General features: G+C 72.4%; 38 protein-coding genes (1 of these 38 cut by a window edge). 25 read left to right on the forward strand and 13 right to left on the reverse strand.

The annotated features are described in order from the left end of the window. The 7 genes from ACFWVC_RS24195 to ddaH all read right to left on the reverse strand — a co-directional run. Nucleotides 1-271: the 5' portion of a 4-coumarate--CoA ligase family protein gene (locus ACFWVC_RS24195; RefSeq protein WP_384289803.1), read on the reverse strand. It extends 1316 nt beyond the left edge of the window; the window shows 271 of its 1587 coding nt (coding positions 1-271); the start codon lies at nucleotides 269-271; the stop codon falls past the left edge of the window. A 31-nt stretch (nucleotides 272-302) separates the two neighbouring features. After that, entirely contained in the window at nucleotides 303-1505 is a 1203-nt protein-coding gene (locus ACFWVC_RS24200) for an acyl-CoA dehydrogenase family protein (RefSeq protein ID WP_384289808.1), read from the reverse strand. After that, on the reverse strand, nucleotides 1502-3394 hold the full coding sequence (locus ACFWVC_RS24205; protein ID WP_384289812.1) for an acetyl/propionyl/methylcrotonyl-CoA carboxylase subunit alpha: 1893 nt from the start codon (nucleotides 3392-3394) through the stop codon (nucleotides 1502-1504). The genes ACFWVC_RS24200 and ACFWVC_RS24205 overlap by 4 nt, the downstream gene beginning before the upstream one ends. A gap of 14 nt (nucleotides 3395-3408) precedes the next feature. Continuing rightward, nucleotides 3409-4947: an acyl-CoA carboxylase subunit beta gene (locus ACFWVC_RS24210; RefSeq protein WP_384289894.1), complete on the reverse strand. Its 1539-nt coding sequence runs from the start codon at nucleotides 4945-4947 to the stop codon at nucleotides 3409-3411. Nucleotides 4948-4967: 20 nt separating this feature from the next. Continuing rightward, nucleotides 4968-5783 carry a TIGR03084 family metal-binding protein gene (locus tag ACFWVC_RS24215; RefSeq protein WP_384289814.1) on the reverse strand — a complete coding sequence of 272 codons (816 nt, stop codon included), beginning with the start codon at nucleotides 5781-5783 and terminating at the stop codon, nucleotides 4968-4970. Nucleotides 5784-5950: 167 nt separating this feature from the next. Continuing rightward, complete coding sequence (locus ACFWVC_RS24220; protein ID WP_384289816.1) at nucleotides 5951-6916, reverse strand: acyl-ACP desaturase; 966 nt, start codon at nucleotides 6914-6916, stop codon at nucleotides 5951-5953. Between the two features lie 88 nt (nucleotides 6917-7004). After that, on the reverse strand, nucleotides 7005-7784 hold the full coding sequence (ddaH, locus tag ACFWVC_RS24225; protein ID WP_384289819.1) for a dimethylargininase: 780 nt from the start codon (nucleotides 7782-7784) through the stop codon (nucleotides 7005-7007). A 160-nt stretch (nucleotides 7785-7944) separates the two neighbouring features. Between ddaH and ACFWVC_RS24230 the strand changes: the two genes are divergently transcribed. The 7 genes from ACFWVC_RS24230 to ACFWVC_RS24260 all read left to right on the forward strand — a co-directional run bounded on the left by ACFWVC_RS24230 (nucleotide 7945) and on the right by ACFWVC_RS24260 (nucleotide 15958). Then, complete coding sequence (locus ACFWVC_RS24230; protein ID WP_384289821.1) at nucleotides 7945-9582, forward strand: ABC-F family ATP-binding cassette domain-containing protein; 1638 nt, start codon at nucleotides 7945-7947, stop codon at nucleotides 9580-9582. Nucleotides 9583-9697: 115 nt separating this feature from the next. Continuing rightward, nucleotides 9698-10186, forward strand: a complete 489-nt coding sequence (locus ACFWVC_RS24235; RefSeq protein WP_384289823.1) for a glutathione peroxidase — start codon at nucleotides 9698-9700, stop codon at nucleotides 10184-10186. Then, nucleotides 10186-10941 (forward strand): L,D-transpeptidase, encoded by a 756-nt coding sequence (locus ACFWVC_RS24240; RefSeq protein ID WP_384289899.1) that lies wholly within the window; start codon nucleotides 10186-10188, stop codon nucleotides 10939-10941. The genes ACFWVC_RS24235 and ACFWVC_RS24240 overlap by 1 nt, the downstream gene beginning before the upstream one ends. A gap of 104 nt (nucleotides 10942-11045) precedes the next feature. Continuing rightward, nucleotides 11046-11618 (forward strand): TetR/AcrR family transcriptional regulator, encoded by a 573-nt coding sequence (locus tag ACFWVC_RS24245; protein ID WP_384289826.1) that lies wholly within the window; start codon nucleotides 11046-11048, stop codon nucleotides 11616-11618. Nucleotides 11619-11680: 62 nt separating this feature from the next. Continuing rightward, the gene (locus ACFWVC_RS24250; protein WP_384289830.1) at nucleotides 11681-12868 is read left to right on the forward strand and encodes a GDSL-type esterase/lipase family protein; all 1188 of its coding nucleotides are present in this window, start codon (nucleotides 11681-11683) and stop codon (nucleotides 12866-12868) included. Nucleotides 12869-12960: 92 nt separating this feature from the next. Then, on the forward strand, nucleotides 12961-14949 hold the full coding sequence (locus ACFWVC_RS24255) for an FUSC family protein (RefSeq protein ID WP_384289833.1): 1989 nt from the start codon (nucleotides 12961-12963) through the stop codon (nucleotides 14947-14949). Nucleotides 14950-15043: 94 nt separating this feature from the next. Next, the gene (locus tag ACFWVC_RS24260; RefSeq protein ID WP_384289836.1) at nucleotides 15044-15958 is read left to right on the forward strand and encodes a DMT family transporter; all 915 of its coding nucleotides are present in this window, start codon (nucleotides 15044-15046) and stop codon (nucleotides 15956-15958) included. Between the two features lie 36 nt (nucleotides 15959-15994). Here the strand turns inward: ACFWVC_RS24260 and ACFWVC_RS24265 are convergent, their stop codons facing one another. Further along, nucleotides 15995-16927: a LysR family transcriptional regulator gene (locus tag ACFWVC_RS24265; RefSeq protein WP_384289839.1), complete on the reverse strand. Its 933-nt coding sequence runs from the start codon at nucleotides 16925-16927 to the stop codon at nucleotides 15995-15997. A 72-nt stretch (nucleotides 16928-16999) separates the two neighbouring features. Between ACFWVC_RS24265 and ACFWVC_RS24270 the strand changes: the two genes are divergently transcribed. After that, a complete protein-coding gene (locus tag ACFWVC_RS24270) occupies nucleotides 17000-17941 on the forward strand; it encodes a DMT family transporter (protein WP_384289841.1) in 942 nt (313 codons plus the stop codon). Between the two features lie 618 nt (nucleotides 17942-18559). Here ACFWVC_RS24270 and ACFWVC_RS24275 read toward each other — a convergent pair. Further along, complete coding sequence (locus ACFWVC_RS24275) at nucleotides 18560-19429, reverse strand: hypothetical protein (protein WP_384289842.1); 870 nt, start codon at nucleotides 19427-19429, stop codon at nucleotides 18560-18562. 171 nt (nucleotides 19430-19600) lie between these two features. On the opposite strand from ACFWVC_RS24275, the gene ACFWVC_RS24280 reads away from it, so the two are divergent. Then, nucleotides 19601-20278 carry a pyridoxamine 5'-phosphate oxidase family protein gene (locus tag ACFWVC_RS24280; protein WP_384289844.1) on the forward strand — a complete coding sequence of 226 codons (678 nt, stop codon included), beginning with the start codon at nucleotides 19601-19603 and terminating at the stop codon, nucleotides 20276-20278. On the opposite strand, the gene ACFWVC_RS24285 is transcribed toward ACFWVC_RS24280, so the two are convergent. Continuing rightward, entirely contained in the window at nucleotides 20250-21032 is a 783-nt protein-coding gene (locus ACFWVC_RS24285; RefSeq protein ID WP_384289846.1) for an enoyl-CoA hydratase/isomerase family protein, read from the reverse strand. The genes ACFWVC_RS24280 and ACFWVC_RS24285 overlap by 29 nt on opposite strands. Nucleotides 21033-21164: 132 nt before the next feature. Here ACFWVC_RS24285 and ACFWVC_RS24290 point away from each other — a divergent pair, with 132 nt between their 5' ends. Continuing rightward, on the forward strand, nucleotides 21165-21770 hold the full coding sequence (locus ACFWVC_RS24290) for an HdeD family acid-resistance protein (protein ID WP_384289849.1): 606 nt from the start codon (nucleotides 21165-21167) through the stop codon (nucleotides 21768-21770). A gap of 215 nt (nucleotides 21771-21985) precedes the next feature. Beyond that, a complete protein-coding gene (locus ACFWVC_RS24295) occupies nucleotides 21986-22474 on the forward strand; it encodes an ATP-binding protein (protein WP_384289851.1) in 489 nt (162 codons plus the stop codon). Nucleotides 22475-22490: 16 nt separating this feature from the next. Here the strand turns inward: ACFWVC_RS24295 and idi are convergent, their stop codons facing one another. The 3 genes from idi to galE form a co-directional block, all read right to left on the reverse strand. Then, entirely contained in the window at nucleotides 22491-23102 is a 612-nt protein-coding gene (gene idi / locus ACFWVC_RS24300; protein ID WP_384289854.1) for an isopentenyl-diphosphate Delta-isomerase, read from the reverse strand. 113 nt (nucleotides 23103-23215) lie between these two features. Beyond that, complete coding sequence (locus tag ACFWVC_RS24305) at nucleotides 23216-24166, reverse strand: cation diffusion facilitator family transporter (protein ID WP_384289856.1); 951 nt, start codon at nucleotides 24164-24166, stop codon at nucleotides 23216-23218. 174 nt (nucleotides 24167-24340) lie between these two features. Next, on the reverse strand, nucleotides 24341-25327 hold the full coding sequence (gene galE, locus ACFWVC_RS24310; protein ID WP_384289859.1) for a UDP-glucose 4-epimerase GalE: 987 nt from the start codon (nucleotides 25325-25327) through the stop codon (nucleotides 24341-24343). A gap of 248 nt (nucleotides 25328-25575) precedes the next feature. On the opposite strand from galE, the gene ACFWVC_RS24315 reads away from it, so the two are divergent. The 14 genes from ACFWVC_RS24315 to ACFWVC_RS24380 all read left to right on the forward strand — a co-directional run. Continuing rightward, complete coding sequence (locus ACFWVC_RS24315; RefSeq protein ID WP_384289902.1) at nucleotides 25576-27381, forward strand: DUF5941 domain-containing protein; 1806 nt, start codon at nucleotides 25576-25578, stop codon at nucleotides 27379-27381. After that, nucleotides 27378-28127, forward strand: coding sequence for a sugar phosphate nucleotidyltransferase (locus ACFWVC_RS24320; RefSeq protein WP_384289861.1), 750 nt, complete (start codon nucleotides 27378-27380; stop codon nucleotides 28125-28127). Before ACFWVC_RS24315 ends, ACFWVC_RS24320 begins: the two co-directional genes overlap by 4 nt. Continuing rightward, entirely contained in the window at nucleotides 28115-29176 is a 1062-nt protein-coding gene (locus tag ACFWVC_RS24325) for an iron-containing alcohol dehydrogenase family protein (protein WP_384289864.1), read from the forward strand. The genes ACFWVC_RS24320 and ACFWVC_RS24325 overlap by 13 nt, the downstream gene beginning before the upstream one ends. Beyond that, complete coding sequence (locus ACFWVC_RS24330; RefSeq protein WP_384289866.1) at nucleotides 29154-29939, forward strand: CDP-alcohol phosphatidyltransferase family protein; 786 nt, start codon at nucleotides 29154-29156, stop codon at nucleotides 29937-29939. Before ACFWVC_RS24325 ends, ACFWVC_RS24330 begins: the two co-directional genes overlap by 23 nt. A 53-nt stretch (nucleotides 29940-29992) precedes the next feature. After that, nucleotides 29993-30838, forward strand: coding sequence for a glycosyltransferase family 2 protein (locus ACFWVC_RS24335; RefSeq protein WP_384289905.1), 846 nt, complete (start codon nucleotides 29993-29995; stop codon nucleotides 30836-30838). Between the two features lie 80 nt (nucleotides 30839-30918). Beyond that, nucleotides 30919-31848, forward strand: a complete 930-nt coding sequence (locus ACFWVC_RS24340) for an ABC transporter permease (RefSeq protein WP_384289869.1) — start codon at nucleotides 30919-30921, stop codon at nucleotides 31846-31848. A gap of 412 nt (nucleotides 31849-32260) precedes the next feature. Continuing rightward, nucleotides 32261-33181: a squalene synthase HpnC gene (gene hpnC, locus ACFWVC_RS24345; RefSeq protein WP_384289908.1), complete on the forward strand. Its 921-nt coding sequence runs from the start codon at nucleotides 32261-32263 to the stop codon at nucleotides 33179-33181. A 26-nt stretch (nucleotides 33182-33207) separates the two neighbouring features. Continuing rightward, a complete protein-coding gene (gene hpnD, locus ACFWVC_RS24350; RefSeq protein ID WP_384289913.1) occupies nucleotides 33208-34116 on the forward strand; it encodes a presqualene diphosphate synthase HpnD in 909 nt (302 codons plus the stop codon). Between the two features lie 186 nt (nucleotides 34117-34302). Continuing rightward, nucleotides 34303-35760 carry a hydroxysqualene dehydroxylase HpnE gene (gene hpnE / locus ACFWVC_RS24355; protein ID WP_384289871.1) on the forward strand — a complete coding sequence of 486 codons (1458 nt, stop codon included), beginning with the start codon at nucleotides 34303-34305 and terminating at the stop codon, nucleotides 35758-35760. Next, nucleotides 35757-36878, forward strand: coding sequence for a polyprenyl synthetase family protein (locus ACFWVC_RS24360; protein ID WP_384289874.1), 1122 nt, complete (start codon nucleotides 35757-35759; stop codon nucleotides 36876-36878). The genes hpnE and ACFWVC_RS24360 overlap by 4 nt, the downstream gene beginning before the upstream one ends. 98 nt (nucleotides 36879-36976) lie before the next feature. Further along, a complete protein-coding gene (shc, locus tag ACFWVC_RS24365) occupies nucleotides 36977-39007 on the forward strand; it encodes a squalene--hopene cyclase (protein ID WP_384289880.1) in 2031 nt (676 codons plus the stop codon). Continuing rightward, nucleotides 39007-39645: a 1-hydroxy-2-methyl-2-butenyl 4-diphosphate reductase gene (locus ACFWVC_RS24370; RefSeq protein ID WP_384289883.1), complete on the forward strand. Its 639-nt coding sequence runs from the start codon at nucleotides 39007-39009 to the stop codon at nucleotides 39643-39645. Before shc ends, ACFWVC_RS24370 begins: the two co-directional genes overlap by 1 nt. Before the next feature lie 5 nt (nucleotides 39646-39650). After that, on the forward strand, nucleotides 39651-40679 hold the full coding sequence (gene hpnH / locus ACFWVC_RS24375; protein WP_384289888.1) for an adenosyl-hopene transferase HpnH: 1029 nt from the start codon (nucleotides 39651-39653) through the stop codon (nucleotides 40677-40679). A 7-nt stretch (nucleotides 40680-40686) separates the two neighbouring features. After that, a partial coding sequence (locus ACFWVC_RS24380; RefSeq protein WP_384289890.1) for a flavodoxin-dependent (E)-4-hydroxy-3-methylbut-2-enyl-diphosphate synthase occupies nucleotides 40687-41402 on the forward strand: 716 nt, incomplete at its 3' end.

A 41402-nucleotide genomic window follows, 5' to 3' on the forward strand; every position in this document is an offset into this window, starting at 1 on the left:
CCCCGTAGAAAACCGGCGGATAGGCGACGGTGTTGGGGCTGTGCAGCGCCAGGACATCGCCCTTGCGCAGCCCGGCCTCCGCCAGGGCGGCGGCGATGCGCCTGGTGAAGGCGTCGAGCTGCGCATAGGTGAGGGTCGTGCCGTCCACGCCGTCGATCAGCGCGGGCCGTTCGCCGAACTCGGCGGCCCGGCCGAGCACCGCCTCGTGGATCGGCAGGTCGATGGCGGGAACCGCGGGGTACTCGCTGTGGAACACGGCCGGCTGTGCCATGACCGTTCCCCCTCCTCGATAGGACGTGCTCTCAGTACGACTTGGGCAGGCCCAGCGTGTGGTGCGAGACGTAGTTGAGGATCATCTCCCGGCTGACGGGCGCGATGCGTCCCACGCGCGACGCCGTGAGCATCGAGGCAAGACCGTACTCGGTGGTGAGACCGTTGCCCCCCAGCGTGTGCACGGCCTGGTCCACCGCCTTGGCACCCGCCTCGGCCGCGGCGTACTTGGCCATGTTGGCGGCCTCGCCGGCGGCCATGTCGTCGCCGCTGTCGTAGAGGAAGGCGGCTTTCTGCATCATCAGGCGGGCCAGTTCGAGTTCGATGTGCGCCTGCGCCAAGGGGTGGGCGATCGCCTGGTGCGAGCCGATGGGCGCCTGCCACACCTGCCGCGTACGGGCGTAGTCGACGGCCTTCTCCAGCGCGTGTCGGCCCATGCCGATCGAGAACGCGGCGGTCATCACGCGCTCCGGGTTGAGCCCCGCGAAGAGCTGCTGCAGGCCCGCGTCCTCGTCGCCCACCAGTGCCTCGGCCGGCAGCCGCACATCGTCCAGGAAGAGCTGGAACTGCTTCTCCGGGGCGGTCAGTTCCATTTCGATCTGCCGGAACTCGAAGCCCGGCGTCTCGCGCGGGACGATGAACAGGCAGGGCTTCAGCCGGCTCGTGCGGGCGTCCTCGGTGCGGCCCACGATGAGCGTCGCGTCCGCGATGTCCACGCCGGAGACGAAGACCTTGCGGCCGGTGAGCAGCCAGTCCGCGCCGTCCCGGCGCGCGGTGGTGGTCAGCCGGTGCGAGTTGGAGCCCGCGTCGGGTTCGGTGATGCCGAAGGCCATGCGGACGGACCCGTCGGCCAGCCCCGGCAGCCACTGCCGCTTCTGCTCCTCGGTGCCGAAGCGCGCGATCACCGTGCCGCAGATCGCGGGGGAGACGATGAGGAGCAGCAGCGGGCAGCCCGCCGCGCCCAGCTCCTCGAGCACGATGGCCAGTTCGGCCAGCCCCCCGCCCCCGCCGCCGTACTCCTCGGGCAGGTTGACGCCGAGATAGCCGAGGGCGCCCGCCTCCTGCCACAGCTCGTCGGTGTGCTTGCCGTCCCGGGCCGCCGCGGCGAAGTAGCCGCGTCCATAGCGGCGGCCGAGGTCGGAGACGGCCTTGCGCAGGGCGCGCCGTTCCTCGCTCTCCACAAGGGCGTTGTCAAAGGTGCCTGTCGGTCCGTTCGCAGCGGTGATCCCGCTCATGCCGAGTCCTCCTCGTGAACGACGGCGAGTACGGTCCCGACGTCGACCTGGCGGCCGACCTCGGCGTGCAGTGCGGTGAGCACGCCGTCCGCCGGGGCGGCGACGCGGTGCTCCATCTTCATGGCCTCCAACCACAGCAGCGGCTGGCCGGCCGCCACCTTGTCGCCGACGGCCACGTCCGCGACGCGGACCACCGTGCCCGGCATCGGCGCCAGCAGTGAGCCGGGCGCGACCTTGCCGACCGGGTCGGGGAAGCGCGGCAGCGCGGTGAAGCGGTGCGCGCCCAATGAAGAGTCGACGTGGACCGCGTCCCCGTACGCCGAGACCCCGAAGGCACGGCGGACGCCGGAGACCTCCAGCACGACCTCACCGGGGGCCGCGGACAGCAGCCGTACGTCCGGGTGTCCGTCGGCGGTCAGCCCGCCGCGCCCGAGACGGTAGCGGACCTCGTGCTCCGTCCCGTCGGGCTCGGCGCGATAGGTCTTGCGCTGCGGCGCCGAGGGCACATTGCGCCAGCCGCCCAGCGGGTGCCGCCCGGAGGCGTCGGCCAGTGCGGCCGCAAGCGCGGCCAGCCGTACCGTGCCGGGGTCCGCGGGGGCGGCGGGGCCGAGCCGGCCGAGGAACGCCGTGGACAGCCGCCCGGCCGTGAAGTCCGGGTCGCGCAGGACGCGTACGAGCAGGTCGCGGTTGGTCACCAGGCCGTGCACGCGGGCCCGTTCCAAGGCGCCGGCGAGTTGCCGCAGGGCCCGTTCGCGGGTGGGGGCGTGGACGATCACCTTGGCGAGCATCGCGTCGTAGTGCACGCCGACGCGGTCCCCGTCGGTGAAGCCGGCGTCCACGCGCAGGCCGGGTGCCTCGGGCAGCCGGAAGCGGTGCAGGACGCCGGTCTGCGGCTGCCAGTCGCGTGCCGGGTCCTCCGCGTACAGGCGGGCCTCCACGGCGTGCCCCGAGGGCCGCGGGGGATCGGCCGGCAGCCGGCCGCCCTCGGCGACCTCCAGTTGCAGGGCGACGAGGTCGATCCCGAAGACGCACTCGGTCACCGGGTGCTCCACCTGCAGGCGGGTGTTCATCTCCAGGAAGTACGGCCGGCCGTCCGCGGACACCAGGAACTCCACCGTCCCCGCGCCGGTGTAGTCGATGGCCCGTGTCGCCGCCTCGGCGGCCTTGTGCAGGGTGCGGCGCAGGTCGTCGCCGATGCCGGGGGCAGGGGTCTCCTCGACCACCTTCTGGTGGCGGCGCTGCACCGAGCAGTCGCGCTCGCCGAGCGTCCACACCGTGCCGTGCGCGTCCGCCAGCACCTGGACCTCGATGTGGCGGCCGTCCTCCACGTACGGTTCGAGGAAGACCTCGTCGTCACCGAAGGCGGACAGCGCCTCGGCTCGGGCGGCGGCCATTTCCTGCTCCAGGGCGGCCGCTTCGCGAACGACGCGCATACCGCGTCCGCCGCCCCCGGCGGCCGCCTTGACCAGTACCGGCAGGTCGCCCGGACCGGCCTCCAGCACCGGGACACCGGCCTCGGCCATCAGGCGCTTGGCCCGGGTTTTCGAGCCCATCGCCTCGATGGCCTCGGGCGCCGGGCCGATCCAGGTGAGGCCCGCGGCGATCACGGCCCGCGCGAACCCGGCGTTCTCCGAGAGGAATCCGTAGCCAGGGTGCACGGCGTCCGCACCGGCCGCCAGGGCGGCCTTCACGATGAGGTCACCGCGCAGATAGGTGTCGGCCGGGGCGTCGCCCGGCAGGCGCACGGCGGCGTCGGCCTCCCGTACGTGCGGCGCCCCGGCGTCCGCGTCCGAGTACACGGCGACCGTGCCGATGCCCAGGTCACGGCAGGTGCGGAAGACGCGGCGGGCGATCTCGCCGCGATTGGCCACCAGCACTGATGCGATCACGGTCACGCTGCCCCTCACATCCGGAAGACGCCGAAGCCGCCGCGCGCGCCCTCGACCGGTGCGCTGTGGATCGCCGACAGGCACACACCGAGCACCGTGCGCGTGTCGCGCGGGTCGATCACCCCGTCGTCGTACAGCCGCCCCGACAGGAACATCGGCAGGGACTCGGACTCGATCTGCTGCTCCACCATGGCGCGCAGGCCCGCGTCGGCCTCCTCGTCGAACGGCAGGCCCCTGGCCGCCGCCGACTGCCGCGCCACGATGGAGAGCACGCCCGCGAGCTGCTGCGGGCCCATGACGGCGGATTTGGCGCTGGGCCAGGTGAACAGGAAGCGCGGGTCGTAGGCGCGGCCGCACATCCCGTAGTGCCCGGCGCCGTAACTGGCGCCCATCAGGACGGAGATATGGGGGACGCGCGAGTTGGACACCGCGTTGATCATCATGGCGCCGTGCTTGATGATGCCGCCCTGCTCGTACTCGCGTCCCACCATGTAGCCGGTGGTGTTGTGCAGGAAGAGCAGCGGGATGTCGCGCTGGTTGGCGAGCTGGATGAACTGCGCCGCCTTCTGCGACTCCGCGCTGAACAGCACCCCTTGTGCGTTGGCGAGAACGCCGACGGGGTAACCGTGCACCTGGGCCCAGCCGGTGACCAGGCTCGTCCCGTACAGCGGCTTGAACTCGTCGAACAGTGAGCCGTCGACGACGCGGGCGACGACCTCGCGCGGGTCGAAGGGGGTCTTGAGGTCGCCGGGGACGATGTCCAGCAGTTCGTCCTCGTCGTGGAGCGGCGGGTCGTAGGCGGCGGCCGGGGCGGGGCCCTGCTTGCGCCAGCCCAGCCGGGCGATCACGCGGCGGGCGGTGCGCAGTGCGTCCGGCTCGTCCAGGGCGAAGTAGTCGGCCAGCCCGGAGACGCGGGCGTGCATGTCGGCGCCGCCCAGCGACTCGTCGTCGCTCTCCTCGCCGGTCGCCATCTTCACCAGCGGCGGCCCGCCGAGGAACACCTTGGAGCGCTCCTTGACCATGACGACGTGGTCCGACATGCCGGGCACATAGGCGCCGCCCGCGGTCGAGTTGCCGAAGACGACCGCCACGGTGGGGATGCCCGCGGCCGACAGCCGGGTCAGGTCGCGGAAGAGCGCGCCGCCCGGGATGAAGATCTCCTTCTGGCTCGGCAGGTCCGCGCCGCCCGACTCCACCAGGTTGACCAGCGGCAGGCGGTTGGCGAGCGCGATCTCGTTGGCCCGCAGCGCCTTCTTCAGCGTCCACGGATTGCTCGCGCCGCCGCGCACGGTCGGGTCGTTGGCGGTGATCACGCACTCGGTGCCCTCGATGACGCCGATGCCGGTGACCAGCGAGGCGCCGACCGGGTAGTCGCTGCCCCACGCCGCCAGCGGCGACAGCTCCAGGAACGGCGTGTCCGGGTCGAGCAGCAGTTCCACCCGTTCACGGGCGGTCAGCTTGCCCCGGCCCCGGTGCCGTTCCACGTACTTGGGGCCACCACCGGCGAGCGCCTTCTCGTGCTCGGCCTCGATCCCGGCGAGCCGCTCCAGCATGGTCGCCCGGTTGTCCGCGCTCACGCGGTGGCCTCCTGTCCCGGCTGTTCCGACTCTCCCGGTTTGCGCCCCTCGCCGGGCGGCCCCGCGAAGGCCTGCGCGATGTCCAGCCAGCGGTCGGCGTCGGCGCCCTCGGCCCGCAGTGCCAGATCGTCGCGGTGCCGGCGCCGGGTGGCCAGCAGGCACAGGTCGAGGGCGGGGCCCGTCACGCGCTGGGCGGCGTCCTCGGGCCCGTACGCCCACAAGGTGCCGTCGGGGGCGGTCACTTCCACCCGGAACTCCTCGGCGGGCGGCGTGAGCCCGTTGACGGCGTAGGCGTAGTTCCGGGCTCGTACGGCGATCCGCGCGACGTGCCGCAGCCGCGGTGTGGGCTCCCGCCGCACCCCGAGGGCGTCCGCCACGTCCTCGCCGTGCGCCCAGCTCTCCATCAGCCGGGCCGAGGCCATGGAGGCGGTACTCATGGGCGGCCCGAACCAGGGGAGGCGCGCACCTTCCGGCTGTGCCCGCAGGGCCTCCTGGAGGGCGTTCCGGCCGGCGCGCCAGCGCTCCAGGAGCTTGGCGGGCGGCAATGCCGCACCCTCCTCAGCGCCCTCGTCGACGAAGGTGCCGATCGCGGCAGCGGCCTTCTCGACCTCGGTCCCGAAGCCGGCCGGGTCGGTCGCGGCGAGCAGCGCCTGCCGGTCCGTCCAGGCCAGGTGCGCGATCTGATGGGCGATCGTCCAGCCGGGGGCGGGCGTGGACGTGGCCCAGGCGGAGGCCTCCAGCGGGGCCACGAGGGCGTCCAGACCCTCGCTCTCGTCCCGCAGATCGTCCAGTACGGGTGTGGGGTCGGACACGTGTCCCCCTGATTGACGCGACGTCAGCGAAGCCGTGCGCGTCACAGGCTGGCACCGGCCACGGAAACAAGCAAGCGTGCTTGCATGATTTTCGGGCGGGGACGGCGGAAAAGAACCGGGGCCGCCCCGCACGATGGCGGAGCGGCCCCGGCTGGCCTGGACGTCGACTACTTGCGGGCGGCCCGCCGCGCCAGCAGCGCGTCCCGGCGCTCCTCGAACTTGCGGGCCTGGCAGTCCAGCTCGCCCATGAAGAAGCCCAGCTCCTCCTGCGCCTTCAGGCCCTCCGGACCCAGCCCCGCGACCTCCAGCACCTTCAGGTGCCGCAGCACCGGCTGCAGGACGTCGTCGTGGTGGATGCGCAGGTTGTAGACGCCGCCGATCGCGATGCGCGCCGCGGACCGCTCGAAGCCGGGCATGCCGTGACCCGGCATCCGGAAGCCGACCACCACGTCGCGGATCGCCCGCATCGCGTGGTCCGGCGCCAGCTGCAGCGCGGCCCCGAGCAGGTTGCGGTAGAAGACCATGTGCAGGTTCTCGTCGGTCGCGATGCGCACCAGCATGCGCTCGCACATCGGGTCGCCGGACTCACGGCCGGTGTTGCGGTGCGAGATGCGTGTGGCGAGCTCCTGGAAGGCGACGTACGCGATCGAGTGCAGCATGCTGTGCGCGTTGTCGGACTCGAAGCCCTCCGACATGTGCTGCATGCGCAGCCGCTCCAGCTCCACCGGGTCCACGGCGCGGGTCGTCAGCAGATAGTCGCGCATGACGATCGCGTGCCGGCCCTCCTCGGCCGTCCAGCGGTGCACCCAGGTGCCCCAGGCGCCCTCACGGCCGAAGAGTGTGGCGATCTCGTGGTGGTAGCTCGGCAGGTTGTCCTCGGTCAGCAGATTGACCACCAGCGATATCCGGCCGATCTCGGTGACCCGGGACTGCTCCGGCTCCCAGGCCTCGCCGCCCATGATCCCGTCGAAGTCCCGGCCCTGACTCCACGGCACGTACTCGTGAGGCATCCATTCCTTGGCCGCCTTCAGATGCCGGTTCAGCTCGGTCTCGACGACCTCTTCCAGGGCGAAGAGCAGCCGGGTGTCACTCCACACGTCCGATCCGGTGTTCTGGGACGGGGCAATGGTCACGCTGTGCTCCTGGCGGTTGGCTGACGGTACCTACGGAATCGTAAGTTACGAAACCGTAGGTTACGCGCGGCCCACATGGCAACCCGCCCTACGTGTCCAACCCGCGTACCCGAACCGATAGGCAGGTCACGCAGCCCTCGAGCTTCTCGAACTCACCGATGTCGACAAGTACGGGCGTATAGCCCAGACCGGCGAAAAGCTCCGCGCTGCGCGGAGCGCTCGCCGCCATCAGCAGCTTCCCGTCGCCCAGAAGCACCACGTGGGAGCCCGGCTCTTCCGGGACCGGCAGGAAACACGGGAACGCTTCGGGCGTGTCGACCAGCGGCGGGTACCCCACGACCGTGCCGTCCGGGAGCGCGGTGACGGCCGATTTCAGGTGCAGCACCTTGGCGACGGGCACCGCCACCACCCGTGCCCCCAGCGGCTCGAACGCGGCGCACAGTTGGCGCACGCCTTCCTCGTTCGTGCGGCCCCCGGTGCCCACGTAGAACGTGTCACCTGTCTTGAGTACGTCGCCGCCCTCCAGGGTGCCCGGCGCCCGCACCTTGGTGACGGACATCCCGAGCCCTGCCACGGTCGCCTCGGCCGCCGCCGTCTCGGGGCGGCGCGGCAGCGCGCCCGGCCGCGCGATGAGCGCCGCGTCGCGGAACACCACCATGGTGTCCTCCACGAACACCCCGTCCGGGCACCCGTCCGCCGGCGGCACCTCCACCGTCTTCCAGCCGTGCGCGCGCAGCGCCGCTCCGTACGCCTCCCACTGCCGCAGGGCACGGTCCGCGTCCACCGTCGGCGACCGTTCGATGTGCGTCACGATGCCCTCGGCCAAGCGCGGACTCGGACGCCGGACAAGTGCCTTGCGGTTCGGCATGACGTGGTCTCCCCTCGCGGCGGCAACGGCTTGCGAAAGCTGATGCTGCCTCACCCGGCCCCGTTCGCCCAGGGCGCGCGCGGCGGTCCCGTCCGGGGCTCCACCGCGTCGGCCGCGGCCGGCCGGGAGGGACGGGCGGGGCGATAGCATCGGCGGTCTGATGAGTGCCACTCTTGTCGTCAAAGACCTCGCCGCAGGCCATGGGGACCGCGTCCTCTTCTCGGGCCTGGACCTCGTCGTCGCGCCCGGCGACGTGATCGGGCTGGTCGGTGCCAATGGCGCCGGCAAGTCGACGTTGCTGCGCCTGCTGGCGGGCCTGAGCACGCCCGAGGAGGGGCAGTTGCGGCTGAGCCCGCCGAACGCCTCCGTCGGTCACCTGCCGCAGGAGCCGGAACGGCGTGCCGACGAGACGGTCCGGGCGTTCCTGGCGCGCCGCACCGGGGTCGCCGCCGCGCAGGAGGCGCTGGACGCCGCGACACAGGCACTCATGGACGAGGCCCCGGGCTCGGACGACGCCTATGCCGACGGCCTGGAGCGCTGGCTCGCGCTCGGCGGGGCGGACCTGGACGAGCGGGCCGAGGAGGTCGCCGCCTCACTGGGCCTGACCGTCGGCCTCGACCTGCCCATGATGGCGCTGTCCGGCGGCCAGGCCGCCCGGGCGGGCCTCGCGTCCCTCCTGCTGAGCCGCTACGACGTCTTCCTCCTCGACGAGCCCACCAACGACCTCGACCTGGACGGCCTGGAGCGCCTGGAGGCGTTCGTCAAGGGCCTCAAGGCCGGCACGGTCGTGGTCAGCCACGACCGAGAGTTCCTGACCCGCACCGTCAACCGCGTCGTCGAACTCGACCTCGCCCAGCAGCAGGTCAACACCTATGGCGGCGGTTACGCCTCCTACCTGGAGGAGCGCGAGACCGCCCGCCGGCACGCCCGCGAGGAGTACGACGAGTACGCCGACACCAAGGCGGGCCTGGAGGCCCGCGGGCGCATGCAGCGCAACTGGATGGAGCACGGCGTCCGCAACGCCCGGCGCAAGGCCACGGACAACGACAAGATCAGCCGCAAGCTGCGCACGGAGTCCACGGAGAAGCAGGCCGCCAAGGCGCGGCAGACCCAGCGCATGATCGAGCGCCTGGAGGTGGTCGAGGAGCCACGCAAGGAGTGGGAGCTGCGGATGGAGATCGCCGCCGCCCCTCGCGCCGGCGCGGTCGTGGCCACCTTGCGCGGCGCCGAGGTGACTCGCGGGGACTTCACCCTCGGTCCCGTCGACCTCCAGATCGACTGGGCGGACCGCGTCGCCATCACCGGCGCCAACGGCTCCGGCAAGTCGACCCTCCTCGCCGCCCTCCTCGGCCGCCTGCCGCTGGACGCGGGGGCGGCCTCCCTCGGCCCCGGCGTCGTCGTCGGCGAGGTCGACCAGGCGCGCAAGCTCTTCCACGGCGGCGAGGCCCTGCTCGACGCCTTCGGTGCCGAGGTGCCCGACATGCCCCCGGCCGACGTGCGCACACTGCTCGCCAAGTTCGGCCTGAAGGCCGCCCACGTCATGCGCCCCGCCGCCACGCTCTCCCCGGGCGAGCGCACCCGGGCCGCCCTCGCGCTCCTCCAGGGCCGCGGCGTGAACCTCCTCGTACTGGACGAGCCCACCAACCACCTGGACCTGCCCGCCATCGAGCAGCTGGAGTCGGCGCTCGCCACGTACAACGGCACCCTGCTGCTGGTCACCCACGACCGCCGCATGCTGGAGGCCGTGCACACCACGCGCCGCATCCTGGTCGAGGCCGGACGGATCACGGAAAACTGACGCCCGCGTCGCTGCCCCGTTCCGAGGACCCTCCCGTGGGAAGATCGCCGGAGCGGGCGGGGTTGAATGGGCGGTCTGTGATCCCTTACCCGTCCCCCGACGAGGAGTTCGAAACGTGAGCATCTACGACATTCCGCTGCACACCCTCTCCGGTGAGCCCGCTTCCCTCGCCGACCACGAGGGCAAGGCGCTGCTGATCGTCAACGTGGCCTCCAAGTGCGGGCTGACCCCGCAGTACGAGGGCCTGGAGCGTCTGCAGAAGCGTTACGCCGACCGCGGCTTCACCGTGCTGGGCTTCCCCAGCAACCAGTTCGCGGGTCAGGAGCCGGGCACCGCCGAGGAGATCGCGACGTTCTGCTCCGCGACGTACGGCGTGAGCTTCCCGCTGTTCGAGAAGACGGACGTCAACGGCGAGGACCGGCACCCGCTCTACGCGGCGCTGACGGAGACCGCCGACGCCGAGGGCGCGGCCGGTGACGTCCAGTGGAACTTCGAGAAGTTCCTGATCAGCGCGGACGGCCAGGTCGTCGGCCGGTTCCGTCCGCGTACCGAGCCCGAGGCCGACGAGGTCGTGGGCGCGATCGAGGCGCACCTCCCGCGTTGATCCGGGACCGCGTCGTACGACTCGTCGTGGCGGGTTCCGCCGTGCTGGCCGCCGCGGCCGGCACGGCGGGCGCGGACACGACCACGCCCATGGTCACGACCGCCGCCGCGGCGCCGGTCCCGCGCGTGCCGCCGCTCCCCGCCGACATGGTGGACACCGGCGGCGGCAGCCAGCTCATCACCGCCGTCGCGGCCGGCACCGCGTCCACCAAGGGCACGCTCACCTGGTGGGACCTGCGGGACGGCGTCTGGAAGGCGGCGGGTTCCGCACCTGCCCGCTTCGGCGCGGCCGGTCTCGTCGAGGGCGCCGAGCGCACCCAGAGCACCTGGACCACCCCCACCGGCCTGTACGACCTGCCGTACGCGTTCGGCATCAAGCACGCGCCCAAGGGCACCCGCATGCCCTACCGCGCCGTCACCCCGGACTCCTATTGGTGCCAGGACAACGCCTCCTGGTCCTACAACCGCTGGGTCGAGCCGCTACCCGACGACTGTGCCGCCTCCGAGTCCGAGCACCTGATCAGGTACCGAAAGCCGTACGCCCACGCTCTCGTCATCGGCTTCAACTACGACGAGCCGGAGGAGGAGCGCGGCGCCGGCATCTTCCTGCACGTCAACGGCCCCGGCCCCACCGCGGGATGTGTCTCCGTCCCCCTCGAGGCGATGCGCCGCCTGCTCGCCTGGGCCGATCCGGATCGCGGTCCGCACATCGCGATCGGCACGAAATCGGGCGAGACCGCGATCACCTCGTACTGACCGGGACCGGCTCGCGAAGCCGGTCCCCCGACTCTCCTCTGCCGACATTTGCCTAAAGGGTTTAGGTAAATGCATACTCGTTTCAGGCAAACGAGGAGATGGTCATGGCACCGCGCGCAGGACTCACCACCGCACGCCTGGTCCGGGCGGGGGCGGAACTGGCCGATGACGCCGGCTTTGAGCAGGTGACGCTCTCGGCGCTCGCCAGGCGGTTCGACGTCAAGGTCGCGAGCCTCTACGCGCATCTGAAGAACTCCCACGACCTCAAGACCGGGATCGCCCTGCTCGCGCTGGAGGAACTCGCCGACCGGGCCGCCGACGCGCTGGCCGGACGGTCCGGCAAGGACGCGCTCGCCGCCTTCGCGAACGTCTACCGCGACTACGCCCGGGAGTATCCCGGGCGCTACGCCGCGGCCCAGTTCCGGCTCGACCCGGAGTCGGCGGCCGCCAGTGCGGGGGTCCGGCACGCGCAGATGACGCGCGCGATCCTGCGCGGCTACGACCTGTCCGAGCCGGAGCAGACGCACGCGGTGCGGCTGCTCGGCAGCGTCTTCCACGGCTACGTCAGCCTCGAAATGGGCGGGGGGTTCAGCCACAGCGCCCCCGACACGCAGGAGACCTGGACCCGCGTCGTGGACGCCCTCGACGCCCTGCTGCGGAACTGGCCCGCGCCCTGACCGCCTCGGGCCGCGCCGGCAGACCCGAATCGTCTCGCAACCACGAACAACAGGCTGAGGACATGACCACCGAGCACCAGTGGATCACCACCCCCATCACCGCGGACCTCGTGCGCGGCGCCCTCGAACTGGAGCGCACCGAACGCGGCATACTTCCGCACCGGCTGCCCGCCCGGGCCCGTGCCCAGAACACCGACGCCCAACTCGCCATGGCAGAGGCACAGCCCTCCGGGGTCCGGCTGGTCTTCCGTACCCGGGCCACCGGCATAGAGCTGGACACCGTGCCCACCAAGCGGGTCTACGCGGGCGCCCCGCCACGCCCGGACGGCGTCTACGACCTGCTCGTCGACGGCCGTCTCGCCGGCCGGGAGAGCGTCACCGGCGGCGACACCCTGACCATCGACATGGCCACCGGAACGTTCGAGCACCGGCCCGGACCGGCCGGCACCCTCCGCTTCTCCGGCCTGCCCGGCGGAGACAAGGACGTCGAGATCTGGCTGCCGCACAACGAGACCACCGAACTGCTCTCGCTGCGCACCGACGCCCCGGTCGAGCCCGCGCCGGAGCGGGGCCGCAGGATGTGGCTGCACCACGGCAGCTCGATCAGCCACGGTTCCGACGCCGCGGGCCCCACGGCCACCTGGGCCGCGCACGCCGCCGCTCTCGGCGACGTGGACCTGGTCAACCTCGGCTTCGGCGGCAGCGCCCTGCTCGACCCGTTCACCGCCCGCGCCCTGCGCGACACCCCGGCGGACCTGCTCAGCGTCAAGATCGGCATCAACCTGGTCAACACCGACCTGATGCGGCTGCGCGCCTTCGCACCCGCCGTCCACGGCTTCCTCGACACCCTGCGTGAAGGCCACCCCACCGCACCCCTCCTGGTGGTCTCGCCCATCCTGTGCCCCATCCACGAGGACACCCCAGGGCCCACGGCACTGGACCCCGCCTCCCTCGCCACGGGGGAGCCGCGCTTCCTGGCCACCGGCGACCCGGCGGAGCGCGCGAGCGGCAAGCTGACGCTCACCGTCATCCGCGAGGAACTGGCCCGGATCGTCCGGCAGCGCTCGGCCGAGGACCCGAATCTGTACCACCTCGACGGCCGCGACCTCTACGGTGCCGACGACTTCGCCGAACTGCCGCTCCCCGACGGGCTGCACCCGGACGCCGCCGCGCACCTCCGTATCGGGGCCCGCTTCGCCGGCCACGCCTTCGCCGACGGCGGTCCCTTCGCCCTGTCCGCGCGGAAATGACCAGGCCGCCGGGCCGGCGTCACAGACAGCTACGCTGAAGAGGGAAGAAGAGGGAACCTTCGGAAACACCCGCCCTGGCAGTGAGGAAGCCCGTGCGTCTGAGTGGCCCCGGCCGCCACGTCGTCCTGCCCTCGTGGCTGGCCCACCCGCTGCGCTGGCAGCGCGGGCCCGTACCGTGGCCGGCGGTGCTGCGGGGGCTGCTGTCGGCGGGGCCGGTGATGGCCGTCGGGCTGGCCCTGGGGTGGGTCGAGTTCGCGGTGCTGGCCGGGTTCGGGACGCTGTTCGCGGGCTTCAACGACCTTCCGGGGACACGCCGGACCGGCGCGGCGTACATCGGGCTCCCCGTGGTCGTCGGAGCGCTCGGGCTGCTGGTCGGGGCGGCGACGGCCGACGCGGCCACCACCAAATGGTGGGCGCTGCCCCTGCTGTTCGCCGTCGGCCTGGTGTCGGGCGCCGTGAGCATGGTGGGCCCGGTGTGCTCCCGGGCCGGGATGCAGGCCCTGTGCCTCCTGGTGATCGGAAGCGGTACGCCGCTGCCCGGCGCGCCCTGGCTCAAGGCCCTGTTCTTCCTCGCCGGCGCGGCATGGCTGCTCCTGCTGCGGCTCGTACTGCGGCCCCCGCGGCCGGTCGGCGGCACCCTGGCCGGCGAGTGGGCGACGCTGGCCGGCATCTTCGACGCCCTCGCGGGCGCCTTGGACGCCGTCGGCGGACCCGGCGCCGAGGCCGCCAGGCGGCGGCTCACCGCGGCCATGGACCGGGGTGACGAGGCCCTGCGGCTGCGCCGCCTGTTCCGGCGGCTGGCGCGCCGTTCCACGCGCCGGGACGAACTGCTGCTCGCCGAGCGCTTCGCCGCGGCCACCGCCTTGAGCGAGGCGAGTACCGCCCTGCTGTGGGAGGCACACCCACTGCCGCCCCGCGTCGGGGAGGGTCCGCGCCGGCTCGCCGCCGCGCTGCGCACCGGTGAGCCGCCCGGGGCGCTGCCCGTCCCCGACGCGAGCACCCCGGCCCGCGCCGCCTTCGACCGGGCCCTGCTGCACGCCGCCGTGGTCTTCGCCCGAACGGTCCCCGGCACCACCAGCGCCGAGGAGGTGGCGCCGCTCCCCGCCCTGGGAACCGCGCCCTTGGTGCGGCGGCGCGTCCTGGGGCCGGCCGGGCGCGAGTACGGGCTGCGCGTCGCGGTGTGCGTCACCGCGAGTGCCGCCGTGGCCCTCGCCCTGCGGGCCGACTACTGGTACTGGCTGCCGCTCACCGCCGCCTTCCTGGTGAAGCCGGACATCGGGCCGCTGTTCTCCCGCGTCGTCAACCGCTTCGTCGGGACGGCGCTCGGGGTGCTCGTCTTCGCGGGCCTGGCCGCGGCCTTGGGGGGCGGTCTGTGGTGGACGGTGGTCTGCGCCTCGGTCGCGGGCGCGCTCCTGCCCTTCTCCTTCCGGCACTTCGGGCTGCAGACCTCGGTGGTCACCTTGATGGTGCTGGCGTTCGTCTGGGTGGGCGGCGACACGCAGGCGGCCGCGGACCGCCTGCTGGACACCGCGATAGCGTGCGCCATCGTGGTCGTCGTCGGCCATCTGCCCCCGCTCACCAATCCCACCGCGCGGGTCGCCCACCTGATGGCCGAGGCGCTGCGGCGCACCCGGGAGTACCTGGCGCACGTCGTCACCGCCCCCGCCGGTGAGCGCCCCGAGGAGCGCATGGTGCTCCGGCGGGCCGCCTACAGCTCGCTGGCCGAGGCCCGGTCCGCCGCCGAGACCATCGCGGCGGAACTGCCCTCGGGACGCGGCCGCCATACCGACTGGTTCCCCGTCGCCGCCGCCTCCGAGCGGATCGTGGACGCCGCCACCGCCTGCGCGATCCGCATCGAGCAGGGCGCCGAACGCCCCTCGCGCGAGGAGGGCGGCGACGTCGTCCGCGCCCTGGACGTGCTCGCCGACTCCCTGGACGGCCGAACGCCGGCCACCGGATGGCCGGAGCTCTCCGGCACCCCCGCATGCGCGTCCCTCGCCGACGTCGTGACCGAGCTGCAGCGCATCCGCGTCATCACCGGCGGCCTCACCGTGGGCTCCCGCCCCGCCCGTACCACATAGCCGCCCGAGCGGGAGGCGGCGCCGGCATTCGTCGCGATCAAGCCGGGGGAGCGGCTATGGTCAGGCCAGTCGGCGACACCGGGAGGTTGACGAGGTGGCCGTATTCCTGCTTGCGGTGGGTGCAGCGTGCTGCCTGGGCTTCGGCTTCGTCCTCCAGCAACTCGCCGCCCAGCGTGCCCCGCTGTCCAGCTTCCTGTCCTTCCGGCTGCTGCTCGATCTCATGCGGATGCCGCAATGGCTGCTCGGCATCTTCTTGATGATCTTCGGCATGGTGCTGAGCGCACTCGCCCTCACCAAGGGCGAGCTCTCCCTCGTCGAACCCCTGACCGCGACGAACCTGCTCTTCGCGATGGCCCTGTCGCGTCATCTGACCGGCCAGAGACTGGGCTGGCACGGCTGGTCGGGCGTGGGCTTACTCGCGCTCGGCGTCACCGCCTTCATCGCGGGAGGACGGCCCGCGGGCGGCGGTCATGTCGGCGGCCCCCTGCGGCACTGGCTCGTCATCGGCATCGTCATGGGCGTCGCGCTGCTGCTCGTCGCCTGTGCGCGGCGCCTGCGCCCGTCGCCGGAAGCCACTGTCATCGCGCTCGCCGCCGGCCTGCTCTACGGGCTCCAGGACTCCCTCACCCGCACCTCGGGCCAGATCGCCGAGGAGGAGGGCGTCGCGGCCCTCCTGGTGCACTGGCAGCCCTACGCCATCCTCGGCATCGGCCTCACCGGCCTCGTGCTCGTCCAGAGCGCCTTCGAGACCGCCCCCTTGCGCATGTCCCTGCCCGCCCTGACCGCCGCCCAGCCCCTCGCGGGCATCGCCTGCGGGGTCGGCTTCCTCGGCGACCGCCTCCGCGTCTCCCCGGGAGCCCTCGCCTGGGAGGCGGCCGGCCTCGCCGCCGTCACCCTGGGCGTCGTACTCCTGGGCCGTCACCCGGCGCTGCCCTGCGCCCAGAGCACGCACTCGGGCGACCGCCCCGACGCGACGGGCGAGGAGGAGTCGGTCCGGGCCGTCCGCTGAGCGTGTTTCCGGTGCCCCGGGGACGAGCGGATCGACTCAGACGTCAACCTCCGGCGCGATGAGGCGGGCGACCTCCGCGAGCGGGGGCCAGGACCACTGACCCGCGCGGGCGGCGAGGAAGTGGCGCCGGGTGCCGACCAGGGGGTCGACGGGACGGCAGACGACGTCGGCGCGCCGCCGCTCGATGCCCGACTCGGCGAGCAGCGCCACGCCGAGGCCCGCGCCCGCGAGCAGATTGACCAGGTGCAGACTGTCGACGCGGTGGACGATGCGCGGGGTGAAGCCGGCCAGGGCGCACACGCGCTGGACGAGCTCGTCGTCGTCGCTGCCCCGGGAGTTGGTGATCCACCCGGCCTCCGCGAGCCGGCCCAGCCCCGCCAAGGGCACCGGGCCGCCCGGGCCGGGGTCGGAGGGATGGCCCGCGGGGAGCAGGAGGAACATCGGCTGCGCGGCGAACTGCCGTGCCGAGAGCCCTTTGGGCACGGTGCGCGGCACGAGGCTGTAGTCGTACACGATGCCGAGGTCGACGTCCCCGGCCAGCAGCAGCTCCAGGGTCTGCTCGGGCTCGTGCTCGTTCAGCTGCACCTCGACGCGCGGGTGGCGCTCGCGCAGCCCGACCAGGGCGGGCATCACGACCTGCTCGACCGCGCTGGCGAAGGTCGCCACCCGTACGCGTCCTGCCGGGCCCGTCTCGCCGCGCAGTTCGGCGCGCGCCTCCTCCACGGCGGCAAGAATCGCGACGGCGTGCTCGACCAGGCGCTCCCCGGCCGGGGTCAGCCGCACGCGGCGGCCGACCGGGGCCAGCAGCCGGGCACCGGCCTCCTGCTCCAGGACGGCCAGGTGCTTGGAGACGGCCGACGTGCCGTACCCGGTGCGCTCGGCGACGGCCGCCATGGTGCCGAGGCGGCTGAGCTCGACCAGGAGGCGCAGCCGGCCGAGGTCGGGGAGATGGTCCGCGGGCTCGATCATCCACCGATCGTAAACAATGCGTCCACCAATGACCCGTGGACAGAAACAGACACCAGGCGCTGCAATGGGCCGGTGACCGAGCCGCATACCTTTGCAAGCCGCCGCATGCCTGGCGCGGTGCTGATCCTGGCCGCGATGACGGTGCTGCACACCGGCAGCGCCCTGACGACCGAACTCTTCGACGAGGTGGGGCCGGCCGGCACCACATGGCTGCGCGTGGGCTTCGCGGCGGTGCTGCTGCTCGTGTTCACCGGCCGCTCGCTGTGGCCGGCGCTGCGCGCGGCCCCCCGCCGCGACCTCGTGGCCGTGGTGCTGCTCGGCACGGTCAGCGGCGCCATGATGCTGCTCTTCTCCGAGGCCGCCGACCGCATCCCGCTCGGCACGGCGACCGCCCTGGAGTTCCTCGGCCCGCTGGTAGTCGCGGTCGCGTCCCTGCGCCGCCGCCGCGAACTGGCTTGGCTGCTGCTGGCCGCGGCGGGCGTCCTCTGCCTCACCTCCCCCTGGCAGGACGGTGCCGACATCGCGGGCGTCCTCTTCGGCGTCGCGTCCGGCGCGTGCTGGGCGCTGTACGTGATCGGCACGCAGCACGTCGGCAGCCGCTTCTCCGCGACCCACGGTCTGGCCGTATCGCTCACCATTGCCGCGGTCTTCACCGCGCCCTTCGGTGCGCCCGGTGTCGTGTCAGGCGGCACCTGGCAGGTCGTCGCGGCGGTGGCGGGCATCGCCGTACTGATGCCGCTGGTGCCGTTCCTGCTGGAGATGAAGGCGCTGCAGCGGGTCGGCAAGACCGCCTATGGCACGCTCGCCGGCATGGAGCCGGCCGTCAGCCTGCTGGCCGCGCTGGTGCTGGTCTCGCAGGTGCCGACGGCCTTGCAGGCCGGGGGGACGGTGCTGGTGGTTGTGGCGGGGGTGGGGGCGGCGCGGGGCGAGCGCCGGGCGGAGCGGGTCGGCCCGGTGGGGCCGCCTGCCCCTGTCGAGGTTTCTCCCCCGCCCGCCCTCCCGAGTGCCCTGTGAAGTCACGCGCCCCGGCGCGCGTGCTGGGTGGGTGCCGGGGTCGGGGCCTCCGGGGCTGGCCATTCTGGACAGCACATTTACGTGCGTTTCCAGCACTTGCCCATCCCATCCCTGCCCGGATCCTGCACACAAATATGCTCCACAGTCCAGAACGCCCACCCTCCCCCAGCCTTCGGCCGGGGGTGCCCCCACCACCCCCGCCCCCTCCGTAGTTGTATGCGCCTGATCCCCAGTGGGGGGTGTTAGGGCGGCCATGGCACAGGCCGAGGGTCGGTGCGGCGGCACGTCAGCCGCCCAGCCGTCACCGCCCACACGCGATGCGTACCGGGTGTCACGGCCCAGCCTTCTGCCGGGCGACCGTCACAGGGCGCGTGGTTCACGCCGACATCGCCCCCCAGCAGGGGCACCCCGCCACACCCCGTCCCGGTCGGCTGCACGCCCTGGCGGCCGGTGGGGGTGATCCAGGCAACCGCGGTCACCCCGGTCCGCCTCCATACCCCCCCACTGGGGATCAGGCGCATGACGAAACCGAGGGGGCGGGGGAGTTGGGGGCACCCCCGGCCGAAGGTTGGGGGAGGGCGGGAGGGCGGGGAGAAAACCGGCCCCGGACCGTTGCGGTCAGGCCTTGCCGAAGTGCTGGGCCGGGAAACCCCCAGCCGCGAAGACCCGCTGCGCAAGCAGCCCCGCCAGTGCGGTGAGCCGCTCGACCCCCTCCGCCCCGAGATGTTCGTAAGGCGCGCGGTCGAGACGGTCCGTGATCGCCTCCACCTCGCGGCGCAGTTCCACGCCGCGCTCCGTGAGTTCGCCCTCCGCGTCGAGCAGGCCCCGGTCGCGGAGGCGGTCCTGCGCGGCGGCCCAGTCCTCGGCGGACCAGCCCCGGCTGCGCTGGACGAAACGCGGGGTGAAGCTCTTGCCCGTGGCGGTGTGCGTGACGAGCGCCTCGACCCCGTCGAGCCCCGAGGCGACGAGCGCGGTGAGGTGCCCGTCGCCGCGGTGTTCGCGCAGCAGCGTCGCGGCGTGCCAGAGCGCGAGGTGCGGCCGCTCGGGCACGGGGAGGTCCGCGTTGGCGGCGTAGAGCGGGCGGGCCTGGCGGGTGCACGCCTCGCTGGCGCGCAGGGCGAGGTCCGCGGCCTCCGCGAGGTCGGCCGAGGCGAGGACGTCCGCTCCGAGCAGCCGGGTCAGGACGGCGTCGGTGACGCGCAGCCGCGCGTCGAGGACCGCCGCGGGCGAGGCGAGGTCCCAGGCGCGCGGGACGACCGGCGCGATGATCGCGTGGTTGAAGTTGTAGAAGGTGGCGGTGACCGCGCCCGCCGTCACCGCGCCGAGCGGTGCGGCACGCCCGGCGAAGTAGGCCATGGCGGCGCGTTCCAACCCGAGCGCCGAGAACGTGTCGTCGTACTCCGGGGCGAAGTAGACGACCGAGTGCAGGGGATTCAGCGCGTTGTGGCAGCGCCGTCCGGCGCGCGGTTCCAGGGCGGTGACGGTCATGGCGAACAGGTTACCGACCGGTCGGGATGTCATCGGGAGGCGCATGCCGGAAACGCTGATTCCGTTGCGGGAGCAAGCTCGTTCCACTGATCCGGTAAACGAAGCGTGCGGCAAATGCCGATATGGCTAGTCTGGGCATCCCGAACCCACATGCTCCCCGGAGGACCGCTCATGCCCGCCGCCGACCGCTCGCTCCCGGTCACCGAGCGCACCCGCCACCGGCGCCTCCGCGAGCAGGGCAGCGTGGACCGCGACGACCTGGACGCCGTGCTGGGCGCCGGCTTCGTGTGCCATCTGGCCGTCGTGGTCGACGGCACCCCGCTGGCCGTACCCACGGCCTACGGCCACGACGCCGGGGCCGGAGTGCTCTACCTGCACGGCTCGGTCGCGAGCCGCAGTCTCGTCCAGGCGCCCGGCGCCCCGGTCTGCGTCACCGTGACCCACGTCGACGGTCTGGTCCTCGCCCGGTCCGTCTTCGAGCACGGCGTCAACTACCGCAGCGCCATGGTCATCGGCGTTCCGCGCCGCGTCACCGACCCGGAGGAGCGGCTGCACGGGCTGCGCGTGCTCACCGAGCAGTGCGCCCCCGGCCAGTGGGACTACGCCCGCCGCCCGGACCGCCGCGAACTCGCGGCCACCGACCTGCTCGCCCTCGCCACCGACGAGGCCTCCGTCAAGATCCGCACCGGCCATCCCGGCGACGGGGACGGCCCCGACGCCACGCTGCCGGTCTGGGCCGGGGTCGTCCCGCTGAGCACGACCCGGGGCGCCCCGGTCGCCGACCCCGCGCTGCGCGACGGCATCCCCCTGCCGCCGCACCTCAGGGGCGGGCTCCCACCGACCAGGTGAAACGCGGCTCACGGCGCTCCAGGAACGCCGCCACGCCCTCCGCGGTGTCGCTGCTGTCAGCCGCCTGCCGGGACCAGTACGCCACACGGGACGGATCGGCTTCCGGGGCCGTGAAGTCCTTGGCCGCGGCCTGGGTGAGCTGGGAACGGGCGGCGAGCAGGCCCGCGTACTCCTCGACGCGTTTGTCCAGCGCGTCGTCCGGCAGCACCTCGTCCACCAGCCCGGTGCGCAGGGCGCGTTCGTGGTCGATCAGCTCGGCCGAGAAGAGCAGGTGCTTCGCGGTGGACGGGCCGACCAGGCCGGTCAGCCGGCGTGTCGAGGAGGCCGGGTAGACGATCCCGAGCCGCGCCGGCGTGACTCCGAAGCGCGCGCCCTCGGCGGCGAAGCGCAGGTCGCAGGCGGCCGCGAGCTGGCAGCCGCCGCCGACGCAGAAGCCGCGGACGGCGGCCAGGGCCGGTTTGGGGAAGGCGGCCAGCGCCTCCTCGGCCTCGACGGCCGCGCTCTGTGCCGCGCCGGGGCCGCTCGCCGCGTCGCGCAGGTCGGAGATGTCGGCGCCCGCGCAGAAGGTGCCGTCGGCGCCGGTGAGCACCAGCACCCGTACGGAGGGGTCGCCGGCCAGCCGGGCCAGCAGGCGCGGCAGTTCCCGCCACATGGCCAGGGTCATGGCGTTCCGCTTGGCCGGATTGCTGATGGTCACGGTGGCGGTTGCGCCCGCCGTCTCCAGCAGCAGACCGGGCCCGGACGGGTCGGACATGCCCGCATCCCCCACTCGTCGTGTCGTTGCGATGCCGCGACGGGGATCCTATCGGGGCCTCCGCCCAAGGAATCGGGGTATATGTCCCCTAGCCGGCCCGGACCGGCTCCCGACGCGTTCAAGGAGGCGGCCATGGCCCCGTTCAAGGGACGCAAGAAGTACCCGGATCCCCCCGAAGCCGGGATCAAACGCAGCTTCGGGTGGGTCGCCGTCCTCGGCGCGGTCCTCGTCGTCTGCGGCCTGGTCGGGCTCTTCTACGTGGGTTTCGCCACCATCACCTCGATGGTGCTGTTCGGCTGGCTGCTCCTCATCGGCGGGGTCGTGGGCCTGGCGCAGGCCGTCCAGAACCGCGAGATCAACTACTTCTGGCTGGCCCTGGTGGTCGCTGCCCTGTACATCGCGGCGGGCGTGGTCGTCATCCGCAATCCCGCGGAGAGCGCGGCGGCCCTCACGATGTTCGCCGCGCTGCTGTTCCTGACCGGCGGGATCTTCCGGTTGTTCGGCGGACTGGTGGTGCGCGGACCGCAGATGGTGTGGACGCTGATCCAGGGGGCGGTCGGCATTCTGCTGGCCGTCCTGGTGCTGGCGAACTGGCCGCACAGCAGTGTCTACGTGATCGGCGCCTTCTTCTCGCTGGCGCTGCTCTTCGACGGTCTCGGCCTGCTCGGTGCGGGCCTGGGCGGCCGGCGGATCGTCGGAATGGTGGCCGAGGCGCGGCAGACTCCAGTGGAGCATTGAAAGCGGTACCGGCGGGTCATCGGGGCACATCGCGCTCACCAACTCCGGTCACGCTGTGTCGCACGCGGTCGAAAGCTGCGGATTTACGGTCAGCGACTCGGGGTGGAGTCCCCGGCTGCCGACACTCGGAACGTGAGGCGGACCCCGTCGCCGCCCAGCGGGCCGGGAAGGGGGACCGCGGGGAGCATCGCGCGAATGCGAGGGTGAACGCCGCCATGGACGTACGCGGGAGCGTCCCGCCCGAACCGGTGCCTCCGGTGGCACCGGACTTTCCGCGCCCCTACGAGGGTGTGTGGCGCTTCACCGCCCCCGCACTGGACTCCTCGGTGCCGCAGGCCCGGCACGCCGTACGGGACCTGCTCGTGCGGCAGGGCGTCCCCATCGACGACGACCTGCTCCAGAGCCTGCTGCTGATCGTGTCCGAGCTGGTGACGAACGCGGTGCGGCACGCCGCCCTGCTCTCCCCGGAGATCGCCGTGGAGGTCGCCGTGGGCCTGGACTGGGTCCGCGTGGCGGTGGAGGACAACCATCCGTACCGCCCGAAGGCGCTCCGGGTGGACGACGCGGACACCGGTGGGCGCGGCCTGCTGCTGGTCAAGTCGGTCACCGCCGAGGCGGGCGGGATGTGCGACGTGCAGCAGACCGCTTCCGGGGGGAAGGTCATCTGGGCGGCGCTTCCGCTGCCGCCCGGCGCTCTTCTGTGACGGTGAGGTGCGACGGCTACCAGCCGGCGCGCTCGCCCGTCAGCTCCCGCACGGCCGGCAGGGCCGCTCCCAGCACCGTCGGGAACCAGGCGGAGAGCGGCCCCGACTCCTCGAGCGCGGCCAGCTCCCGCGGGGTCACGAAGGCGGTCTCGCCGATCTCCTCCGGGTCGGGGTTCAGCGGCGCGGTCATCAGGCCCACGAAGAGGTGGTTGAACTCCTGCTCCACCAGGCCCGACGCCGGGTCCGGGTGGTTGTAGCGGACCGTGCCGGCCTCCCGCAGCGACGCGGGGGCGGCGCCCAGCTCCTCCGCGGTGCGGCGCGCCGCGGCGACGAAGGGCGGCTCCTGCGGGTAGGGGTGGCCGCAGCAGGTGTTCGACCACACACCGGGGGAGTGGTACTTGCCGAGCGCCCGGCGCTGGAGCAGCAGCCGGCCCTCGCCGTCGAAGAGGAAGACCGAGAAGGCCCGGTGGAGCCGGCCCGGCGGCAGATGGGCCGAGAGCTTCTCCGCGGTGCCGATCGTCACCCCGGTCTCGTCGACCAGTTCGAGCATGATCGGAGCCGAGGCGCCGTTGGAGGCGGGATCCGGGGCGGGGGTGAGGGGCCGGCCGGCGGCGGGACTCGTGGGCATGGCCATCCTTTGCATCGACGACGAGACCTCAGTCTGCCTCACGCGCGGGGTCCGGACGTCGTCGCAGCGCGCTCAATGCCGGTGACACTGTGTCGATCGCGGGTGTCGCCGGGTCAGTGGCACAGCCGCGCCTCGTGCTCCGCGTGGCCGCCGGGTTCCAGCTGGAATGTGCAGTGCTCCACGTCGAAGTGGCTTCCCAGGCAGCCCTGCAGGTCGTGCAGCACCTTCTCGTGGCCAACGGCGTCCAGGGTGTCCGGGCTCACCACCACGTGGGCCGAGAGCACCGGCATGCCCGAGGTGATGGTCCACACGTGCAGGTCGTGCAGGCCCTCGACGCCGGGCAGCGCGAGGATGTGATGGCGGACGTCCGCCATGTCGACGTCCCGGGGGGCGGCCTCCAGCAGGACGTCGATGGCCTCCCGCAGCAGCTTCCACGTACGCGGGACGATCATCACACCGATCAGCAGCGAGGCCACCGGGTCGGCCTGACGCCACCCTGTGGTCATGATCACCACGGCCGCCACGACCACCGCGAGCGAGCCCAGGGCGTCCGCAGTGACCTCCAGGAACGCGCCGCGCACGTTCAGGCTCTCGCGCTGCCCGCGCATCAGCAGCAGGAGCGACACCGAGTTGGCCGCCAGGCCGACCACGCCGAAGACGACCGTGAGCCCGCCCTCGACCTCGGCCGGGGTGACCAGCCGGGAGACGGCCTCGTAGAAGATGTACGCGCCCACGCCGAACAGCAGCACGGCATTGGCCACCGCCGAAAGGATCTCCGCCCGTGCCAGGCCGAAGGTACGGCGCTCGCTCGGCGGGCGGTTGGCGAAGTGGATCGCCACCAGCGACATCGCCAGGCCCGCGGCGTCCGTGGCCATGTGGCCGGCGTCGGCGAGCAGCGCGAGGGAACCGGTGAGGGTGCTGCCCACCACCTCCGCCACGAGGATCAGCAGCGTGATGCCGAGCGCGATCCGCAGCCGGTCGCGGAACTGCGCCGCGGCCGTGCCGGTCAGCCCGGCCGCGGATCCGTGGCCGTGGTCGTGCCCGTGCGAGTGCCCTGCCCCCATGGTCTGGGACTCCCCTTTCGCCGTCCGCGCTCCCGCGCTCGCCGGCTCCGGCCGGCGTGCCCCAGTGAACAACGGTGACCGTCCGTGGGCAACTCGCCACTGGTCACCGTTGTCATGTGCGGTGACCTGCGGCGATGGCCCGCGTACGGGGCGTGTTCCGGAGGGCGGCGGATACTAGGGGCGGCGGGCCTCCGGGTGCAGCACGCACCAGCCCTCCCACGCCGACTCGACCATCTCGCGCACCCCGCGCACGGCGCTCCAGCCGAGTTCCTTGTGGATCAGCTCGGCCGAGGCCACCACGCTCGCCGGATCGCCGGCGCGGCGCGGAGTCACCAGCGGTGTCACGTCCGGGTATCCGGCGACCTCGGTGATGAGGTCGATCAGTTCACGAACGGAGACACCTTCGCCGCGCCCGATGTTGACGGTCAGGTCCTCGGCGGTGTCCCGGCCGGTGACCCAGCGGGCGGCGGCGAGGTGCGCGTCGGCCAGATCCTCGACGTGGATGTAGTCACGGACGCAGGTGCCGTCGGGGGTCGGGTAGTCGTCGCCGAAGATCCGCGGGGGCTCGCCCGCGGTGAGCTTCTCGAACACCATCGGGACGACGTTGAAGACCCCGGTGTCCGCGAGTTCCGGCACGGCCGCGCCCGCCACGTTGAAGTACCGCAGACATGTCGTGGAGATCCCGTGCGCCCTGCCCGCCGCCCGCACCAGCCACTCGCCGGCCAGCTTGGTCTCCCCGTAGGGGCTCATGGGCAGGCACGGCGTGGACTCGGTCACCAGCGGCACGTCCGGCAGGCCGTACACCGCGGCGGAGGAGGAGAAGACGAAACGGCCGATCCCGGCCGCCGCCACCGCCTCCAGGAGTGTGCCGAGGCCGCCCACGTTCTCCCGGTAGTACAGCAGCGGCTGCTCCACGGACTGGCCGACCTGCTTCCGTGCCGCCAGGTGCACGACGCCCGTGACGCCGTGCTCGGCGATCGTGCGGTCCAGCAGGTCCCGGTCGAGTGTGGAACCGGTCACCCTCGGCACGTCGGCGGGGACCCGGGAGGCCACGCCGGCCGAGCCGTCGTCGTAGACCACGACGCGTTCCCCGGCGCGGGTCATCGCCCGCACCACATGAGAGCCGATGAATCCTGCCCCGCCTGTGATCAGCCACGTCATGACCGTCACCCTATCGGCGGATACGCACCGAGGGTTGTCCCTTCGTCCGCGACCGGTGATGATGATCACGCCATCCGCACCAAGGGCAGGGAAACGGCCGGTGAACGGAACCTTCCCGGAATCCGATAGCCTCTGCCGTCACAGCCGCCCTGACACGGCGCGCCCGGGTATCCGGCCGGTGTGTCAGAGCCAGGTGCCGACCGGCGCCGCCCCACCCGTCCACTGTGTGTCCCAGGGAGTGAGTCCGTCTGCCGACCGCCATCCTCACCGGTCCGCCGGTCGCGGGTTCACCGATCGAGGGTGACCTGCGCGGCCTCGGCTTCGACGTGCTCGCGGTGGACGACGCAGGTGCCCTCGCGGCACGCCTTGCCGCCGTCCCGCCCGCCGAGCGCGTCGCGGTCGTCGACCCGCGCTTCGTCGGCCACGTCCACGCGCTGCGGCTCGCGCTGACCGACCCCCGCTTCGACGCCGCCGCCGTGCCGGGCGCCCTGTCCGTCCAGCCGGCCGCCCGTCCCGCGCTCATACGGGCGCTGGCGCCGGCCGGCGACCGGCGCGCGGGCCGTACCGCCGTCGCCGGGGCGGCGAGCCTGCCCGACGAGCTGGCGGCGGGCATGGACGCCGAAGGCGTCGCCGTGCAGCGGCCTGAGCTCGGCGTCCTGGTCGCCCAGGTGCCGGCCGGCGCTGAGGAGCGGGCACAGGCCGAGGCGGCCGTCGCCGCCGTCGACGACGAGGCGGTGCGCCTGCGCAGCGCCGTGAAGTCCCGCGACGGCTTCTTCACCACCCACTTCGTCAGTCCGTACTCCCGCTACATCGCGCGCTGGTGCGCCCGCCGCGGGTTCACGCCGAACCAGGTGACGACTGCCTCGCTGCTGGTCGCCCTGATCGCCGCCGCCTGCGCCGCGACCGGCACCCGCCCCGGGTTCGTGGCGGCCGGCGTGCTCCTCATCGCGTCCTTCGTGCTGGACTGCACCGACGGGCAGCTCGCCCGCTACTCGCTGCAGTACTCCACGCTCGGCGCCTGGCTCGACGCCACCTTCGACCGCGTCAAGGAGTACGCGTACTACGCCGGCCTCGCGCTCGGCGCCGCCCGCGCCGGCGGCGGTGACGACGTATGGGCGCTCGCCCTGGGGGCGATGGTCCTGCAGACCTGCCGCCATGTGGTCGACTTCTCCTTCAACGAGGCCAACCACGACGCGGAGGCCAACACCAGCCCCACCGCCGCGCTGTCCGACCGGCTCGACCGGGCCGGCTGGACGGTGTGGATACGCAGGATGATCGTGCTGCCCATCGGCGAACGCTGGGCGCTGATAGCCGTCCTCACCGCGGCCACCACACCGCGCATCACCTTCGTGGTACTGATCATCGGCTGCGCCTTCGCCGCCTGCTACACCACCGCCGGTCGCGTTCTGCGCTCGCTGACCCGCAAGGCGGTACGCACCGACCGCGCCGCCGCCGCGCTGGCCGAGCTCGCCGACACCGGACCCCTCGCCGAGGCCGTCGCCCGCACGCTGCGCGGCCGCGGCTTCCCGGCCGCCGCCGCGGTGGGCGCGGCAGTGATGATCGCCACGTCACTGGCGGCCCCGGCGGGCAGCTGGTGGCCGCTCGCGGCCGCGGCCGTCTACGTCGTCACCGCGGGCCTCGCCGTCGCAGGACCGCTCAAGGGAGCCCTCGACTGGCTTGTCCCGCCCCTCTTCCGGGCAGCCGAGTACGGAACCGTCCTGGCGCTCGCGGCCGTCTCGAAGGTGAACGGAGCATTGCCCGCGGCTTTCTGTTTGGTTGCCGCGGTCGCCTACCATCACTACGACACGGTGTACCGCATCCGCGGCGGGACAGGGGCGCCGCCACGGGCCCTGGTACGGGCGACCGGCGGGCACGAGGGAAGGACGCTCGTGGTCGCGGCCGTGTCCGTGGCCCTGGCGCACACCACGGGATTCACGGTGGCGCTGACGGTCCTCGCCGTCGCACTCGCCCTGCTGGTGCTCACCGAGAGCATCCGCTTCTGGATGTCCTCGGGGGCGCCCGCCGTGCACGACGAAACAGGAGAACCCGCATGATCGGCCTCGTGCTGGCGGCCGGCGCCGGACGGCGTCTTCGCCCCTACACCGACACCCTGCCGAAGGCCTTGGTGCCGGTGGACCGGGCGGGCGAGGGCAGGACCACGGTCCTGGACCTGACGCTGCGCAATTTCGCCGAGATCGGTCTGACCGATGCCGCCGTCGTCGTGGGCTATCGCAAGGAGGCCGTGCACGAGCGCCAGACCGCGCTGGAGGCCAAGTACGGCGTCAAGCTCCACCTCGTCGAGAACGACAAGGCCGAGGAGTGGAACAACGCCTACTCCCTGTGGTGTGCCCGTGACGTGCTCGCCGAGGGCGTGATCCTCGCCAACGGCGACACCGTGCACCCCGTCTCCGTCGAGCAGACGCTGCTGGAGGCCCGCGGCGGTGCCCGCCGCATCATCCTCGCCCTGGACACGGTCAAGGACCTGGCCGACGAGGAGATGAAGGTCGTCACGGCCGAGGGTCAGGGCGTGCGCCGGATCACCAAGCTGATGGACCCGGCCTCGGCGACCGGCGAGTACATCGGCGTCACCCTCATCGAGGGCGCCGCGGCCGACGACCTCGCCGACGCGCTGAAGGCGACCTACGAGCGCGACCCGCAGCTGTACTACGAGGACGGCTACCAGGAGCTGGTCGACCGCGGGCTGCGCGTCGACGTCGCCCCGATCGGCGAGGTCCCCTGGGTCGAGATCGACAACCACGACGACCTCAACCGGGCCCGGGAGATCGCGTGCCGGTACTGACGAGGCTCATACCCTCGCCGGTCGTCGTCGACATCCGTGCCGGAGCCCTCGACGACCTGGCGGTGGTCCTGGCCGACCAGCGGATCTCCAGCTCCGGCCGGCTGGCCGTCGCGGTCAGCGGCGGCTCCGGCCAGGTGCTGCGCGAGCGGCTGGCCCCGGCGCTGCCCGGCGCCGACTGGTTCGAGGTGGCCGGCGGCACCATCGACGGCGCCGTCAGGCTCGCCGACGCCATGCGCGGCAAGCGCTACGACGCCGTGGTGGCGCTCGGCGGCGGCAAGATCATCGATGCCGCGAAGTACGCCGCCGCCCGTGTCGGGCTGCCGGTGGTGGCCGTCGCGACCAACCTGGCGCACGACGGCCTGTGCTCGCCGGTGTCCACGCTGGACAACGACAACGGCCGGGGCTCGTACGGCGTGCCGAGCCCCATCGCCATGGTCATCGACCTCGACGTGATCCGTGAGGCCCCGGTCCGCTTCGTGCGTTCCGGCATCGGCGACGCCATCTCCAACATCTCCTGCATCGCGGACTGGGAGCTGTCCCACCGCGAGACGGGTGAGCCGATCGACGGCCTGGCCGCCGCGATGGCCCGGACGGCCGGCGAGTCCGTGCTCCGTCACCCCGGCGGCATCGGTGACGACGAGTTCCTGACCGTGCTCGCCGAGGCGCTGGTGCTCACCGGCATCGCCATGTCGATCAGCGGCGACAGCCGGCCCGCGTCGGGTGCCTGCCACGAGATCAGCCATGCGATCGACCTGCTCCACCCGCGGCGGGCCGCCGCCCACGGTGAACAGGTCGGCATAGGCGCCGCCTTCGCGATGTTCCTGCGCGGCGCCGAGGAACAGGCGGGGCTCTTCGCGGAGACCCTGCGCAACCACGGACTGCCGGTCACGCCCGGCGAGATCGGCTTCACCGAGGACGAGTTCGTCAAGGCCGTCGCCTACGCACCGCAGACCCGCCCCGGGCGCTACACGATCCTCGAGCACCTGGAGCTTTCCACCGACGAGATCAGGGACGCTTACGCAGACTATGCCAAAACCATCGGTAGCTGAGCTGCGGCCGGTCGTTCACCCCGCAGGGCTGAAGGACCGCCGTAGCGGTGAGCACTGGGCCGGGCGCATGTACATGCGCGAGGTCTCGCTGCGCTGGACCCGTCACCTGGTGAACAGCCGGGTGACGCCCAACCAGCTCACGTATCTGATGATCGTCGCGGGCATCGCGGCCGGTGCGGCGCTCCTGGTGCCGGGCCCGGCCGGAGCCGTGGCCGCCGCGTTGCTGATCCAGCTGTACCTGCTGCTGGACTGCGTGGACGGCGAGGTCGCCCGCTGGCGCAGACAGACCTCCATAACCGGCGTGTACCTCGACCGGGTGGGCCACTACCTGTCCGAGGCCGCGTTGTTGATCGGTTTCGGCGTGCGCGCCGCCGACCTCTTCCACCGGGACGGCGCGAGCACCCAGTGGGGCTGGGCGTTCCTCGGGACGCTGGCCGCCCTGGGCGCCATCCTGATCAAGGCGGAGACCGACCTGGTCGACGTGGCCCGGGCACGCAGCGGCCTGCCCGCGGTGCAGGACGAGGCGTCCGTGCCGCGTTCCTCCGGTCTGGCGCTGGCGCGCCGGGCCGCGGCCGCGCTGAAGTTCCACCGACTGGTCGGCGGCGTCGAGGCCTCGCTGCTGATCCTGGCCGCGGGTGTCGCGGACTCCTTCCACGGCGACCTGCTGTTCACCCGGATCGCGGTGTGCGCCCTGGCCGCCATCGCCGTGCTGCAGACGCTGCTGCACCTGGTCTCGATCCTCGCCTCGAACAGGCTGAGGTGACAGCGGTGGGGACGTCGGCGGAATCGTTGCGCCTCGGCGCGGTGATCATCACCATGGGCAACCGCCCGGAGGAGTTGCGCGACCTGCTGGACTCGGTCGCCAAGCAGACCGGCCCGGCGATAGAGGTCGCCGTGGTCGGCAACGGCTCCCCGCTGCCCGAGCTGCCGGCCGGCGTGCGGTCCGTGGAACTGCCCGAGAACCTGGGCATACCCGGCGGACGCAACGTCGGCATAGAGGTCTTCGGCCCCGGCGGCCGTGACGTCGACGTCCTCCTGTTCCTCGACGACGACGGGCTGCTGCCCGACGAGGACACCGCCGCTCTGGTCCGCGAAGCCTTCGCCGACGACCCCCACCTCGGCATCGTCAGCTTCCGGATCGCCGATCCGGAGTCCGGCGTCACCCAGCGCCGCCACGTCCCCCGGCTGCGCGCCTCCGACCCGATGCGCTCCTCACGCGTCACGACCTTCCTGGGCGGCGCCAATGCCGTCCGCACCACGGTCTTCCAGCAGGTCGGCGTATTGCCGGACGAGTTCTTCTACGCACATGAGGAGACCGACCTCGCCTGGCGGGCCCTCGACGCGGGCTGGATGATCGACTACCGCTCGGACATGGTGCTCTACCACCCGCTGACCGCCCCGAGCCGGCACGCCGTCTACCACCGCATGGTGGCCCGCAACCGCGTGTGGCTCGCCCGGCGCAATCTGCCCTGGGCGCTGGTGCCGGCGTATGTGGGGGTCTGGCTGCTGCTGACGCTGCTGCGGCGGCCCTCGCGACCGGCGCTGCGCGCCTGGTTCGGCGGGTTCCGGGAGGGCTGGACGACTCCGTGCGGCCGGCGCCGGCCCATGCGGTGGTCCACCGTCTGGCGGCTCGCCCGACTGGGCCGGCCCCCGATCATCTGACAAGCTCGAAAGTCGACAGCACGCGGCGCATCCGGCACCTTCCGCCCGGATGCGCTTCCCACGGGACGAAAGTGTCGACTGTGAGCGAGACAGCGCACGACGATGCGGTCGCCACGGGTGCCGGAGCGGCGTCGTCCGCGGACGACGTTCCGGCCCCGGCCGAACTCGCGGCCAAGTACGGCCTCGCCGTCAGCGGCGCCCGGCCGGGCCTCGCGGCCTATCTGCGGCAGTTGTGGAGCCGCCGGCACTTCATCTCGTCGTTCGCCAGGGCCCGGGCGTCGGCGCAGTACACCCAGGCCCGGCTGGGCCAGCTGTGGCAGGTGCTGACGCCGCTGTTCAACGCGGCCGTCTACTACTTCATCTTCGGTCTGCTGCTCGGCACCGACCGCGGTGTGGACAACTTCATCGCGTTCCTGGTCACCGGTGTCTTCGTCTTCACCTACACCCAGTCCTCGGTGATGGCCGGGGTCCGCTCGATCTCCGGCAACCTCGGCCTGATCCGGGCACTGCACTTCCCCCGCGCCTCGATGCCGCTGGCGTTCACCCTCGTGCAGTTACAGCAACTGCTGATGTCGATGCTCGTGCTGCTGGCCATCGTGCTCATGACCGGTGAGGTGCCGCGTCCGGCCTGGCTGCTGGCCGTGCCCGCGCTGGCGCTGCAGTCGGTGTTCAACGCGGGGCTCGCGATGGTCATGGCGCGGCTCGGCAGCAGGATGACCGACCTGGCGCAGCTGATGCCGTTCGTCCTGCGCACGTGGATGTACACCTCTGGTGTCATGTACAGCATCACGCACTTCACGGCGCACGCCCCCGCGCCGGTCCAGCTGGCCCTGCAGCTGAACCCGGCCGCCGTCTACATCGACCTCGTGCGCTTCGCGCTGATCGACAGCTTCACCGCCGAGCAGTTGCCCCCGCACGTCTGGGCCGTCGCGCTGGGCTGGGCCCTGGTGATGGGTGTGGGTGGTTTCGTGTACTTCTGGAAGGCCGAGGAGCAGTACGGCCGGGGCTGATCGCGAAATTCATCCCGCGTTGGGGCCGCCGTAGTGAGGCGTGTGGCCGAAACGGTCATTCGGGACCTGTGTGGCTCCTGATTTTTACGGGACTTTGCCAGCACCCTGGAAGTCGACCCTCCGAATGTGCGTTGGAGCTTGCGGATCGACATCGTTGTGCACCCCGGCGCACGCCGGGCCCGCTCTGCGCCGTAAGCTGTAGCGGTACTCAATCGCCGGATCTCAGGCGAAACGTCCGGAGAGTCGGTTCGGGTACGCGGTGGCCCGGAGCAGGAGATATGGCGGCGGCGTGTCCGAAATTGGGTGTTATGGGCTATCAGTGTAGAACGGGGGATGTGACGGCTATGGCTCTGTGGACCCCTGGGGAGAAGGCGCCCACCGCCCGGACACCGGGACGTCCACGGTGACCGCGCTGCGCCCCGCGGCTTCGGGCGACGCGTCCGCGGACGCCCATTCACAGGCCGTCCTCGCCAAGGCGACCAGGGAGAACTTCCCGGTCGCCCCGTTCTTCCTGCCCCGCTCCTGGCGGGGTGACCTCATGGCCGTCTACGGCTACGCCCGGCTCGTGGACGACATCGGCGACGGGGACCTGGCCGGCGGCGGACGCGAGGACGCCCTGCGCCTGGGGCTGCCCGCCGACGCGGCCGATGACCGCGTGGCCATGCTCGACGCCTTCGAGGCCGACCTGCGCCGGGTCTTCGACGGCCCGCCGGACACGATCCGGCACCCCCTGCTCCGCGCCCTGCGCCCCACCGTGCTGCGGCACAGCCTCACCCCGGAGCCCTTCCTCGGCCTCGTGGCGGCCAACCGGCAGGACCAGCTCGTCCGCCGCTACGCCACGTACGAGGACCTGCTCGCCTACTGCGAGCTGTCGGCCAACCCGGTCGGCCGCCTCGTCCTGGGCATCACCGGCACCGCCACCCCCGAGCGGATCCGCCGCTCGGACGCGGTCTGCACCGCACTGCAGATCGTCGAGCACCTTCAGGACGTGACCGAGGACCTCGGCCGCGACCGCATCTACCTGCCCGCCGAGGACATGAAGCACTTCGGCGTGACCGAAACCGATCTCACCACCGCAACCGCGGGCGCATCGGTGCGCGCGCTGGTGGCCCGTGAAGCGGAACGCGCCCGCGATCTTCTGAATGAAGGCACCCCCTTGGTGGGTAGCGTCCACGGCAGGCTCAGGCTGCTGCTCGCCGGATTCGTCGGGGGAGGCCGCGCCGCCCTCCGGGCGATCGCGGACGCCGGGTACGACGTGCTGCCAGGGCCGCCGAAGGCGGGCAAGTACAGCCTCCTGCGCGAGGTGGGGTCGACATTGCGAAGAGAGGGGTGAGCCGGACAGTGAACGGCTCCGATCGCATGTCCGGACCGGTGCTCGCGGCGTACGCCTACTGCGAGAGCGTCACCGGCCACGAAGCCCGCAACTTTGCCTATGGCATCCGGCTGCTGCCCACCCCCAAACGGCAGGCGATGTCGGCCTTGTACGCGTTCTCCCGACGGGTCGACGACATCGGCGACGGCGACCTCGCGCCCGCCGACAAGCAGGCCCGGCTGGACCAGACGCGCGCCGTGCTGGCCCGGGTCCGCGCCGGCGAGGTCACCGAGGAGGAGACCGACCCCGTGGCGGTCGCCCTCGCCGACTCCGCCCGCCGCTTCCCGATCCCGCTCGGCGGGCTCGACGAGCTCATCGACGGCGTCCAGATGGACCTGCGCGGCGACACCTACGAGACATGGGACGACCTCGCGGCCTACTGCCGCTGTGTCGCCGGGGCCATCGGCCGGCTCTCGCTCGGCGTCTTCGGCACGGCGACCTCCGCGCAGGAACGCGAGCGCGCCGCCGAGTACGCCGACACCCTCGGGCTCGCCCTGCAACTCACCAACATCCTGCGGGACCTGCGCGAGGACGCGAGCAACGGGCGCACCTACCTGCCCGCCAACGACCTTGCCAAGTTCGGCTGTTCGGACGGATTCCACTCCGACACCCCGCCGCAGGGCGCGGACTTCGCCGGCCTGATCGAGTTCGAGGTGCGCCGGGCCCGGGCCCTGTTCGCCGACGGCTACCGGCTGCTGCCCATGCTGGACCGCCGCAGCGGCGCCTGCGTCTCCGCGATGGCGGGCATCTACCGCCGGCTGCTGGAGCGCATCGCCGCCGACCCCGAGGCCGTACTGCGCGGCCGGGTCTCGCTCCCCGCCCACGAGAAGGCGTACGTCGCGGCCCGCGGTCTCGCGGGACTCGACGCCCGCCGGGCGGCCAGGAGGCGCGTGTGACGCCCGCTCCAGCCGCCACGGGCGCCGCTGCCGGTCCATGCGGCGCGCCCGAACCGGGTACGGAAGCCGTCCGCCGGCGGGCGAAGCGGTTTTTCTCCCACGGCGTGGCAACCGTCACCGTGTCCGGCGCGTCACTGTCGGCAACGGTACGGTCCGCCCCGCGGGGCGGACCGAGGGGGAGGACGGATGGCTGAGCACACGGCCGTCGTGGTCGGTGGCGGGCTCGCGGGCACGACCGCGGCCCTGGCACTGGCCGACGCCGGGCTGCGCGTCACCCTGCTGGAGGCACGGCCCCGGCTGGGCGGCCTCGCCTTCTCCTTCCAGCGCGGCGACCTGACCGTCGACAACGGCCAGCACGTCTTCCTGCGCTGCTGCGACGCGTACCGCCGGTTCCTCGACCGGATCGACGCGACCGAGCTCGTCACCGTGCAGAACCGGCTGGACGTGCCCGTGCTCGACGTCGGCGGCGCCCGGCCGCGGCTCGGCCGGCTGCGGCGCGCCGGGCTCCCGGTTCCGCTGCACCTGGCCGCGAGCCTGGCCACGTACCCGCACCTGTCGCTCGCCGAGCGTGCCTCCGTCGGCCGCGCCGCGCTCGCCCTGCGCGGCCTGGACCTCGCCGACCCCGCGCTGGACGCGGTGGACTTCGGCAGCTGGCTGAGCCGGCGCGGCCAGTCGCCGCGCACGATCGAGGCCCTGTGGGACCTGGTCGGCGTCGCGACCCTCAACGCCACCGCGGCGAACTCCTCGCTCGGCCTGGCCGCGATGGTCTTCAAGACCGGACTGCTGTCCGACCCGGGTGCCGCCGACATCGGCTGGGCCGCCCGGCCGCTCGGCGAGCTGCACGACGACCGGGCCCGCACGGCCCTGGACAAGGCCGGGGTCCGCACCCTGCTGCGGGCCCGCGTCACCTCGATCACCCGCACGGACGCGGCCGAGCCGGTACGGTCCGACGCGGGCGCGGCCGCCCCCGACGCCGGCGAGGGCCGTGCGGTCTGGGAGGTCGAGGCCGAGACCGGCCCCGGCCGCGGCGAGCGCATCACCGCCGACGTCGTGGTGCTGGCCGTGCCGCAGCACGAGGCGCACGGACTGCTGCCCGCGGGTGCCCTGGAGGATCCCGGCGCCCTGCTGCGCATCGGCACCGCGCCCATCCTGAACGTCCACGTCGTCTACGACCGTGAGGTGCTGCGGCAGCCCTTCTTCGCGGCACTCGGCAGTCCCGTGCAGTGGGTCTTCGACCGTACGGAGCCCTCCGGGCTCACCGGCGGCGGCCAGTACCTCGCCCTGTCCCAGTCCGCCGCCGAGGAGGAGATCGACCTGCCGGTGGCAGAGCTGCGCAAGCGCTATCTGCCCGAACTGGAGCGACTGCTCCCGGCCGCGCGCGACGCCGTCGTCCGGGATTTCTTCGTCACCAGGGAGCGGACGGCGACCTTCGCGCCCGCCCCCGGTGTCGGCGCCCTGCGCCCCGGTCCCCGTACCCGGGCGCCGGGCGTCTGGCTCGCCGGCGCGTGGACCGCCACCGGCTGGCCCGCGACCATGGAAAGCGCGGTCCGCAGCGGTTTGCAAGCCTCCCGAGCAGCTTTGACCGCACTCCGCCATCCCTTCGACCCACGCCCCTTCGAAATCGAAGGCCTGGAGCCGGCATGAGCCTCACCAGTGCAACCCGAGGAGACAATGTGACCGCTGGCCACGAGCAGATGAACGCGGGCGTCGACAGAGCGACCGTGACCGCGCTGCTGGAGCGCGGCCGCGAGCTGTCCACGCCGGTGCTGCGCGCCGCCGTGGACCGTCTCGCACCCCCCATGGACACCGTCGCGGCCTACCACTTCGGGTGGATCGACGCCGCGGGCAACCCCACCCACGGCGACAGCGGCAAGGCCGTCCGTCCCGCGCTCGCCCTGCTCTCCGCCGAGGCCGCGGGCGCGGGCCCCGAGACCGGCATCCCCGGCGCGGTCGCGGTCGAATTGGTGCACAACTTCTCGCTGCTGCACGACGACCTGATGGACGGCGACGAGCAGCGCCGGCACCGTGACACGGTCTGGAAGGTGCACGGTCCCGCCCAGGCCATCCTGGTCGGCGACGCGCTGTTCGCACTCGCGAACGAGATCCTGCTGGAGCAGGGCACCCCGGAGGCCGGCCGGGCCACCCGGCGGATCACCACCGCTACCCGCAAGCTGATCGACGGTCAGGCGCAGGACATCTCCTTCGAGCACCGCGAGCGGGTCACCGTGCAGGAGTGCCTGGAGATGGAGGGCAACAAGACCGGCGCCCTGCTGGCCTGCGCCTCCTCCATCGGCGCGGTGCTCGGCGGCGCCTCGGAGGCGGACGCCGACGCCCTGGAGGAGTACGGGTACCACCTGGGCCTGGCCTTCCAGGCCATCGACGACCTGCTGGGCATCTGGGGCGACCCGGCGGCGACCGGCAAGCAGACCTGGAGCGACCTGCGCCAGCGCAAGAAGTCGCTGCCGGTCGTGGCCGCGCTGGCTGCGGGGGGCTCGGCCTCGGAACGCCTGGCCGAGCTCCTGGCAGCGGATGCGAAGGCCGCGGACTCGGCGGACCGTAATGATATCGAGTCCTTCGACGAGGAAGAGTTCGCGGCGAGGGCCGCGTTGATCGAGGAGGCTGGGGGTCGGGAGTGGACATCCCAGGAGGCCCGTCGCCAGTACGCCACCGCAATTTCCGCACTCGACAAAATGGACATGTCGGGTGAAGTTCGCCGTAAGCTCGTGGGTCTGGCGGATTTTGTGGTGGTTCGCGAGAAGTAAGGACGCAAGTGGAGCGCAGTACGTCGCCGGCCGGGCACGTGTAACGGCCGACGGCAGCCCCAACACCGCAGACAGAACGACTGTGCAAAGGGGAAGCCATGACAGCGACGACCGACGGCGGTCCCGGGGGCATCGCGGCCTCCGGGACACCCTCGGCCAGCACGAAGGCAGCGGGCAGACCGACGCATCAGACGCCCGGTTCGTCACGGGACGGCACGACACGTCCCCCCGGGGTAGAGGCGGCGGCGCACGCGACGCGCCGTGCCACCGACCACCTGCTGGCCCGTCAGCACCCTGACGGATGGTGGAAGGGCGACCTCGAGACCAATGTGACGATGGACGCCGAGGACTTGTTGCTCCGTCAGTTCCTCGGTATCCAGGACGAGCGGATCGTCGCGGCCGCCGCCCGCTGGATCCGGTCCCAGCAGCGTGGCGACGGTGCCTGGCCGACCTTCCACGGCGGCCCCGGCGATGTCTCCGCGACCGTCGAGGCGTACGTCGCGCTCCGGCTCGCGGGAGACGCACCTGACGCCCCGTGGATGGCGGCCGCCTCCGCCTTCGTCCGTGAGCAGGGCGGTGTCGCCCGGGCCCGGGTGTTCACCAGGATCTGGCTCGCCCTGTTCGGCTGGTGGCGCTGGGAGGACCTGCCGGAGCTGCCGCCGGAGCTGATCTTCCTGCCCAAGTGGGCCCCGCTCAACATCTACTCGTTCGCCAGCTGGGCCCGGCAGACCATCGTGCCGCTCACCGTCGTCGCCGCCCACCGGCCGGTGCGGCCGGTCCCCTTCGGACTCGACGAACTGCACGTCGACCCGGCGCGGCCGAACCCGCCGGTCAAGCGCGCCTTCCTCGGCAGCTGGGACGGGGTGTTCCAGCGGCTCGACCGGGCCCTGCACGCCTACCGCAAGGTCAGCGTCGGCCCGCTGCGCCGGGCCGCGCTGCGCTCCGCCGCCCGCTGGATCATCGAGCGGCAGGAGAACGACGGCTGCTTCGGCGGCATCCAGCCTCCCGCCGTCTACTCCGTGATCGCGCTCCACCTGCTCGGCTACGACCTCGACCACCCCGTGCTCCGCGCCGGCCTCCGGGCGCTGGACGACTTCGCGGTCTGGCCGGACGAGGACACGCGCATGATCGAGGCGTGCCAGTCGCCGGTCTGGGACACCTGTCTGGCCGCCATCGCCCTCGCCGACGCGGGAGTCCCGGCCGATGACCCGGCGCTGGTCAAGGCGGCCGAGTGGATGCTCGGCGAGCAGATCAGCAAGCGCGGCGACTGGGCCGTGCAGCGGCCCGACCTGCCGTCCGGCGGCTGGGCGTTCGAGTTCGAGAACGACACCTACCCCGACATCGACGACACCGCTGAGGTCGTCCTCGCCCTGCTGCGGGTCGACCACCCCGAACCGGGCCGGATGAGGTCCGCGATCGAGCGCGGCGTGCGCTGGAACCTCGGCATGCAGTCCAAGAACGGCGCGTGGGGCGCGTTCGACGCCGACAACACCAGCGCCTTCCCCAACCGGCTGCCCTTCTGCGACTTCGGCGAGGTCATCGACCCGCCCTCGGCCGACGTGACCGCGCACGTGGTCGAGATGCTGGCCGCCCTCGGTCTGGAGCACGACCCCCACACCCGGCGCGGCATCGACTGGCTGCTCGCCGAACAGGAGCCGAACGGCGCCTGGTTCGGCCGCTGGGGCGTCAACTACATCTACGGCACGGGGTCGGTGGTGCCCGCGCTCGTCGCCGCCGGGCTGCCGGGCAGTCACCCCGCGGTGCGGCATGCCGTGTCCTGGCTGGAGTCCGTGCAGAACGAGGACGGCGGCTGGGGCGAGGACCTTCGGTCCTACTCCTCCGCCGACTGGGCCGGGCGCGGCGAGTCCACGCCCTCCCAGACCGCCTGGGCGCTGATGGCCCTGCTGGCGGCCGGCGAGCGCGAGAGCGAGGCCGTCACGCGCGGCGTGCGCCGGCTCGTCGACACGCAGCTGGAGGACGGCTCCTGGGACGAGCCCTACTTCACGGGCACCGGCTTCCCGCGGGACTTCTCCATCAACTACCACCTCTACCGCATGGTGTTCCCGCTCACCGCCCTCGGGCGCTATGTGCACGGGGAGCCCTTCGGCGGAGTACGGAAGGGGGACTGATGGGGCCGTCCGGCCCACCTCTGCTCATCGTCTGCGCGCTGCGGATGGAGCGGTTCGCACTGCGCGGCGGCGGCCGTGCGCGCGCCGTGGCGGGGGCGTACCCGCGTCGCGGCAAGGGGGAGGGCCCCGAGGTCGTCTTCGTGCGCACGGGCATGGGCCCCCAGGCGGCGGAGCGTGCCGTCGCCGAGGCGCTGCGCGACCCCGCGCTCGACGGGGCCCCCGTCCTCACCACCGGCTTCTGTGCCGGACTGGCCACCGGAATGCGGCCCGGCGACGTGGTGGTCGCCGACGGCCCGCAGGACGGTGCAACACTGGCCGCCGCGCTCAAGGCGGCCGGGCACACCGTGCACATCGGCCGGCTCGCGGAGTCCGACCATGTCGTACGGGGACCGGAGCGGGTGGCGCTCCGGTCCACCGGTGCCATCGCCGTCGACATGGAGTCGGCGGCGATGATGCGGGCCGCGCTCGCCCGGGGCCCACGCCCCGTCGCGGCGGCTCGTGTGGTCGTCGACACGCCCGAGTTCGAGCTCGTGCGCCTCGGCACCCTCCGCACGGGAATCACCGCGTTCCGTGTACTGAGGGATCTTCTTCCCGCGTTTCTTGATTGGCACCGCTCTACCGCGCTCCCCTGGAGGTGAGCTAGATGGCCATGCCTCTTCGTCAGTCCATCCGGGTCGGCACCTATCTCTTCGAACAGAAAATGCTCCGCAGGCGCGAGAAGTTCCCTCTCATCGTCGAACTGGAGCCGCTCTTCGCCTGCAACCTCAAATGCGAGGGCTGCGGGAAGATCCAGCACCCCGCCGGTGTGCTCAAGCAGCGCATGCCCGTCGCCCAAGCGGTCGGAGCCGTCCTGGAATCCGGCGCGCCGATGGTCTCCATCGCCGGTGGAGAACCGTTGATGCACCCGCAGATCGACGAGATCGTGCGGCAGTTGGTGGCGCGGAAGAAGTACGTCTTCCTCTGCACCAACGCCATGCTGCTGCGCAAGAAGATGGAGAAGTTCACACCGTCGCGGTACTTCGCGTTCGCCGTGCACATCGACGGCCTGCGTGAGCGGCACGACGAATCGGTGGCCAAGGAGGGCGTCTTCGACGAGGCCGTCGAGGCGATCAAGGAGGCCAAGCGGCGCGGCTTCCGGGTCACCACGAACTCGACCTTCTTCAACACCGACACCCCGCAGACCATCATCGAGGTGCTCAACTTCCTCAATGACGAGCTCGAGGTGGACGAGATGATGATCTCGCCGGCGTACGCCTACGAGAAGGCCCCCGACCAGGAGCACTTCCTCGGCGTCGAGCAGACCCGCGAACTGTTCCGGAAGGCCTTCTCCGGCGGCAACCGGGCGAAATGGCGGCTCAACCACAGCCCGCTCTTCCTGGACTTCCTGGAGGGGAAGGTCGACTTCCCCTGCACGGCGTGGGCCATCCCCAACTACTCGCTCTTCGGCTGGCAGCGTCCCTGCTACCTGATGAGCGACGGGTATGTGACCACGTACAAGGAGCTCATCGAGGACACGGACTGGAGCAAGTACGGCCGCGGCAAGGACCCGCGCTGCGCCAACTGCATGGCGCACTGCGGCTACGAGCCGACCGCCGTCCTCGCCACGATGACCTCCCTGAAGGAGTCCATCAGGGCGGGCCGCGAGACCGTCGCGGGAAACCGCGGGAAGTGACGTCGCGATGACAGCAGTCGAGCGAGTGTCGCTCGGCCTGCCCTCCGTACCGGCCCGACCGCTCGCGGAGCGCCGCCGTTCGCGGCGCATCCAGGTCGGGCCGGTGGCGGTGGGCGGCGACGCGCCGGTCTCCGTCCAGTCCATGACGACCACACTGACCGCCGACGTCAACGCGACGCTGCAGCAGATCGCCGAACTGACGGCGGCCGGCTGCCAGATCGTGCGGGTCGCCTGCCCCTCGCAGGACGACGCGGACGCGCTGCCGCAGATCGCGAAGAAGTCGCAGATCCCGGTGATCGCGGACATCCACTTCCAGCCGAAGTACGTGTTCGCGGCGATCGACGCGGGCTGTGCGGCGGTGCGGGTGAACCCGGGGAACATCCGGCAGTTCGACGACAAGGTGAAGGAGATCGCGAAGGCGGCCTCGGACGCCGGTACGCCGATCCGGATCGGGGTGAACGCCGGTTCGCTGGACCGGCGGCTGCTGGAGAAGTACGGCAAGGCCACGCCTGAGGCGCTGGTGGAGTCGGCGCTGTGGGAGTGCTCGCTGTTCGAGGAGCACGGTTTCCGGGACATCAAGATCTCGGTGAAGCACAACGACCCGGTGGTGATGGTGAATGCGTACCGTCTGCTGGCGGCGCAGTGCGACTATCCGCTGCACCTGGGTGTGACCGAGGCCGGTCCGGCGTTCCAGGGGACGATCAAGTCGGCGGTGGCGTTCGG

Origin of the sequence: Streptomyces sp. NPDC058691 (genome assembly GCF_042714775.1) — a bacterium.
GTDB lineage: Bacteria > Actinomycetota > Actinomycetes > Streptomycetales > Streptomycetaceae > Actinacidiphila.

Bases quoted from the DNA above. Each gene is read 5' to 3' on its own strand.
- ACFWVC_RS24200 (WP_384289808.1), bottom strand. From the start codon at position 1,505: ATGAGCGGGATCACCGCTGCGAACGGACCGACAGGCACCTTTGACAAC.
- ACFWVC_RS24210 (WP_384289894.1), bottom strand. From the start codon at position 4,947: ATGCTGGAGCGGCTCGCCGGGATCGAGGCCGAGCACGAGAAGGCGCTC.
- ddaH (WP_384289819.1), bottom strand. From the start codon at position 7,784: ATGCCGAACCGCAAGGCACTTGTCCGGCGTCCGAGTCCGCGCTTGGCC.
- ACFWVC_RS24230 (WP_384289821.1), top strand. From the start codon at position 7,945: ATGAGTGCCACTCTTGTCGTCAAAGACCTCGCCGCAGGCCATGGGGAC.
- ACFWVC_RS24245 (WP_384289826.1), top strand. From the start codon at position 11,046: ATGGCACCGCGCGCAGGACTCACCACCGCACGCCTGGTCCGGGCGGGG.
- ACFWVC_RS24250 (WP_384289830.1), top strand. From the start codon at position 11,681: ATGACCACCGAGCACCAGTGGATCACCACCCCCATCACCGCGGACCTC.
- ACFWVC_RS24265 (WP_384289839.1), bottom strand. From the start codon at position 16,927: ATGATCGAGCCCGCGGACCATCTCCCCGACCTCGGCCGGCTGCGCCTC.
- ACFWVC_RS24275 (WP_384289842.1), bottom strand. From the start codon at position 19,429: ATGACCGTCACCGCCCTGGAACCGCGCGCCGGACGGCGCTGCCACAAC.
- ACFWVC_RS24280 (WP_384289844.1), top strand. From the start codon at position 19,601: ATGCCCGCCGCCGACCGCTCGCTCCCGGTCACCGAGCGCACCCGCCAC.
- ACFWVC_RS24285 (WP_384289846.1), bottom strand. From the start codon at position 21,032: ATGTCCGACCCGTCCGGGCCCGGTCTGCTGCTGGAGACGGCGGGCGCA.
- ACFWVC_RS24290 (WP_384289849.1), top strand. From the start codon at position 21,165: ATGGCCCCGTTCAAGGGACGCAAGAAGTACCCGGATCCCCCCGAAGCC.
- ACFWVC_RS24295 (WP_384289851.1), top strand. From the start codon at position 21,986: ATGGACGTACGCGGGAGCGTCCCGCCCGAACCGGTGCCTCCGGTGGCA.
- idi (WP_384289854.1), bottom strand. From the start codon at position 23,102: ATGCCCACGAGTCCCGCCGCCGGCCGGCCCCTCACCCCCGCCCCGGAT.
- ACFWVC_RS24305 (WP_384289856.1), bottom strand. From the start codon at position 24,166: ATGGGGGCAGGGCACTCGCACGGGCACGACCACGGCCACGGATCCGCG.
- galE (WP_384289859.1), bottom strand. From the start codon at position 25,327: ATGACGTGGCTGATCACAGGCGGGGCAGGATTCATCGGCTCTCATGTG.
- ACFWVC_RS24320 (WP_384289861.1), top strand. From the start codon at position 27,378: ATGATCGGCCTCGTGCTGGCGGCCGGCGCCGGACGGCGTCTTCGCCCC.
- ACFWVC_RS24330 (WP_384289866.1), top strand. From the start codon at position 29,154: ATGCCAAAACCATCGGTAGCTGAGCTGCGGCCGGTCGTTCACCCCGCA.
- ACFWVC_RS24335 (WP_384289905.1), top strand. From the start codon at position 29,993: ATGGGCAACCGCCCGGAGGAGTTGCGCGACCTGCTGGACTCGGTCGCC.
- hpnD (WP_384289913.1), top strand. From the start codon at position 33,208: ATGTCCGGACCGGTGCTCGCGGCGTACGCCTACTGCGAGAGCGTCACC.
- hpnE (WP_384289871.1), top strand. From the start codon at position 34,303: ATGGCTGAGCACACGGCCGTCGTGGTCGGTGGCGGGCTCGCGGGCACG.
- ACFWVC_RS24360 (WP_384289874.1), top strand. From the start codon at position 35,757: ATGAGCCTCACCAGTGCAACCCGAGGAGACAATGTGACCGCTGGCCAC.
- shc (WP_384289880.1), top strand. From the start codon at position 36,977: ATGACAGCGACGACCGACGGCGGTCCCGGGGGCATCGCGGCCTCCGGG.
- ACFWVC_RS24370 (WP_384289883.1), top strand. From the start codon at position 39,007: ATGGGGCCGTCCGGCCCACCTCTGCTCATCGTCTGCGCGCTGCGGATG.
- hpnH (WP_384289888.1), top strand. From the start codon at position 39,651: ATGGCCATGCCTCTTCGTCAGTCCATCCGGGTCGGCACCTATCTCTTC.